This window comes from Nostoc sp. (assembly GCF_036916575.1).
GTDB lineage: Bacteria > Cyanobacteriota > Cyanobacteriia > Cyanobacteriales > Nostocaceae > Nostoc.
In genome coordinates this window covers 57,672-115,342 of record NZ_JBALGC010000107.1, presented here as the reverse complement: position 1 = coordinate 115,342, position 57,671 = coordinate 57,672, and the positions used below count along the sequence as shown (strand labels likewise).

Here is a 57,671-nt window from a genome sequence, read left to right as displayed (position 1 = left end):
GAGTGAAATCAACTCCTTGTTCTGCAACGCTTGTACCGCTGACGTAATAGTAAACATCAATTCCGTTTGAAAGTAGAGTACCACCAGTAACATTAAGTCTAAATGTAGCTTTTTTGTCTTTTTCAGAAGCACTTACAGCAGTGATTTTAATGGTAAGTAGATTATTTACTTTGCCAGTCGGATTGCTGCGATCGCTATCAATATAAGCAGCATTGAGTCCGTTTTGGTTGTTAGAAGAATCGAGCTTTGTGTTGAAGTATTGAGCGGCGATTGCCTGTCCTAAAGCTTGACCGTTATTTCCACCTACCTGTACTTACTGTAACGCTGTTATTTGTAAAGTTGCTATTTAACATAAGCAGTCCTAACCAACACGAGAGCTTCTCGATAGACGAGAATATTGTTCACACCAAGAGGTGGTGAAACAGCATTTATTTTCCATAAACAGTCGATAATGTAAATAAATGTAATAAAATCCTCAGGCAGGACAGAAGCATCTATGCGTGTAATTTTAATGACCGGTAAAGGCGGCGTGGGCAAAACTTCCGTTGCTGCTGCAACTGGGCTTCGTTGTGCGGAACTAGGCTATCAGACATTGGTTTTAAGTACAGATCCCGCTCACTCCCTGGCAGACAGTTTTGACATCGAAATGGGACATATACCCCGAAAAATTCGCCCAAATTTGTGGGGTGCAGAACTGGATGCGCTGCAAGAACTGGAGGGAAACTGGGGTGCCGTGAAACGTTACATTACCCAAGTTTTACAGGCAAGGGGTTTAGAGGGCATACAGGCGGAAGAATTGGCAATTTTACCAGGCATGGATGAGATTTTTGGCTTGGTAAGGATGAAACGCCATTACGATGAAGGTGAGTTTGATGTCTTAATTATCGACTCAGCCCCCACGGGCACAGCACTGCGCTTGCTGAGTTTACCTGAAGTCGGTGGCTGGTATATGCGCCGTTTTTACAAACCATTTCAAAACATTTCGGTGGCACTTCGACCTCTGGTTGAACCTTTTTTTAGACCGATTGCTGGTTTTTCGCTACCAGATAAAGAGGTGATGGATGCACCTTATGAGTTTTATGAACAAATTGAAGCTCTGGAAAAAGTATTAACAGACAATACTCAAACCTCAGTGCGTCTTGTTACTAATCCCGAAAAGATGGTGATTAAAGAATCTCTGCGTGCCCATGCTTATCTGAGTTTGTATAATGTCGCAACAGATTTAGTAGTGGCTAATCGGATTATTCCTAGCGTTGTCCAAGATCCATTTTTCCAACGTTGGAAGGAAAGTCAGGAGCAATATCGCCGGGAAATTCATGATAATTTTCACCCTCTACCTGTAAAAGAAATTCCCCTGTTTTCTGAGGAAATGTGTGGATTGGCTTCATTAGAACGCTTGAAGGAAACCCTTTATAAAGATGAAGATCCGACTCAGGTTTATTATAAAGAAACGACTCTTAGAGTCGTGCAAAAGGAAAATCAATACAGCTTAGAACTTTACTTACCTGGTATTCCTAAAGACCAAGTTCAACTGAGTAAAACTGGAGATGAATTAAACATTACTATTGGCAACCATCGTCGTAACTTAGTTTTGCCGCAAGCCTTAGCAGCACTACAACCAGCAGGGGCAAAGATGGAAGAGGACTATCTGAAAATCAGCTTTGCTGACAATATAAGTGTTTAAGTTTGTTGCTCCAGCAATGTTTGACAACAACTCAAAACTAAAAATCAAGAATCTTTTCTTGTAGCTAGTACAGACGCAATTATTTTAGCGTCTGTTTTTATAATGTTTGGGTGAATTTTGATAAAGGGTAAATAAATATTTTGATTAATGATTTGCCCGTAGTTGTACTGAAGACAAATTGATTAAATAAATCTCAAAATGGCTTTAGATTTAATTATGCCAGTTTGCGAATTATTAATTTATTTTGTTATAAGCAATGACCTCTACCCCTGAACAAGATTTGCCCTTATGTCACCATCAAGAAAGTTTACTACGCCGGATTACAAACCGTATTCGACGAAGCTTAGAGTTGGAAGAAATTATCACAGTCACAACGGCAGAGGTGCGATCGCTACTAAAAACTGACCGAGTGATGATTTACAAATTTCATGCCGATGGCAGTGGTCAGGTCATTGCTGAGTCAATTTACAAAAATCGGTTGCCGTCGCTAGTGGGATTGAATTTTCCTGCTGATGATATTCCACTTACTGCCCGTGAACTATTTATCAAATCACGGGTGCGTTCTGTTATTAATGTTGATACTCAAGAGATTGGTCAAAGTCACCTACGTGAGTTAGAAAATGGAGAAACCATCTCAGAGGAGATCCGTTACCGCCCTGTAGACTCCTGCCATATTGAATATTTGACGGCAATGGGGGTAAAGTCCTCTGTAGCAGCGCCTATTCTCTATCAAGATCAACTTTGGGGGCTACTGGTGTCTCATAATTCTCAAGCGCGTTTGATTTCAGAATATGAACTAGAAGCAGTACAGATGGTAGTCGATCAGCTATCTGTGGCGATCGCTCAAAGTACCCTCCTCACTCAAGCCCGTGAAAAAGCCGAACGTGAAGCTATCATTAATCGCATTTCTACACTACTGCATTCACTACCCACAATTGTATTACAGCCAGCCTTAGAAGCGGCCGTTGCTGCATTTGATGGTGTTGGTGGCAGGCTTTGCATTAGAAATGAAGCTTTTGATTTCCACAATGGCAACGTAACCAGCTTAACAGAATGCTTAGTACCAGGAAATAGTTGTATCAAGCTTTATATCTGTGGACAGCAACCTGTGATGCCAGAACAAACTATATATCCACTGATCGAGCAGTATAGTGTCTGGCAGGAACACTATAAGTCTAGTAAGTACGATGTTTGGGCGATTTTAGATATATATAACACTCCTAGCTTGCGAACTTTGCAAGTTGCTTTTCAACCAACTAAAATTCGCAGCATGTTGATGATCCCACTCCAGTATCGTCAGCAGTTGCTGGGCTATTTAAGTATTTTCCGCAACGAAATAGATACAGAAACCCTATGGGCGGGGCAGTATGACAGCGATCAAAGGCAATTATACCCCCGACAATCCTTTGAAGTTTGGCGCGAATCTAAAAAGGCACAAGCTCGCAAATGGACACTTGAAGAGATTGAATTGGCTAGAGACATTGGTAAACACTTTGCTTCAGCAATTCAGCAGTATGAACTTTACCAACAGGTTCAAACCTTCAATGAAAATTTAGAAAAACAAGTCAAAAGGCGTACACTTGAACTGCAACGGACAGCGGAACAACAACAGGCTGTATTTAAAGTTATTGCCGAAATTCGTGAGTCTCTTGACACCGATACTATTTTTCAAACAACCACTAAAGAGGTTTGTCAATTAATCAAAGCTGATCGTGTTTCTGTTTATCGTTTTGATTCTGATTGGGGTGGGAAATTTGTCGGCGATTTTGAGGCTGCTAGTCCATATTGGTCGAATCAATCGGTACTAGGAATTAATACTATTTGGAATGACACCTACTTACAAGACACACAAGGAGGGCGCTACCGCAACAATGAAACATTTGCGGTGGATGACATTTATAAGATGGGATTTGCTCAATGTCATATCGACAATCTAGAGCAGTTTCAAATTCACGCTTTTGTGCTTGCTCCGATTTTTGTTGGGCAGAAACTTTGGGGTTTGCTGGCAACTTATCAACACACTGGGCCTCGCCAATGGAAAAAATACGAAATTAACTTTTTCAGCCAGATTGCTGGCCAAATAGGTGTAGCACTCCAGCAAGCTGAATTACTTACGCAAACAAAACAGCAGACGTTAAGTTTGCGACAAGCAGCAGAACAACAACAGATATTGTTTGAAGTTGTTGCCAAAATTCGGGAATCTCTTGATCTAAAGACAGTTTTTGCTGCAACTGTCTATGAAGTCCGTCGCTCTTTGAATGCTGACAGAGTGATAGTATACCGCTTTGACCCGAATTCCGAACTCGATGAAGGTGAAATTGTTTCAGAGGGTGTTTTGCCAGAGTTTACTTCTGCTTTAACATTAAAAATTCAAGACAACTGCTTTAAGAAGAAGTATGATGCCCTCTATCGTCGGGGACGCATCCATGCGATCGCTGATATCCACAACTCTGGACTGAATGTTTGTTATGTCAAAATGCTGGAGCAACTCCAAGTTAAAGCCAATTTAGTTTTGCCACTGGCTAAAAGTAATCAACTGTGGGGTTTGTTGTGCATTCACCAGTGCAACCAACCGCGTGAATGGCAATCCTCAGAAATCCAGTTCGCTACCCAAGTTGCTGCACAGCTTTCTGTAGCACTGGAACAAACTGATTTACTTGAACAAACCAAGCATCAGGCTGTTGATTTGCGACAAGCGGCAGAACAACAACAGGTATTGTTTGAAGTTGTTGCGAAAATCCGAAAATCTCTTGACTTAAATATGATTTTTCAGACTACCACTCAAGAAATTTGCAAATCACTGCAAGCGGATCGTGTGGCTGTCTATCGCTTTCATCCAGATTGGAGTGGTGAATATATCGCCGAGTTTGTGGGTGATGGGTGGGTAAAACTTGTAGGTTCTGATTTTAAGACAGTTTGGGAAGATAGCTATTTACAGGAAACCGAAGGTGGACGATATCGCCATAATGAAAGTTATATAGTTGATGATATCTATCAGTCTGGTCACTCAGAGTGTCACATTGCAGTTTTGGAGCAATTACAAGTAAAGGCGTATGCGATCGCACCTATATTTATCGGGCAACAGCTATGGGGCTTACTAGCAGCTTATCAGAATTCTGCACCCCGCCATTGGGAAGCCTCGGAAATTAAGTTCATCACTCAAATTGCTAATCAGCTTGGGGTTGGACTTCAACAAGCCCAATTACATAATCAAACCAAAGAGCAGACCCAAAAGCTGGCTCAAGCTTTGCATGATTTAAAGCAAACTCAAACCCAACTGATCCAAACTGAGAAAATGTCCTCACTAGGTCAACTGGTAGCTGGTGTTGCTCACGAAATTAATAACCCCGTGAACTTCATTTATGGCAACATCAATCATGTTAACGAGTACGCCCAAGATTTACTCAGTATACTAGACCTCTATTTGCAAGATTGTCCTAATCCCAGCCCTGAGATTCGCGATCGCTCTGAAGAAATAGACTTAGAATTTATCATGGAGGATTTGCCTAAAACTTTATCTTCTATGAAAATTGGCGTTGATCGCATCCGTCAAATTGTTTTGGGTTTACGGAATTTCTCTCGCCTAGACCACGCGGAAATGAAGCCAGTTAATATTCACGAAGGCATTGATAGCACGCTGCTAATTTTACAGCATCGCTTGAAAGCAAAACCCGAAAGTCCAGCTATTAAATTAGTCAAAGAATACAGTGACCTTCCCTTGGTAGAGTGCTATGCCGGGCCTCTGAATCAGGTATTTATGAATGTTTTGACCAATGCGATCGATGCTTTAGAAGATTACAGGGAATCTCAATCAAAATCTCATAGCAATCAAATTACTATCCGTACTGCTCTTGGAGAGCTTGAAGGCAATGTCAAAAGTGTAGTAATTCGCATTGCAGATAATGGCTCAGGAATACCCGAAGCCCTAAAGGCAAGAATCTGCGACCCATTTTTCACTACTAAGCCAGTGGGAAAAGGCACTGGTTTGGGGTTGTCAATTAGTTATCAGATTGTCGTAGATAAACACGGTGGTATGTTTAAATGTGATTCTCAGCCGGGGTTAGGTACAGAATTTTGGATTGAAATTCCGGTGCTACAAATCACCAAATTCTAAAAACAAAAACATAAATTCGTGTAGTGATTGTTTTAAAAGTCGCTACAATTTTTTTAACTTCTAAGTTGCACAGGCATAGCTAAATAGGTCATTTTAAAAGCACCCAATGGTGTAAAAATCACTGGAGTTAGGCTTTGATTCAAATGCATTTGAATTTCAGAAGATGGTAACTCTTTCAAGCCTTCCATCAAATATTTAATGTTAAAAGCAATTTCTATGTTTTCCCCAGAAATCTGTGCTGGCATTGACTCTCTACCACTGCCCACATCTTGAGCTTCACAAGATAAGGTAATTTCTTGGGCTTCGCTGTCAATAGTGAGCTTGACAATATTATTTTTCTGATCGGCTAGCACAGCAATCCGCTCCAAAGTGCTGACGAATTGTCGCCGTTCAATTGTCACTTGTCGCTCAAATTGGCGCGGGATTAGTTGTCGATAGGCAGGATATTGCCCTTCTAATGTGCGACTAGTCAAGCGTTGATTTTGCCATGCAAATACAACTTGACCTTGATCAAAATATAAAGCTATAGGTTCATCTGATGAAGCACTATGAGCTAGCATTCGTTGTAGTTCACGTAATGCTCTAGCTGGTACTGTCACTTCTAGTTGATTAGTTCCGTCTAAAGGACGCTCGTTGCTAGTTTCTACAACTGCTAGGCGATGTCCGTCGGTAGCTGCAAATTCTAGGGTATCTTGTTTAACTGTTAAATGCACTCCAGTGAGTACTTGCTTGGTTTCATCAGCACTTGTAGCAAACAATGAACCGCGTAAGCCCTCAATTAATGCGACGGTAGTAAGATAGAGTACTTCTGTTTTTTCAATTACAGGTAGTTCAGGAAATTCTTCAGGCCCCATTGCTCGTACTTGGTAATGTCCACTCTTGGGTGTGAGTGTGACAATTAAACCTTCTCCACTAGATGTTGCACCTGTGAGGGCTGATTCATCGTCTAGAGTGATTTCTCCTTCTGCAAGACGAGAGGTGATGTCTACAAGTAATTTAGCAGGAAGTGCGATCGCACCTCCTTGCCATACTTCTGCGTTAAAGCTGGTGCGGATTCCCAAGCTGAGATCAAAGGCTGTTAAGCTTACCTGGTTAGTTTCAGCATCCGCTTGGAGCAGCACATTGGCAAGTACTGGATGAGTCGGTCGTGAAGGTACTGCACGACTGACGAGTGAGAGGTTTGTACTGAGATCGCTTTGGGAGCAAACTAATTTCATAAGTCAGATTCAGCTGGTGAAGGATATCCTAACATCCTTATTGTTCATAGGCGAGTAAGGGTGATTGGGCATTCCCCATTCTCAGACTAAATTTTTTCGAGATGATTTTTCACGACAAACTTCATAAGTAGTCGAACAAAATTAATTATACAATGTCATTGTGAATGGAGCGTACTCCTACGGAGAAGCAAGCTACGCGGTAGCGTCTCCAAGAGTTGCGTAATAAAGCAATTCATTTGCGGTTTGGGATTGCTTCTCTACCAGACACTTCGTACCCTTCTCCTGACAAAGACCTACGCGAACGGGTTTTCCAAAGGACTGACTATACAAGCTTACAATATAATAATTAACGATCTACGGTCTAAGCTTGCTGCCTACAACACTGCCTTATCTTCCATTGACAAACTCACAGATGATGTGAAGAACGCAGAACAGGCTGTAATCGCAATATCAGAAAAAATGTTACTAGGAGTTGCCAGTCGTTACGGTAAAACTAGCCAGGAATACGAGATGGCGGGTGGTGTGCGACGAAGTAATACCAAAAAGAAACGAGCCACACTAGGCAATTCCAAACTCATCAATCCTTTAGCAATTGATTCTGTTCAGCTTTCTTCTGTAAATGGATCTATGAATGGGTCATCGCCTGCGATCGTAAGTTAGCTAAGATCCAATAGCAAATGGCACTCAGTTAAGATACAGCCCTTGCCCTAAGTGCTTCCCAGCCTGGGAGGGCTGCCGCTTCCAGGGGCTTGACGTTCCATTCTTATTTGTACACCTTTACATATAAAAGCGATAATGAAACTCTAGTGGATCATTTTTACCCACATATTTCAGGATATGTCCCACTTGCCTCGCTGCTCGAATGGTAATGGGTTCTCCTCGGTCGAACTGTGTATTGTTCCAGTTCATCTTTGTCAATGCCAAAATTTCCTGTGCTAGCGCTTTGGGCGTTTCTTCTACACTTTCACACCGAAACTTTAAGGGGCGTGGCACATACATACCTGGATAAGTGGAAAAAAAATCTACACTACCCCGTGTGTATAAAACGTGAGTATAATTATCCAAACTTAACAGCGTTCCTCGTAAAGGAGGATACTTTCCATAACGGAATAGTCTAGTTCCACCTCTACTGTCAAAGCTGATAAACTCAGCTGTATCAATACCATGTTTATCCAACGCATCCTGAAATCCTTCAAACTCCTCTGGTATAAATCGAGAAGTTTTATGCAGTACAACTCTTGCGGGTAAGTTACGATGTTCTCGGCGGTACTTTGCTAAGGCATTAGAAAGCAATTCGGATGCATCTGATGCTGGAAGATAAGGTTGGCGATCATCTTTTGATAATTCAGCTTGCCCTCCACGCAAAATAACTCCTTCTCCTCGCTCGTTGAAAATTTGAGCAGTGCTGGTTAGTAATTTTGAGCGATCAAGTGTTTTATAGAAGCTAATACCTACGTAGCATGTAGTCAAATCTCGTGAATTTCTGATTAGTCGCCAGGGTGTTCCCAAAGCTTTGTAATATAAAGCAGTATAGAAATTCCAAGCACGGGTTGCCTCATCCTGGATTGTCTGATCTTTCTGTTTGTGCTTGTTCTTACTTATCTTTGACTTCCTTTTTGCAGCGTTATAGGTTGAGGGTAAAATAATTTGTGTTGGCTTTCTTAATGCCATTGCTTTTGCTTTAAATAAATCATGAAAATCTAACTCTATTTCTTTTTGATTATTTTCATTACTAGAAGTCGGTTGATTATTATCAGTATTTTCTTCATCTACAGACATTTTTTCTAATAAGGATTCTGGTAATGCACATACTAAAACATCTGGACTAGTTTTCTCATCGATATATCGTAACTCCTCTATAAAAAAATTGACTGTTTCACTAATAAGTGTATTTACATCTTGAATCTGAAGAAGTTTGTCAATATCTTTATTCGATATAACTGCATTCCGTCTAGAATCCACCTTGATAGCCGCAGATAAATTATTTTCTTCTCCAAAGCCTGGAAATTCTGGAAAAAGGTATGGCTGCTTACTGTTCTTTGCTTCAATTCCCTGGCTGCATTTTTCGAGCCATATTTCTAAACCCTCGACTGTTTCGGATGAACCAACAATCCCTAATTTGATTTCCTTTGGGGCAGATGTACTGTCATAGTCAAGTGGTTTATAGTGCATCATTCCAAAGCGAATATCAATGTGTCGTCCACCATTGCCAAACTCTAGTTCGGGTTCTTGTAAAAATTCAATCTTCATTATTCATTTGAAATAAAGGTAAATCATTTAAAGACTCTTCTAACAATGCACTAGTTTCATCATCTTCGTTACTTAACCAAATGTCATCATCAATACCAACTTCAATCTCAAATTCTTCTAGCGGCTCAAAAAAGTGTAGAAATGGGTAATTTTGAATAAATAAATCACCTTGAGCAGGTGTAATCAAATATTCAGCCCACATTATAAGTTGACCAAATACCGCAGGATTTTTTTCAAGACGTTTTATTCCTGAAAGATGCTCCTTCTCAAACTTCTCTCTTGTGTAACCATCCCTTGTAAAAAAATATGTTGGTGTGATTTCCAGAAACCAATCAGAATCTACACGTATAAATTGTCCTTCAAAAGCAGAATGTCTGTAGTATGCTACTTCTGTGGAATTTTTCTTTAAGTAAGGCTGAAAAACATCTCGATGGGTTTTTTTGGAGAGACTTCGATAATAGTATCGACGTGCTGATAAGTCGTTAGTAGGTTTAAAATAGTAGCACCTTTTCTTTTGGTCGAACGATAAGTCGTCCTTAACTTTTTCGCGCAGTACCTTATTGAGTAACCAAACAAATTCCTGTTGTCGTTCAAGCCGATTTGATAGCGACCATTCGTCTACGCTATGCTGCTCAACAGTTCCCAAATCGCAAATTTCCGTCCAAGGTGCTTGGCGCAAGTGTGGAAACTAAGTACGAAATTTTCTTTCAACAACTACTCTTGTCCCAAATTTTGACCAACTTTCTGAAGCGCTGAACAAGCTTTAGATTCATCCTCTGTAAAGGTGTAAGCAGTGTAGAGATGCTCTGCAAGTTGAGAAACTCGCAACAGATTTGAGTATAATTTCTCAATCTTTGGTCGTGGTGCAAGGTAAAGTCCTGAGTTTTGGGGAACAGCCAGCTTAATTAGCGCATCTCTAGCGTTGACATCAAAACGATTAAAACGCTTATCAAATGTAACTTTTTTAGATTGCCGTCGTTTGGCATCGCAGAAGTAATCCTTTACAGCAATCCAAAAAGCTTCTTTAGTCGAAGTTTTGATAACAATCAGAATAACTGGGGCGTTGCCTTGTAGCCAATAATCAATATCTCTTTCTTCAAATCGATACTCAAAACTGTTTTCATTTTCTGCCTGAAGAAGAGTTTTTTGAGTAGCTTTACTTTGAACTTGAAGGATACAGTTTGTGACTTCGCCTGTTTGGAAATCACGGATTTCAATTATGCCGTCAATACCTGCTTCCACACCTCCAGTTGGATACCAAAGGAATCCCATGCTCAGGACGACTTCTTCAATAATATTGATGCCTTGCTGTCCGATTATGTCAGATTGACCAATTTTCTTTCTAGACACTTGGCTACTTTGAAATAGACAAAATAATACATAAATACCATATTACAACCTAATAATTTCTGTAAACAAGGTATCCAACTTTTATTTTTACAGCAGTTTTCATGTATTTGAACCACATCTGTCGTAGGGGCACAGCATTGCTGTGCCCGTAGAGCGTGGTCTATTTACCTGAAAATAGCTGTAATTCCACATTCCGTACCCGAAGGTGTCACACAGTATAATCACTTATTTTTTTATTGTTTGTTAACTATAAATTATGCTAATAAAACTTTTGACCTCCGTCAAAACAAGGAAAGTAAGTATATAAACTAGCTCTACACTCTTTTAAAAATCAATAAAAACCGATTGTGATAGTAGAGGGTGCGGAATGTAGGGTAATATAGGAATCTGACTTGAATCTTGCTAAGTATACTGAGAATCACTATATAATTCATACTCCAGTCTGTTTTTTTGCGAGGCAGTAGCTGTGAAAATTGTGGAAAACCTGGCACAGGTCTGTTTAATAAATGGTTTAACAGATAACTATCTGTGGAAAACTTGTGGAAAAACTCAGGTACTTTTCCACAAAGTAATTATACTTAATTAAGTTTTATCAACAAAATATTAAGTTTTCCACAGTTTTTTCCCCAATCTAAGTTAAATTTAATCAATTTTTATACGTTACTTAATATTCTCGACTAATTATTTAGCCATAAATGTTAATAATCAGAGTGCTGCTTGTGGAAAACTTAAAATACATCTTCAGGATGGTTTTTGAGAACGGCTAGTACTGCTGCGCGGAAGTCAAAAGTCACTCATTCAAAAGTCAAAATAGTTGTATTCTGGGCTTTTGCGCCATTTTGTAGACGCAAAGCGGCTTCCCGGAGGGTATGGTAAGTTTATTTACGCCGTGCGGTACTAGTCATATTGATGCGATCGCTCAGTTGGCGTAGGGTTTGTGCTAAGGTGCGATCGCTCTGGTGAAGTTGAGTAATTTTGTCGCAACTGTAGATCACCGTTGTATGATCTTTACCACCAAACTCCTCTCCAATTCTCGGCAAACTCAAAACCGTGTGTTGGCGCATCAGATACATTCCTATTTGACGCGCCCAGCTAATTTCTCTTCGTCGTGAGTTACCTTTGAGGTCATCTATTGAAACATCAAAATTATCTGCCACAACCGTTAAAATTGCTTCTGGAGTAGCTACCATTTTTTCGTTAGGCGGTTCTAAAACTGGTGTGATATTTTCCACCGTCATCGGTAATCCCCAAATGGAAATATAAGCCAGTGCCCGAATTAAAGCTCCTTCTAATTCTCTAATATTAGAAGTATAGTTAGAAGCAATATACTCAATCACGTCGCGCGGAAGACGAATATTTTCATACTCGGCTTTTTTCTGCAAAATGGCCATTCTAGTTTCTAAATCCGGCTTTTGGATATCTGCGATTAACCCCATAGAAAACCGAGAACAAAGACGTTCTTGCAAGCTAGGAATCTGGTTAGGAGGACGGTCGGAAGCAATCACAACTTGTTTACCAGCTTCATGTAAAGTATTAAAAGTATAAAAAAATTCTTCTTGAGTGTATTCTTTCCCTTCAAGAAACTGAATATCATCAACCAATAAAACATCAACGGCTCGGTAATGTTCTCGAAAACTTTGCATACTATCCTTGCGGATTGCTGTAATTAGATCATTAGTAAATTGCTCAGTTGAAACATAAAATATTTTACAATCAGGAGAAATTTCCCAGCGATAATGACCAATAGCCTGCATTAGATGAGTTTTACCTAAACCTACGCCACCGCATAAAAATAAAGGATTAAACTCTTTACCTGGAGATTCTGCAACTGCCAAAGAAGCAGCGTGAGCCATCCGATTGTTGGCACCAACTACAAATCGGGAAAAGACATATTTAGAGTTGAATTTAGTAGTTTTTTGATTGCGATTAGGAACAGTTTCAGAAAGACTGCTGAGATTTGGTGATTCCCAAGAAACTTGTGGTTCACTAAAATGAGAAACTTCATCACCTTGAGCAACGGTAATGTAAATTCCCACGGGATGACCGAGAATATCTTGTACTACATGAGCAATGGTATTAATGTAATACTTTTGTAACCAATTACGAGCAAATGGGTTAGGAGTGCAGATGACTAAGCAATTATTTTCTAATCGCTCCGCACTAGCAGTTTTGATCCAAGTTTCAAAGGTAGGTCGGGATAGTTCAAGCTTTAGGCGCTCTAGTACCTGACTCCACAGACTTTCTATGGGAATTTCCATTATCCACCACCTTTGCTGCTAATCGTCACAATAGAAGAGAAAGCACTAATTTAGCATTGAGATACTCTAGACCTAGAATAAGCTTTTAAGTTGTAATCATTTTGGGACATACCCGGTAGGCAAGATCCTAACACCCAGCGACTGACACGGAGAAGCAACGACACATGAAGACAAAAAACCATCACTCAGCACCCAAAAATATTGATACCAGGGGTTTGCCCCACAGATGGAGAGCAAACAATATTCTGGGGATGCTCTCATATGGGGTAGCAGTGGTGTTCCTGGGGAGCTGCTCTTTTCTACCAGCCAAGACCTTTGAGACTCAGCCAAGCGATACTCAACCTCAAAAGACAATAGAACCCAATCCGGTATTTGTCGCCCCGCCAATTATTTCGTCGTCTGGAGATCCTAATTTTATCGTGAAAGTAGTGCAACAGGTGGGGACTGCGGTAGTTCGCATTGATTCTTCCCGAACAATCACTTCTCGCGTACCAGACGAATTTAAAGATCCATTTTTCCGGCGGTTTTTTGGAGACGCAGCGCCACAGCCTAGACAACGGGTAGAGCGGGGTAGTGGCTCTGGATTTATCATTAATTCCTCAGGTCAAATTGTAACGAATTCCCATGTGGTAGATGGTGCTGATAGAGTTACTGTCACACTCAAAGATGGCCGGACTTTTGACGGCAAAGTGTTGGGTGAAGACCCGGTTACGGATGTGGCTACGATCAAAATTGATGCTAATAATCTGCCAACTCTATCTGTGGGTAACTCCGATGCTTTGCAACCAGGAGAAGCAGTAATCGCTATTGGTAACCCGTTAGGCTTGAATAATACGGTTACTTCTGGGATTATTAGTGCTACAGGTCGTTCTAGTAGCGACATCGGTGCTAGTGACAAGCGGGTTGATTATATCCAAACCGATGCTGCGATTAACCCTGGTAATTCCGGTGGCCCATTGTTAAATACTCGTGGCCAGGTAATTGCAATGAACACAGCCATTATTCAAGGCGCTCAAGGCTTAGGATTTGCTATTCCCATCAACACTGTGCAAAAAATTGCCCAAGAATTAATTGCTAAAGGCAAAGTTGATCATCCTTATTTGGGTGTTCAGATGGTGACACTGACACCAGAAAATAAAGAAAGAATCAAAAATATCGCAGGCGATCGCTTAAATATTACAGCAGATGACGGCGTTTTGCTGGTTGATATTGTGCCGCAATCGCCTGCATCTGTGGCTGGACTACGAGTTGGTGATGTGATTAAAAGCATTAATAGCCAGCCTGTTACTAAAATTGAACAAGTACAAAAGCTAGTAGAAAAGAGCAAAATCGGTACCAAGTTACCAATGCAAGTGGAACGCAATGGGCAAATTGTCCAAATAGGAGTCCAACCTGCTCCTTTGCCTGCCAGACGTGAAGGATAAAGTTAGGAGTTATAAGTTAGGAGTTATAAGTTAGGAGTTAGGGATTATAAAAATTCCCCCACTCTCAATGCCCAATACTTCTCTACGAGAGGCTACGCCAACGGCTTACCTCGGCTTTGCTACTTCGACGCTAGCGAGCGTACAAGTGCCCAATGCCCCATTACCTAAAGGAATTTTATCATGACTGAATTAGCGCCAATCATTCAATTAGGCAATCCAACATTACGCCAAAAAGCTGCTTGGGTTGATAATGTTCAAGATGAGCATATCCAAAAATTAATTGAAGACTTAATCGCCACTGTTGCTAAGGCTAACGGCGTGGGAATTGCTGCGCCTCAAGTAGCACAATCCTATCGTTTATTTATTGTGGCTTCCCGTCCTAATGCCAGGTATCCCAACGCCCCGGAAATGGAACCTACTGCCATGATTAATCCCAAAATCATTGCTCATTCAACTGAAGTTATCAAAGATTGGGAAGGTTGTTTAAGTGTTCCAGGAATTAGGGGGTTAGTTCCTCGGTATAAAGCTATTGAAGTAGAATACACTGACTGTCAAGGCAACTTACAAAAGCAAGAATTAACCGATTTTATCGCTCGGATTTTTCAACATGAGTATGATCATCTTGACGGTATCGTATTTGTTGATCGTCTAGAGAACACTCTCGATATGATCACTGAGCAAGAATACCAACAACGAGTCGTTAACAATTAATAAATAGGAGTAGCGAGTAGGGAATGGTGTAGTTCAATTAATTGAAAAAGGCTGTAAATAATTAACTTATACCATTTTCAAAAATCTTTACAACAAATGAATCGGCTGTAGGGGCGTACACCTGTACGCCCCTATAAAACCTCGTTTACAGCCAGAGGCTGGAAATGCTCCTCATTGGGCTGCTGCCGCAAGTCTTGAGGCGGCAACCCCCCATTAGGCATTCCCAGTCTGAGACTCTTAACGAGACAATATCTAAAAGCTTGTTCTAGTCAGGCTTTTACCTGAAGTTGACACCCATGAGCTTTTTCTGTGCCCCTACTTTATGTTGCATCCATAGACGCGTAGCGGCTTCCCGCAGGGTACGAAAACTGCTATATTGCCTGCGATCGCTCCTACTCTGAAAGTGTATTGTAGAGAAGAAGTTGGCGCAGCGATCGCCTTAAGCGTGTGTTTCGCAAACTCGCTCGTTCCGCCACAATTGATATAGCCGCGTTGCTGGCATCGTCATATATAAAACATCACCAGCACTGAGATTAGTTTCTAATAAATCCCAACCGTGAAAGCTTTGGTGATTTACTTCTACGTACAAGGGTACACAATCAGTGGACATGGCTATATCTTTGACCCACTGACCGCAAAAGGCATGTGAAGCTGTAATCACAGTCGCAAAAGCCACCCAAAGACTATCCGCTGTGATCCCATTGCCCAGGATTCGTCCTCCTAGTGCAGCAGCAGCAAAAGCTGGGGCTGCTAGTTCAGCCGGACTCAGTACAGCCTCGAAGCCAAATAGCTGTTGCGCTATGCCAGCAAAATCGGGATCGGCATAATTAACAATCACCGGAATGCTGGGTGTCAAGCCTTTAGCTTTGAGGGCAATTTCCAGATTGGTCGCATCATTGTTAGTAACAGCAAGCACTGCGGCGGCAGACTCTATATTGCTGGCTTTGAGTATTGTGCGAAAGCTGGCATCGCCCTGAATGACAGGGATACCGAGTTCGCGGGCGGTGTTGATATATTTGTTGTTGGAGTCGGGTTCAACTACTACAACTTCATATCCGCTGGCGTGGAGTTGCTGGACAATTCTCACCCCAATACCACTTAAGCCACAGACAATGTAGTGATATCGCTGGGGAATTCGGGCTGCATCCCAAAATTGCTTAAAGCGGCTTCCCAAGACAAAATCGGTGAGCATTGCATACCAAATACCAATCACCACTGCTCCAACCAGCATCATCACAACGGTAAATAACTTAATACTGTTAGGAGCATTTTCTACTACTTTGTCATTACCACCCGCTCCTGTAATCATGCCTACAGAAAAATATAGAGCATCGACAGGAGACAAACTCAACTCAGCCGACATATAGGTGAATGTAGCAATCAGAATAACCGCCAATAGTGCAATAGCACCCACCAGTACCGATCGCCCGTGTTCCTGAAACAGCCTAATATTAGTCAAGACTTTCAGCAGTTTTTTAATCAATGATCTCCGAGGAGAACGGATACGAGGTTGGGTGCCAACAATTAAGCGATCGCCCACTTTTATTTCTTGTCCAGATATCACAGCTGAGACCAAATCCATCTCACCTTTTACTGGCAAGTAATAAATCAGCATCCGCGATCGGTCTTCCCACAATTCACTCAGCTTTCGACCCTTCCAGAAGTGGTTTTCATCAATGTATTCTTCGTGAATCGGCCAAGTTTGCTGAAATAATTTGATTTGTCCGATCGCTTGGTTTCCCAGAGCTGCAAAGGTAAATACGGGTGCTGCTAAACCCACAACACTCATACTCAAGTGATCTGGCAAACTTTGATCTAGGCGCTCTCCCAAATTTGTATTATAAAAACGGTTGATAATCCGAATCTGGGGATTCAGCACCCGCGCTTGCATCATGATAGACAAATTCAGAGCATCTTTAGATCCAGTGATTACTAAAGTGTGTGCCTGTTGAATTCCGGCTGCTGTTAGGGTAGAAGCTGCTTGTAAATCGCCAACAATTACGTCTCCTGTTGTTTCGCCAGGGATAAATTGGTGATGAATACCAACAACGAAGGCTCCCTGCTGTCTGAGCAACCGAAAAGTTTTATATCCGGTAAGTCCTAAGCCACAAACAATAATTCGAGGTTTCATGAAACGGCAGCATCTTTTACAGGTCGGGCTGCATTTCTAGTTATTCATCAATATTGTTGCTCACTTCCCTGGAATATAACTGTAGCTGACAACACGATTGTTTTAATTGGAGGCAAGAGGCAGAGACACGAAGTATAAAGAGGATTATAAATCAATACGCTTGGGTTAAGGCTAAAACTCTTTCTTCAAGTTAATTTTTTTAACGAACCGCCAAGGACGCAAAGGACGCAAAGAGAAGGAAGAAATTCTTAACCCAAGCGTATTGGATTATAAATTTGATGATTGAGGGTAAGAGCTAATTTGTAAACTCAAGTAAAGTACTTGTCTAATAAGGGTTTCAGGAATTTAAGTCAATACAGCACTTATTCGCTGAAACTCAGACATAGCAATGAGTTGAGTACCCTTAAGATTTTCTTTACGAATCAGCTCTAAAAGGTTTTATAGCACTTCTCGTGTTGAGTTTAATATAGACCTAATAAGAACAGCCCCTTCCCTGCAACGAAAGGGGAGTAAGATTTCATTCCTCTCTCCTTTTAAGCTAAGGTGTACACACAAGTATTTTGACCTGCAATGCGATTGTATCGACTGAGAATGCGATTGTATTGACTAACAATGCGATTGTATCGACTAGCAATGCGATTGTATCGGCTGACAATGCCAACGCACATCCTACGTTACCTAGCAACTTTAAAAGCTCACTATAATTTGATACCTCAAAATAGTAGAGTTTTTTCTAGCCAGGGTTTGAACAGGCAATAAAATAATATAGAAAAATATGGCAACTTTTGTAGGTTGTGATACGCTATCTGCTTGAGGAGTGTCGAGGAACCGAAAATGACTAAGCTGCGCGTGGGGTTACTGTTTGGCGGTCGTTCGGGAGAACATGAAGTTTCGATCAATTCAGCACGGGCGATCGCTAAAGCCTTGAGTGCAGAGCAAAATGCTAGTAAGTACGAAATATTGCCTTTTTACATTCAAAAAGATGGACGCTGGCTGGCGGGAGAAGCACCCCAAAAGGTTTTAGAAAGCGGCAGTTCGCCGCTGGAATCGGCAGAATTAACTTCTGAGGTAAATCTGATATCCAACCCTCAAGCCCAAACCTTGAGCAATTGGCAATCTCCCTCTCAAGTTGCCCAAGTGGATGTTTGGTTTCCCATTCTCCACGGCCCTAACGGTGAAGACGGGACAATTCAAGGTTTACTCACCTTGATGCAAGTCCCCTTTGTTGGTTCTGGGGTGTTAGGTTCGGCAATGGGGATGGATAAAATTGCCATGAAAATGGCTTTTGAGCAGGCGGGACTACCACAGGTAAAATACAAGGCGGTAACTAGAGCGCAGGTTTGGTCTAATCCTTGTGTATTTCCGAAATTGTGTGATGAAATTGAGGCAACATTAGGTTATCCTGCTTTTGTCAAGCCTGCTAATTTGGGTTCATCAGTGGGTATTGCCAAAGTGCGATCGCGCCCAGAATTGGAAGCCGCCTTAGATAATGCTGCCAGTTATGACCGCCGACTAGTTGTAGAAGCTGGTGTCGTCGCTAGAGAAGTCGAGTGTGCCGTTTTAGGTAATGATCAACCCCAAGCCTCTGTCATTGGAGAGATTACATATGACAGCGATTTTTATGATTATGAAACTAAATATACTGAGGGGCTAGCAGATTTACTGATACCTGCACAGCTTCCAGATGCGATCGCTCGTCAAATTCAGGACATGGCTTTGCAAGCTTTTGCAGCTGTTGACGCTGCGGGGTTGGCAAGGGTAGATTTTTTCTACGTGGAAGCGACAAAAGAAGTTTTGATTAACGAAATTAATACGTTGCCAGGCTTTACTGTGACGAGTATGTATCCCCGACTCTGGGCCCATAGTGGAGTCTCTTTTCCAGAATTAGTTGATCGGTTAATTCAACTTGCTCTTGAAAGGCATTCTCCTAGCTGACACAGAAAACAAGCGAACTGATTTCCAGATTATTACGGTAAAAAGTTACAATAAATACAGAATTTTGGCAAAATTTCGCCATATTTAGTAGCCTTTATTTTACAAAAAAGTTACTTAAATTTGGACTTTTGTTACGGATACCTGATGCTTGACTCCTCCAGTACAATTTATTGACTAGAGGGGTACAAATCTGAAAGTAATCATGGAAAAAAGTCAGAGTGTACAGCGCGAGCCAACCCAATTAAAAGGGGGTACTCCAGAGCTGACAAACAGGAGATCGAGACTAAGGAAAAACTCGAATGTTTTGATATATCTGGTTGCACGTCATCCTTGGCTATTGTTAACTGGGTTTTTAGCCATGTTTGTGGGAGGTGGAGCCTTTGCGTTGTATAGCTTAGGTAACGCTGGCCCGGTAGCACAAGAAGAACCAGAAAAAATCCCAGTTATAGTTGAAGAACCAATCAATGCGCCCTCTGAGAATAGTAATCCTACACCTTTATGGATGGTGGCTGCGATCGTCCTCAGCTGTAGTAGTGGTTGCTTGCTGATTTTCCGAATGCTCAACCGGACAACGCAACCGCAAAAAGTTCAAAAACAGATTAACCGTCATCAGGCACGCTTGCCACAGAACCATTACCAAAGATTGGAACCACGCCTTCCCAAGAACCAGCCAATTTTTGTACCACAGCGACAACTGATGCCGATTATGCAGATCAAAGCTAAAACAAAACATCTGGTGACGGTTCTACCAGCAGAACACAAGCATCACTTGGATACGCCCACAGAACCTTTGGCAGACTTGATGGATCTTCGTAAAGATAGTTCATTATCTGCAATTTTACGCCAGTATTAATAGTACTGTAAAGCAAAAGCCTGTCAAAATTAGGACTTACGCATAAGAGATCCCCCAACCCCCTTAAAAAGGGGACTTTTAAGATCCCCCTTAAAAAGGGGGGTGCGCTTCGCGCACGCTACGCAAACGAAGTTTCAGGTTTTGAGTGCGTAAGTCCTAAAAATAATACTTTTTGCGAATTAGGGCACGGTTCTACCGTGCCTTTACTAATATCTATATGTTTTTAACAGTGACCAGTGACCAGTTATCAGTTATCAATGATGTATTTCTAACGGGACTTAAACATTTTTTCGGGACAAACAAACCTCAAACCCATACAGGGTAAGGGGAATACACCAAATACTCAAAAATGACCCAAACCCAGATATATCAATCAACTAAGCCTAACGATGTCAAAGTCTTTCTGTATATAGATTTGAGGCTCTTTTTTGGGTGTTTTTTGTCTAAGTCCCACTAAGCTCTTTGAAGTCCCCGACTTCAACAGTGACCAGTGAACAGTCGGATTCTTTTTGGTAACTGGTAACTGATTTATCCCCAACTCAAACTGTGGTAACTGATAACTGGTTTAATGATATAGGTGAAAAGCTGAGAGAGTTACTCGATGCAGAAAAAGCAGCAGTCCGTCCGATTAAACTGATAAGGATGAAAATAGCAGATCGAATAAGCTAACAAAAGTCCATTGTCTAATAACTAATGACGAATGACTAGAGTGAATAACATAGTGCGGTTAATTTTGACAGCAATATTGCTAGTGCTAGTGACAGCTTGTGGCAGTATTGGACTGCTACCAACTAGTGAGTTAGTGCAAAAAGCGATCGCACTTGGGCTAGAGCAAACTCAACAAAAACTTAGCCAGCAGTTGGATCTAGATTTTCAAGGATTTGAAATCAAGCGGCTATCAATTACCCAAGAACAACCCCTAACGATTGAAAATTTACCAGCTTTCCACGTTCGGGGAACCTACGATTTAATTCTAAAGCTACCAAAACGGCGCTTGACGCAACCAAAAAAACCTTTTGACGTTTACCTGCAAATTCAGCAAGAAGGCAAAACCTGGCGATCGCTAATTCTAGAAAAAGGTAGTGAAAGTACTCAACCAACTTGGCGCAGTTATTTAATTGAGTAAACCTGGTACTTTTTTACGGTTGCGTAAGAATTGTAAACCAGTAGCACAAACACCAAATGCCAGTAAACCTGAAAGAAAACTGGGTTCGGGAACACTAGTAGTAGATACAGAATTTATACCTACAGCAAAGTCTTTATTCAAGTCTACATTATCAGCAAATGAGCTGTCGGCAGCACCAATAAATATAAATTTTGCATCAATGGGAACTTGTACAATAGCCCCATTAAAATCTACACGTGAGATATAAAAAATACTATTATCTAAACACTGCAATGGAAGACAACCGTTAGGATGAATTGCATTAATAGCACCAGGAACTCTATCAGTCGTTGCACCATTATACTCTCCACTGCTTGGTAGCAATCTACTGTCAGTGCTGAAAGTAGCCCACATTGCACCAAAGTATTCGTCAGTCGGATCACCAAAGGGTGAAAAACTGCCAAACCGTTCCAGTTTAATTGTGTCCCCGGAATTAATTCCCAAATCTATTAGAGAAAAAGGTACGCTATCAGGACTAAATGTATATGAGGAAATAAAACTTGCACTGGGGTCGATGTTGAATTTCGATGCAAAAGCTTGAGCAGAATCAATTTTGAATAATAGTACTAAGCTGAAGGCAGTTCTAGCAGTTGCAACTGATAATTTGGTGAATAATTTAGGAATTTTCTGATTTCTCAAAAAGGTTGACATAAGAGTTCTTACAAATTGTTAATTACTGAAGTCAAACAGAAAGTGAGGTATCAAGTAAAAAATCAGCTATTTTACTGTTTAATTTAAATTTGCAAGTATCTTTAAATACTTATTTGTAAAACTATCTTATAAAATTTAAAATTGTCAATCTACCAATAGCTAGTTGACAATTGATAAAAATACTAAATCACAGCTTTTTATCTACATTTTGCTTGATGAATTCAAATCTCCTTACGAGGGCGAAAGTTCTGCGCCGCCTCTCGCAAATTCTGATAAGTGATCGTATGAGGCTATTGTTCCAAAGTCAATGCCACAAACTCTTCGGATGGAAAAACTTTTTATCGGTAATTAACACTTAAAAAGTTCAAGAAATAAAGCTAAGGCATTTACGCTACTTTGTCGAAGTTGCAGAATAACTACATTAAAGATTTTTGAAGTTTGAATTCTCCACAGTAGGATATGTGCAACTAGAAAAACTATCACAAGCATTCTGAATACAAAAATTTGGAACTTTGAATTCCGCAAAGTGGGATATGTGCTACTATAAAAACCATCACAAGTATTTCCGTATAATTGCCAGGGCAAGTCAGGATCGAGGTGATAGTTTCACCAAAGACAGGGCAAGATGTATATTAACTTTTTCATCAGTTCTATTGCTGGAATTGTGGTTGTAGTGCTAACGGCTTTTGGCTTACTGCAATGGTTGCACATCCCTGCTGGTAACTTTCTTGATTGGGTGATTGGTGGTGCAAGTTTTTGGTGGCTGTTGGTAATTGTTACTGTACCGTGGAATGTACATTTTCAAGCCAAAGAAGTCTTAGCAGAAGCAGCACAATCCCAGGAGAAAGGAATTCCAGTCGATGAGAAACAAGTGAAATATGTCACAGTGTTGGCAAAGCGATCGCTCTGGGTTGCCATTGCTTTACACTTATTCTCAACCGTTGGTCTTTATACTCTTGCTGCCACTGGTATTAGTACGGTAGGGTATATAAGTTCTGGTGCAGCTTTGTTATTAACAATTCTGCGTCCAGCGATTCGCGCTTATGAGTATTTATATGCGCGGTTAACGATGATTCGCCAAGAATGGAAGTATCCGCGCGAAGATATTGTTGAACTGCGCGATCGCTTCTCTATATTGTCACAAAAAATCCAGTCATTGGAAGATCAACTCAACCCTGAACAACCTTATTCCTTACCGACAACTCAACAACGTTTTGCCGAAGAAACTCGCAGAGATTTAGCTCAAATTGCGGCTAATTTAGAAGAATTACGGGCGACAAATCAAACGGAACATGAGCGTTTGGCCAGAGAAGCCAGAAATGTGATCGCCCAACTTTCCACTGACGGGCAATTTCTCGATCACGTCCGCGAAATTATTCGATTTTTTAAGACTGCTTAATTATTGCTTTAATAGTTATAGCACTTATCGTTTGTATACAATACACTTTGACTTCTCTTGTAAAGGAGAGAGGCTTTGACTTTACTCCCCAACACTAGCAAGGAAGGGGCTGTTCTTGTTAGGTCGAGGGCAAACGCATGTAAATTACTCACAAACTGTAGCGGTTGATGACAACAGAGCGTTAATTTCGATTAACCAGCAACAACAACAAAATTGTTGTTGGTTAATGACAATCCACTCAAAAGTTGGGCAATTTTTACCTGACTAAACCCAGATTTACTACCATCTTGGTCAAAGTACAGTCCACCTGTAATGTTGTCATAGATAAATCGTTGATTGCTTGTCGTTGCTGATGTTCCCAGGGTAAACTGATTAGCTGAAAGTGAACCTATTGATAGCCCGCCACCAAAATAAAAAGCTGATATCTGAATCAAGTCATTAGTGGCGTTGAAGTCATAAAGATTGTCAACACCTTCATTGTAATTATCGAAAACAAAGGTATCAGTCCCATTCCCTCCAATTAGGCTGTCATTACCCTCTCCACCTGTCAGGGTATCATTGCCATTGCTCCCCACAATCAAGTCATTGTAGTTTGTACCTGAGATATTTAATCTTTCAATATTGTTGTAATTAACTAGATACTTATCTGCCGTAATCGATCCAGTGTTAGTGGTAGCATTATAAGTTGAAGTGATCCCTTTTGTACTAGAGTTGTCAGAGTCAAACATTGACAAGAAATCGTTACCATTACCTCCATTTACCGTTTGAGTCGCTAAATCAGAGGGGACATGATCTGAGTATGTGATGCCTAAATAGAAGAAATCATTGCCATCACCCCCAGAAAGGAGGTTATTACCTCTTGCACCGGTAGCCTCCAAGGTATCGTCACCAGCGCCACCGTTAAGGGTGTTATTAACTATGGAAAGAGTAGGGTTAATGTAAGGGATGTAAAGAAAATCATTGCCATCGCCCCCAGAGAGCAGATTATTGCCTGTTGAACCGTTACCATCCAAGGTATCGTTACCCGCACCTCCTTCTAGGGTGTTATTGCCTGTGTTAAAATCTATGGAATGAGGATCTTCGGAGATGTAAAGATAATCATTGCCATTGCCTCCAAAGAGCAGATTATTGCCTGATGAACCGTTATCAGACAAGGTATCGTTACCTGCACCTCCTTGTAGGGTGTTATTGCCTGTGGAGAGAGAGTTGAAGGAGTAGCCAGATATGTTAATGTAGCTGCTAGAGATGTCAAGAGAATCATTGCCATCACCCCCAGAGAGCAGATTATCGCCTTTTGAAGCGTCAGCACTCAAGCGATCGTCACCGGCACCTCCTTCTAGGGTGTTATTACCTTTTGAACCGCTAACATTTAATATATCGTCACCAGCATCTCCGTCAAGGATATTATTGCCTGCACCGCCAATCAGAGAATCATTGCCTGCACCGCCAATCAGAGTATCATTGCCTGCACCACCTCTGAGTATGTCATTACCACTCAATCCGTCGATAATGTCATTACCGCCTTGACCATTAATGACATCATTAGAGTTGGCAAAACCTGTAATATTGTTATCGAGGTCATTCAGGAAAGTAACAGTGTTCTTATTGAACAGGTTCGTTTGAGTGGAATTTGCATCAAACACATCAAAACTGTCAGTGACACTAGTTTGACCATAAAAGAGGATATTGTCAATAGCAGATCGTGAAGAAGTTGCTGGCAAATTATCGAGGTTTTCTAAGAGGAAGTTTTGCAGAATGACTTTGCCAGCAAAATTTTCAAAAGTGATTTCTAAGTTGTTGCCATTTTGAGTTAGTTGCAGATTTTGAGGAGTCAATTCATAACTTGTAAATTTCAAGGTGTCTAAGGAGGCAATCACCATTGCTGAAGGATTTGAGCCTTTACCCACACCACCAAAATCGGTAATAGTATCAGTATTTTTGCTGTAAAAAAAGTCAGCGTTGTAAACAAATTCATCATTACCAGCGCCACCAGTTAGAGTATTATTACCAAAACCCCCGGAGAGCGTATCGTTGCCACTGTTCCCCACAATGTTGTCATTGTAACCTGTACCTGAGATATTTAATCGTTCGATATTCTTGTAATTAACCTGATTCGTACCCGACCTAATTGAACCAGTGTTAGTAGTGGTATTGTAAGTTATTGCGATCGGCGCATTACTGTCGTTTTCACCGTTATAATTGACGGACAGTACATCGTCACCCTCACCCCCATCTATGGTATCATTGCCAGCATAGCCTGTGGAGAGGGTATCGTTGCCACTGTTCCCCACAATGTTATCATTGTAACCTGTACCTAAAATATTTAATTGTTCAATATTCTTGTAACTAACCTGATTCGTACCCGCTTTAATTGAGCCAATGCTAATAGTAGGATTAAATGTTGTTGTAATTCCCTCTGTAGCATTATTGTAATTGACGGACAGTAAATCGTCACCCTCACCTCCGTCTATGGTATCATTGCCACCATTGCCCGTGGAGAGGGTATCGTTGCCACTGTTCCCCACAATGTTGTCATTGTAGTCTGTACCTGAGATATTTAATTGTTCGATATTCTTATAATTAACCTGATTCGTACCCGACTTAATTGAGCCAGTGTTAGTAGTGGCATTGTAAGTTGTTGTAATCCCTTCTGTAGTAGCGTTGTAATAACTGTAATCAACGGACAACAAATCGTTACCCTTACCCCCATCTACCGTTTGATTCTCTAAATTTACATAGAAGGAATCATTGCCATCGTCCCCAAACAGGAAGTTATTTCCTGTTGAATTCTCAGCATTCAAGGTATCGTCACCAGCACCACCGTTAAGAGTATTATTGCCTGTAGACAACAATATATCATCATCGTTGTAAGTGGGAATACTAGAGATATCAAGATAATCATTGCCATCGCCACCTGATAGCAGGTTATTGCCTGATGAAATCCCAGCCATCAAGTAATCGTTACCAGCGCCACCGTTGAGGGTATTATTGCCTGATGAGATAAAATTAGGATCTGCTCTATAATTAAAAACACCAGAAGTGGAGAGAGTATCATTGCCATTGCCACCAGATAGCAGATTGTTGCCTTTTGGAGATTCAGCATCCAAGTAATCTTCACCAGCACCACCGTTGAGGGTGTTATTGCCTAATGAGGCTGTATAATTAGAAGGATAATTATAAAGTTTTTGAGAAATGGAAGAGGTGTAAAGAGTATCATTACCATCGCCACCAGATAGCAGGTTATTACCGGATGTTGCCCCAGCATTCAAGTAATCGTCATCAGTGCCACCGTTGAGGATGTTGTTGCCTGTTGAATATTTAACATCTAAAGTATCATTGCCCACACCACCAATCAGAGTATTGTTACCTGCGCCACCTCGCAGTAAATCATTGCCACTTTTGCCGTCAATAAGATCATCACCCCCCTGACCATTGATGACATCATCTGAGTTATCAAAGCCGTTAACATTATTGGAGAGGTCGTTAAGGAAGGTGATTGTATTCTTATTAAAGATAGTACTTTGAGTGGAGTTGGCATCGAACACATCAAAGCTGTCTGTAATGGTAGTTTGCCCAGAAAACAGGATATTGCCCGAGTTGACAGTTGCTCCTGTAGATAAGCTTAGGTTATCCAGGTTTTCTAAAGCAAAGTTTTGCAGGATGAGTTTGGGACTATCCTTTGCGTCAAAGGTGATTTCTAGATTGCTGCCATTCTGGGTCAGCACTAAATTTCGAGCAGTTAAGCCATAGTCACCCCCAGCGAAATTCAGGGTGTCTACTTCGGCAATGACTGCTGCTGATGGGTTTACACCTTTACCTACTCCACCAAAATCGGTGATAGTAACACTACTATTGTAGCTAGAGTCGTAAATATCGTTGCCGCCTCCACCAGTCAAGGTGTCGTCGATGTCGTCGTAGCCACCGCTTAGGGTATCGTTACCCTTCGTTCCAATGATACTTGCCATAACTTTTACCTACCTCAATCGATTTTTTCAGTAATTTCAGTTTGGAATGGAGCTGTTAATGGGACTTAAACAAAAAGTAGCTAGAAAAAAGCCTAAAATTTATATGCGGATATGTATTTTTCTTGCCTTGCATGGGTTTAAAGCTTGTTTCTGCCTCAAAATTGTTTAAGTCGCGTTAGTGCTGTTTTCAGGCACAAACGCCCCTAAAATTTGATGTTGTTGGCATACTTTAACCCAACACTGACCATATACTACCGTATTTACTTAGATGTGTTTGGTTGCAGACACATCTTTGCATATTCTTCACATTATTTACTGATAAATTTACGTAAAAATATTTTGATTTATCCACTATTTGCTAAAGGCTATTACCAATTGGTATAGCATTTGTAACCAAGAAATTTGCGATCGCAGACATTACTGCTTCTACCTCCAAAGCACAGATCAATCACATGACCTTTGTTCTCAAAAATTCTCCAATTAAATGGCACTATAATTAATCCCACCCACATTCCGCCCTTTAAGTGTCACACTCAAATAATTAAGCTCATCACTTAGGCAACACAAGTATTTCAAACTGATTTGGTAATCTTGAACTACTCAACTCTATTCTCAAATAACTTAAATTCTTGAGAAGATATTTAGTGGTGCTCGCTATGATTCCTGTTGCTTCGTGGTAATTACCTGATGTGCCAGTTGAAAGTGCGGAATGTAAGATTAATAATTCCTCCTCACAAATAGCATCGATATAAAGAGAAGCCGGAGGTTTGACTTATTACCCTCCGGCTTCTTTGTGTACAACTACCTTTACTTGTTAGGCAGTCTTTTATTAAACTTGAAATTTCTTAACGGCGTCTGCTGCCAAAACCAGTTGAGCGGCGTGGTGCTGTACTACGACCACTACCAAAACCACTACCAGAATTGCGTCTGATAGTGCTGGAGTTACCAGAGGGTCGCAAGGTACTACTACCAAAACCAGAACCAGAAGGACGGTTATTACCTGTAGTGCTACGCGGTGTATTGCGTATAGTTGAATTTCCAGGATATGACCTTCTAATTGTCCCTGTATTGCGGAACGCAGTGCGATTTGTCACGGCTGCGGGTGGCGCATTGTAGCGAGTTTGGTAGTGTTGAACTGCTTGGCCATAGCTTGTGCCATATCCACCGAAGCCACTTAATCCTTGTCCTGGGTAATAGGCAGGAGGTACATAATACTGGGGTCTAAACAACATACTACCAATTGCCTGACCCGCCAAGCTACCAGCCACAGACCCAGCAAATGGTGCCCAGAAGCTATTTTCTCGACGGACTACAACCGTCTCTTGTTGTCCTGTTTGAGGATTAGTTTTATTCTCGGTAACGTTGTGGACATACTCAATTTTAAAGTCTTCCGTCAGATATAAAATCGGTTGTCCTTTTTCTACCTTTAGATAGGTTTTCTTACCCTGCTTGATTTCATCATCAGTTAAGCGTGCCATTTGCAAATTTTCGGTTGCAAAGGTTGGGGGATTATTATTAAGTAAAAACAGGCTGTACTCACCAGTTGCATCGTCGTAAGTAGCTTGTTGTATTTGATACTCTCCGTTACTCAGTTTTGTGCTACTAGAGGTTTGGTTAACGTTCCTAGCTGGAGGAGTGGTTTGATTTTCCCCACCACAAGCGACAGTTGTCAGACACAAACTCAGAGCTAAAAAAACGGCTGTAAATCTACGTACTATGGTCATGATCATTGGATTATTGTCCTATCTCTGAGCTTAACAATTTCTTGATGTGAGTAGTAAGTACGGACTACCCAACAGATTACAAAGGAATCAATTCTGGGTAATATTGCAACAGTTGATCGCTAGTGAGTTCATCGCCTAACTGTGCTGGCGAGAAATGCACTTGGATTGCCTTCAATCTATGTTTATAATGCAAATTTATCAATGCTTTCAATCCTTCCTTAAGTGCCTGAGAGTTAGAAAGATCAGTTTCTAACTCTGGTACTTCTCCTTCATAAGCTACTGTAATCATCACAATGACGTTGCGGGTTACAGGTATAGATAAAGGTTGATTCAATCCATCAGAATTGTAATCTGGTTCACTGAGATATCTTTGGGCAGAGTCAGTAAATAATTCATTTACATAATCTCCTGCCTCGCCTTCATCCCAAAATACATCACCTTCGTTGGCAGCAGAAAGCCAATATTCATCGTATTGCAGCAGGGTTTGACTAATTTCTACCAATCCTTCTCCCAAAACTTCTAAGTCGCCATCAACATCGATCGCATCCCGTCCAGCACTATTTAATACTCCCAAAATTGGTGCTACCTCACCTCCCCCTAAATGCAGAAATAGGCGAAAGACTACATAGCGAGTTCGACCGATCATTTTATTAAAGGTATCGCGCATTTTTTCCTCCATAAATTTATTTTTTGTCATTTTTCATTTGTCCAATAAATAAGACTTAATGCCCATGACTAATGACTAATATAGTGAAATCCTTTGACAAAATCCGTAATCATATTTAACGAAGGCAATATATATTTTGTTGATTCATGTGATAGATAATCATCAGCTGAAGTATTGACAGAGCGATTAATAAATCTTTTACCAAAGTTAGGATTGTCATGGACAATCAAAGTGTAGGCGCTGGAATTCGTTAAAACTATTTGGGTTGGGGCTTTACAAAAATTTAACTTTGCGGCTACTTCGATATTTTTTTTCATCTGTTTAATTGTTGTAGCCTGACTCATGGCTTGCTCTACAAGAATATTTAATTGTTTTACCATATGGGACAATTTTAAATCTTGGTTCGCAACAACCTTATTGTTAATTATTTCTACAATACTGGAAATATTCTTTTGGGTAGATACCACATCTAGAAAGGGAAGAATCACAATGTAAGCAGTGGAAAATAATGCTTCGTCGCTATCTAGATGAAAGGTGAAAACAGTTCGACGACGCCCACTTTCGATGCTTGGGGGTTGTTTCAGCCCCCGGTATTCCTGAGCAATTTGGTAGTAAGCGCCAGCAAGAGCAAAATTGGCTTCGTGTTCTAGGGCTGCATCAACAATAATTCGGATTGTTGGCGGTGTTTCGTTAAAAAAATCTCGTGAGTCTTCGGAATGGAACTTTTGGATAATGGAGCGATCGCCTGTGGGGCTAAGATCAACCCATTCACAAGTCATGCCTTCAGTTTTTAAACCAAACCTGGAGGTGGCATAAAGTTTTGCCCCAGTTAAAGTTGCTCCTGTTAAGTCAGCACCAATCCATTCCGCCCTAATTAATTTTGCCTGAGTCAAATCGGCGTGGATTAAAATTGTATTCGTTAAATTCGCATTGCTTAAATCTGCGCCAATTAAATTAGCCCCGCTCAATTTTGCGCCGCTCAAATCTGCCCAGCGGAGGTTTGCGCTGCTCAAATCTGCCCACCGGAGGTTTGCTTTGCTCAAGTCTGCCCCGCTCAGGTTAGCATGGCTGAGATTGGCTTGTCTGAGTTCAGCATCTCGCAAATTTGCGCCGCTCAGGTCAGAACGACTCAAGTCACTGGCATTTAAGTTAGCCATCTCCAAGTTGGCTCCCGTCAAAAAAGCGCCTCTCAAGACGGTCTCACTCAAGTTAGCGTGACGGAGATTCGCTTGGCGGAGTGTCGCCTCTCGCAGATCAGCACTGGTGAGGTCAGCTTCCGACAGGTCAGCGCGACTGAGGTCAGCCCGAATTAACTCGGCGCGGATCAACGACGCTCCTCTTAGTTGAGCGCGACCCAAATCCGCTCGAATCAAATTAGCAACGTTGAGACTGGCGTTGTTCAAAATGGCGCTGCATAGATTCGCGCCACTCAATCTGGCTACATTTAGCTTGGCATTACTCAAGTTAGCTTCACTCAGATTCGCGCCACTCAGGTTGACTATACTCAAATTAGCACCGCTAAAATTTACACCACTGAGTTTGACCCCACTCAGGTTAGCTTCCGCCAGATCAATACCACTAAAGTCTAAGACTCCTGTCGCATATTGTTTTAGTAATTCCTCTATAGTCATTGATGCTACCCCTTGGATGCCAACTTTGATAGTTGGTAAACTCATAAAAAACGGAATGTCAAAATCAAATATGAATATTGGGATTTTAGGACTGGGACTGATAGGCGGATCTTTGGGTTTTGATTTGCGATCGCAAGGACATCATATCTTAGGAGTCAGTCGCCGTGAAGCCACCTGTCAAAAGGCTGTTGCGCTCGGCAGTGTTGATCAAGCATCAGTTGATCTGAGCCTATTGGCAGCCGCAGAAGTTGTATTTATTTGTACACCTCTCGCCCTTATTGTGCCCCAATTTGAGCAGTTGATCGCTCATTTGTCTGTCGCTACCGTCGTGACTGATGTGGGTTCGGCGAAAGCACAAATAGTCAAGGCGATTTCTCCCCTTTGGGATAATTTTATCGGCGGTCACCCAATGGCGGGAAAAACAGACAGTGGCATAGAAGTTGCACAACGGCATTTATTTGTCGATAAACCTTATGTATTGACACCGATAACTACAACACCAAACAGTGCAATTACGGTGATGGAAGAAATTGTGCGATCGCTAGGAGCGAATATCTACTATTGTCAACCTGAGCAACATGACCGCGCTGTTAGTTGGATTTCCCATTTACCTGTAATGGTTAGTTCCTCGTTGATTGCTGCTTGTTTGAGTGAAACTGACTCCGATGTTTTGCAATTAGCCCAAAGGTTAGCTAGTTCAGGTTTTCGGGATACGAGTCGTGTGGGTGGTGGGAATCCAGAGTTGGGTGTGATGATGGCGCGGTATAATCGTCAAGCATTGCTGCGATCGCTGCAACAATATCGTCACAATCTCGATGAGTTGACTAACTTAATTGAGCAAGAAAATTGGGCAGTTTTAGAGGAAAAGTTTAAATCAAGGCAACAAGCACGACCTAGTTTTGTTGAATAGTTGTCGGGTGTGTTCAGCTATCGATAACGCACTCATTTTCACATTTGGCGCTAATTTTTTTGCTTGTTTATCGTTCGTGCAGCGTCTTGATCCGTGCAGCGGCGACCATAGGACAAGGAGTAGATTTAGTTTAGTGTTTCATAATTTATTCAGACGCTCGCGGACTCGCTACCGCTGCGCTATCCGCCAGTCGGACTTCAATACAAGCAAGAGAATTCTGACAACTGACGCCTTTATTCTTTTGTGATAAAATCTTTGAAAAATGCTACTCAACAGTTTGATAGTAATCAAATCGATGTAGTATACAAATAAATTTACAAAAATCAACAATGGTAGAACGCCCAATCAAGAAATCGGAGCGTCAGTCCCAAGGAAGCACTGACAACAATTCCGAAAATTCGGATTCTATAGCTCCTATTGAATCCAACCACAAAAGCTCAAAACCGAGCCGTAATCGTTCGTCTGGCACAGGGAAAAAAGCATCCTATGGGGATGAAAACAGGCAGCCAGTGAATCCTGCCCTAGCGCGTGGCCCAAAACCTGTTAAACCTCCAGCCAAAGTCAAAACAGAAGAAGTTGAAATCGAATCGGAACCTATATCTGAGGAGTCTCAAGACTAACATTATAAGTGCTGCGTGTAACGTGAAAGTCTATAAGCAAAAAGCATAATTTGTCATTGCGAGCGGAACGTAGAGAAGCAAAGCAATCGTAAAGTCTAGATGTTGCGATTGCAACTCTTGGAAACCAAGGTGAACATTCCGCTCTGCTTCATACCCTATGGAAAGGCTGATGCCAACGCAATGACAACTAACGATCCTTGGTAAATTTGCTTGCATTGGGATGCTCCCCAGAACTAACTGTTAAAGCAGCACCTATGTTATTAATTGCTGTTGGTTTAGCTGTGTGTTTTCAAGCCCAGGTGTGTAATATTGGTGCAGAAGAATAGTTTACTATCGGAGCGATTTGTAGTAATGCGGTTGCTTGAGCATTTCCTAACATCAATAACTATGGTTTACTGCTACTTAGCCTGATAGCTTGTATGTTGGGCGGCGCTATTGGGGGAAGCATTTTCGCGGGCCTACGGGCACAGCAATGCTGTGCTCCTACGATAGATGTGGTTCAAATACATGAAAACTGCTGTAAGAAAAAGTGAATTGCGAATTAGAGTTGACTAATACTTCTCTACGAGAGGCTACGCCAACGGCTTACCTCGGCTCCGCTCGGCACAAGTCGCTCAGTACAAATGACTAATGACTAATGACTAAATATTTGAGGAGATTTAATGTGTCTAGTCGTAAATTATCTTTACTGAAACTAATAATTATTATATTGGTTACTGGTGCTGGTAGTTTAGGTATCAGTTTGCTTTTAGCTACAAGCGGATTTGAGCATTTGTTGGGAAATATAAAGCCAAAAAGCGAGAGTGGTAAAGCGAGTCAGGACAAGCTGACGAGTGCATCTGCACAGAATATCAGCCTAGTAACAAACCAGATCAATGAAATACCAAAGCCTTTTCAGGGAACAATCGTTTATCAAGCGAAACTGAAAGCAAACGATAAAGTCATCGCCTTGACCTTCGATGATGGTCCTGGCCCCAAAAATACGGCACAGATTTTAGAAATTTTGAAGACAAATCATATCAAGGCGACATTCTTCATGATTGGACAAATGGTGAAATATTTTCCCCAAGTCGCCAAGCAAGTGGCTGCTGATGGTCATGTAATTGGTAACCATACATGGCATCATTGGTATTTTCAAATGGATGGAGCGACTGCGGCTAGTGAAATTGATCGCACAGCAGACATCATCTACAAGACGACAGGAGAGAAAACGACTCTGTTTCGCCCCCCTGGCGGCTTTCTGAATAATGGACTAGCTGAATATGCCAAAAACCAGAAGTACGCTGTCATGATGTGGTCAGAAGAGTCGGGAGATGCTGAACGTCGTTCGCCTCAAGTGCCAATGCAGGTCGAAAATGTGCTGAAATATGTAAAACCAGGTGCAATTGTACTGATGCATGATGGGGGCGGCAACCGTTCTAAATCTGTCAAGGCTTTACCAAAAATTATCGCAGGTTTGAAAGCTCAAGGCTATCGATTTGTGACGATTCCCCAACTTTTGGAAATGCAAGCCCAAGAACAACATCTGGCGGAGGTAGCTTCACCTACGGTTACAAAGGATGAACATCCAAATAATCAGCTTAATCATCAGTGATACGCTACGGGCAACTACACCTCTAATTTTGGCAGTGCTAGGTGAATTAGTGACCGAGAAATCGGGGGTGTTAAACCTGGGTGTTGAGGAAATGATGCTGGTTGGGGCTGTGGCTGGTTTTATTGCTAGTTCAGTTACAGGTAATATTTACTTAGGATTATTCATAGCACTAATATCAGCAGGACTTACGCAAAAACCCTCTCAAACTCTCGTTTCTCCGTGTCGCGCCAGTTGCTAAAGAGCGGGAATGCTAAGAGCGAACAAGTCGGGGAACCCGCCCAACGCACTGGCTTCTCTGTGTTCTCTGTGGTTCGTTTTCCGTTAACTGTGCGTAAGTCCTATATTGTTAGGACTTACGCAACGCCTATATTGTCATTGCGACCGAAACGGAGTGTAGGGAAGCAATAAGAGCGTCAGGGGGGATTACTTCTCTACGAGACGCTCCGCGTAGCTTGGTTCGACCTAGGAGTACGCTATCGCTCGTAATGACGAAATTACGTTATTTTTGCGTAAGTCCTGATTGTATTGGCTGACAATGCTATTGTATCGGCTGACAATGCCAATGTATCGGCTGACAATGCCATTGTATCGACCTGCAATGCTAATGCACTAATCTAAAATTCAATACACTTGGGTTAAGGCTTAATATCATGTCCGCTTGAATACAAGTCAATTGCAAGCGTTCGCGGAGCGTCTCGTAGATAAGGAAGAAATGCTTAATTTAACTGTATTGATCTAAAATCGGCTTTCATACTCAACTTGGAATTGATTTTCATCCCCCAAATTAGTTGAGCCTCGCATCAAAATTTCGTCATTGAGTCGATAGAGCACATTGTAACGGAAAGACTCATCATTGTTAGAAAGAGCGTGTGATAAAGAAACAGATGCGTTTTTATTGATGTCAAACACACCTTCTGCTGATAAATTAAGAACTGAACCGTTCGCTGCTTTATTAGTATTAGTAGTAGGGGTAGGAAATACCCGAAACTCACTGAAACCAATAGCCTGTCCGATCGCAGTGATAGTTCCTTGTAAACCACCTAAAATGGTCGAACTAGCGAAACCAGTCAGCCCTTGTCCTGCATTTGCTTGACCGAAAGAACCCAGAATCGAGCCACCTAGCAGAGCAACTATTTCTCCCTTACTACGGCTAGGTTCACTCGTCAGTTCTAGATTCTCGCTCAATTCACTAGCTGGCCCGTTTACGCTGGCTTGAACGGTAACGGTATTTAAAGTCCCAAAATTGTTTACAGAAACATCGCTGACTTCAGAAGACAATGGTGATTCCAAAATTTGACTGTTCCTTGTCGATGCTTCCGGTACAATTGCGGTAAGTCGCACATCTAGGGTCGGGTCAAGTCCTTGACTAGGAGTAAAGCTCGCAGTTTGTTCATAGCCCCGCGCCAAGGTAAACTGAGTGGAAAATAAGCTCAGTCGTCCTCCTGTCAAACGAATGACTCCTTCAGGAAGCGGCTTGGCTAATGTACCATTAATGGTCAAGTCGCCTTTGGCGTCAAAGCTCAATAGAGGCTGACTCAATGCCGCTCCTCCTGGTACAAAGCTCAGTAAAGATTGAGTGGTAACACGAACACCTTTGTCTAAAGTCAACTTTAAATCTGCAAACTCTATAGGTAAATTGGGTGGAGTGACTGCGCTAGTGCTACTCTTTGCTGTAATCACTGGGTTAGTGCTATTCTCTGGTGTAGCTACTGGGTTAGTGCTATTCTCTGATGTAGGTGTGACGTTAGCATTAACCTCTTCTCTATTTATGACGTTAGCGTTAGCCTCTGCTGTCGCTGCTAATTTTTTCTTTGCAGCAGCCGAGTTTCCAATAATCACCTGACCATCACTCAGTTTAATCTCTCCACCAATTACAGGTTTTAGGGCTGTTCCGCGAATTACGACATCGCCGCCAACACCGCCTTCATACAGTCCTGCAAGCTTAAAATTGAGTTTGTCTGCTATTGATACTGTTAGAGGATTTGCTGCGGCTTGCTGCGGATCAAAAATTGGCAGGATGCCTGATGCACTCACTTGCCCTTTATTGTACGTGCCTTGGATACCTTGAACACTCACAGTATTGCCATTAAATTGCGCTGTCCCTGTGACATTTGTTAGGGGATCAGATAAGGCTTGAGCGCGAAAAGTTGCATTATTAAGTGTGGCGTTTCCATTGATAATTGGTTCCTTTAAAGTCCCTTGAACGTTTAAATCTACTTTTCCTTGACCGTCTACCCAAGCGAGTTGATTGTTGGTAAACACGTTTAACAGTGCCAATCCTTCATTTTGCAGATTGGCGTTGATGCTAATTTGATTGCTATCTGGCTGCACTGCGGCAGAAGGTAATGGAGCAGGTACACTACCTGTAATTGCAAGTGGCTGAGTTCCTGTGACTAGCAAGGTACTGTCAAAATTCAAGCGAGCTTTGTTGTAGTCAAAGTTCACCTTTCCTGTTTGCACAGGTTGCTTGTTGAGAGTTGCATTCGCCAGCGCCACTTGTCCTTGGACTCTGGGGTCTTTTAAACTACCTCCCAAGGTGGCATCAGCATTCACTTTCCCAGTGATATCTACGGGGTATTTTTGGATAAAAGGCTCTAAAAGTGATAGAGGTAGACTTGCTACATTCAACTTTCCAGATAGTTGCTCAGTTCCTAACTGTCCCGAAAAAGCTACCAGTCCTTGATTGATTCCAATACTCAACGGCGAAAGTGTGACGATCCCATCAGCAAAAGTACCTTGAGCAAGGACTTGATTAATCGAGTATTCACCCCATTGCCAATTAGCACCTTGAAAATTAAAGCCGACATTTAACCCAGATTTCAATGAGCCATTAGCTGTAATTCCTCCGCTCAAAGCACCCGTTAATTCTGCAAGGGTGGGCAAAGACGCGGCTTTTTTTCTTTCTGCCTGCTGTTGTTTTACTACTGATGTTGCAATATTCGAGAAATATGCTAACTGTGTTTTCAAATCTGCGTTGGGCAAACTGACAGGCTCAGTATTAAGTACTTCTGCTCCAGCTAATTTCGGAGGCTGCAACCCGGTACCAAAGTCTTTAAAGTCAAAGATATTAAACGCTTGTAAGAGTTTCTCAATTTTGATTTGGTTTAAATTAGCTTGAACTTGAAATTGCGGGTCATTCCCTGTTTGCACATTTCCACTCAGGGCGATATTGCTATCTGCAATCCGCAATTGACCATTAGCCAAGCTAGCAGTACCATCGGCATAATTGATGGTTCCGCGAAATTCATCTGCTGCAACTCTAGCAACACGAGGCCGAGCGATCGCCACGTCTCCCGCAACTGCATAATTATTCAGATTGACAACTAAATTTCCCGATAATTGCCCCGCCAGAGGTTTCAGTTGATTGTTAGGTAAAAAGCCCCCAATCAGAGCGATGGGAAACTGTTGGGCGTTGATGAGCAAGTTATCTCCTTCAGTTCTACCTGTGGTAACTGCTTCATCGCGCTGGACTAAAAATGAAGTTGGGCGATAATCTGCACCCAGGTTAAGCGCAATCCTGTCTTGCTTTCCAGCTAGTTGCAGACTTGCTCCCTGTCCCCCCTGAAAATTCACGTTTCCAGTTAAAACTGGGTCAAACGCTAAATTACTAACCTGAAAATTCCGCAGCCTGATATTGCCATTAGCTTGAGGTACATCTGGAGTGCCTGTAACTTTTCCCTTAAAATCAAGTAGCCCTGCTAGTGCTACGTCACCAGGAACTTTAAAGCCTGTATTTTTGAGGTTGAAATTCTGCGCCAATACATTCAGATTAAATCCCGTAATTTGGGGTGCGCCAGTTGGTGGAGTCTGAACAGCGATCGCACCATTAGCACTCAGTCCTGAGGTAGTTGCGTTTTCAACGATAATCTGCTGTCCATTCCACTGCACTTGCGCTGTCAGCGGTTGTGCTAGCAGCGCTAACCCTTGAGATAGGCGGATTTGTCCGGCGGCTCGAATATCTGCAAGCTGGAAAGATTTTGCTGTGCCTGCGAATTGGATATTACTATTGAGCCGTCCTCCCAATTGTGGTGAGAAACGGTTGAGTTGAATTTGGGAAGTGTTGGCAAGCACTTGCCAGCGACCACGATTAAAGCTAACATTCCTAAGATTAACCGTACCTCCTGCTACATTCAGCCTTGCTTGTCCTGTGGCTTGAATGGTTGAGGGTTGGAAAGAAGCAGTGCTTCCTGACAAATTCAAGGCGACATTGCTTAAAACTCCCTGAAACTGGGGTGGTATCTGTCCAAAACGACTCAATTGCAGTTTTTGGGTATTCACAAAAGCTTGCCAGCGTTGTTGTACAACTTGACCTCTAGCCCTGATTGTCCCGCCTGCCACATTCAAAACTGCATCCGGAAAAAGGATATTCTCCCCTTGTTTAGCAATAACAGCTTGACCCGTAATCGGATAGGTGGCTGTAGGCGCTTGCACCCGCGCTACTGTTTGCAGGTTGCTCAGAGTGCCAGAAATATTGGCATTTGCCGATACATTCCCAATGGTGATCGAGGGTGAGGAGTTGTATGCTTTAGCGATCGCATCCCCTGGTAAATTTTTTGCTTGCACATTAAATGATACCCTGCCTTTGGGTGCAAGCTGAAGTTGACCGTTGGCTGTGACTTGCCCTCCTACCTCTGGATTTGCCTGAACGCGAGAAACATTTACATTTAAGGGTGTACCTAGAGAGCCAGAAATTTTGGCGTTTGCAGATATACCACCAACATTAATCGGAGTTGAGATGCCGTAACCTTGAGCGATCGCATTTCCTGGTAAACCTTGAGCTTGAATATTTACGCCTACCTGACCTTGGGGAGCTAGTTGAATTTGACCATTGGCTGTGATTTGCCCCCCGGCTGGCGGCGTTACTTGAACACTAGTAATATCAAGTTTCAAGGGCTGTTTGCCAAGTGAACCAGAAACTTTTGCTTTTGCTGAAACATTCCCAACTGCGATCGGTAGAGTCACTCCATAGCTGCGTGCTAGTATATCCCCTGATACACCATCAACTTGAGCATTAAATATTGCCGAGCCTTTGGGGCCAAGTTTAGCTTGACCACCTCCAGTGATTTGACCACCTGCTGCGGGGACTATTTTCAGATTAGAGACGGCAATTTGAGATGCAGTTTTAGATACATTTAAGCGAAAGTCAGTGTTTACGGTTTGGAATTGAACACGATCAACTTGAATAGGTTTTGTGTTACTTACTGTACCGCTAAGGATTGGCTCCTGAAGTGCACCTAGTACCTGAATATTTGCTTGAACTTCGCCAGCAGATGGGACTGACGATTTTACTCTCAGGGTGTCTAAGATATTTTTCGCACTAACTGGTTTTATCTGAGCTGCGACATTAAAACCAGTTTGAGTATTAATTGTTCCATTTGCCAGAATCGGAACTTTGCCAAAGTTCGTATTCAGATTTTCTAAAGCAACTGTCTGACCCTGAAATATAAATCTCCCATTCAAATTAGAAACCTGCTGAGGAATATTTTGAATTTTAGCAGTGACTTGATTAGCTGTAGCTGTTCCGGTAATCGCTATTTCTGACAGTTTGGGTGGAATCTGAACCCCTAAGTCAGCATTTAAATACCCTGCTTGCAAGGCAATTGGCAACTGAATTAATCGACTAACCTCTGATACTTGTAAATTTTGTGCTTGCAGCTTGAGGTTAGTTTGTTGAGCTTTCAGTTGTGTTTCGCCAACGATTTTAACACCGCCTCCCCTAGTGAGTTGAGCATTGATGTCATAAGCGATTCTTTGATTTCGATCTGAAAATCGGGCAACACCACCAACTTGATCTAATATTACTGAGCCTTTCGGTTTAGTTGGTGCGGCGAATGGCATCAACTCTACATCACCATCTTGAATTTGAAGTGTCTGCAACTCAGTTTGGATGAAGCCTTGTCCCTCCCCAGCCTTAACTTGGGCTGTAACCCAACGACCATCCTGATCCTGTTGAATGTAGACATTGGGCTGAACTAATATAACATTTAATAGCAGTTTTCGGGTGAGGAGAAGTTGCAACGGCGAGAACTCTACCTCCAAAGCTTTTGCTACGACCTGATCTTGATCATTAAGAGTTCCTAGTATCGAAAGAGAGCTAAATCTTAGACTAGAAAGCGAAAAACGTTCAACATTCCCTACTTTTACTGGACGCCCAAGCAATTGCTGAAGATTTTGTTGCACTAATGGTGCTAAATCCTTATATACATAGCTTCTAGCCCACCAAGCACCGACTCCAATTCCAACCAGTAAAACTCCACCCACAGCCAAACTGGTACGTCCTAAGATGAAGAGCCATAAACGACGGTTAGATGGTTTCTGATTATTTTCTGAATTTGGAAAGTGCTTCATTATCGTTATCGTTACTAGTACTTTTTTCTGGAGTGAGTCTAGAGACAGACTAGTCGCAGCTGTATCAGCAAGTTACAAGCTATCGTTTCACAATATTAGCCCTTACGCAAGAACTTTCCGGCAAGGCACTTCTCAACTCTTGGAGAGCCTGCGTCAATGAGACGCTCCGTAAATGCGTCTATGTTATTTTGTAATTTTGCGTAATTCCTGAATTTATTTCGAGTCATAGTTTATCGCCAGACATGAATCTTCTGGGTATTAAACTTGAGAAATTTTGCTGGAATTAAGAGAATTATTTAGGATTTACTCAAGTTGAGCATTCATGGTATTTACTTATTTTTTATGTTAACTTTGGAAAATTTATACTTATTCAAATTTCTGTCTTTAGATAGATTCAGTATATTTAAGTATTAATTATGAGATAATCAGCAATAGGTAATAGTTTGAATCTTAAATCGCTTTGTGACAACTCCTGTATATACAACCCTATTTATAAAATTTAATTGTTGTAGAATCTAACCTACTATAGATGACGATAGTCAGTAATTTTAGATTTAAGATAGCATTATATGCGATCGCACTGACAAAATATTCGTGAACAAACTTTAGGTTTATGCCAAATTATCATTCGACTTTTCTGTTTGACTAGGAACTGTTTCCTTATTCATCACTATTTACCCAAACTTATATATCAAGCGTAGTTCTTCTGTGGTAAGGTACACACCAGTTGATTACTATAAATTCGCCTGACCAGCACAAATGATATTACTTTGCTTTTGAGTGGAATGACTCAAGCCTATTGGTAATGCATTCATCTATTACGATAGCAACAATAATAGATTGATTGAGAGTGGCGAACAACTGTACTTTACTTATGCTAGTAACAGTCAAATTACTGCAACCTTGAGAGCATCGGGAATTACTATGTTGGAACTTTAGCTTTTAGTCGTGAAATCAATAAAAAGGGTTTGCAAGCTGGTAAACTTGTGAGTGCGATGTCTACGACGGGCTGCGCCTACGCTAAAATTTGTGGTGGCGGTGGCGGTGGAAGACCGAACTTATAGAATTGTCGATTATGTTCGTCGAGAATCTGGAACTGCTGGCCAATTAGATGAATGCTATATTCGCTGGTCTGTGATTGCTGAGGTGGACAAAGATTACTTAGCTTTATCCTGGGATGGATTTACCTATAGTTTAACAGCCGATGAACACATAGAACAACGTACTCAATTTCCTTTCTGGAATCATATTCCTGGATTTTTGATAAATTAGCTAATCATTGCCAAGCTCAGTGGACACATCTTAATCTCGATCAGCTTGTTCTGCATGATATGTGGGATAAATATCTCAATAGATCAATAAATGGTATTAACTGTATAAATCGCTCTACTTAATGATTTATGAATAACAAGATTCCCGACTTTTTATAAAAGTCAGGAATCTGAGCCTTTCGATTACTCGTTTGTGAATCCACTCAATTCATCATCTGGTTCATCAATCATTTCTGGTACTAAAGCTGGGTTACTCCTACGTTCTTCTGGTGATTGCTCCCGAATAACATCGTCTATTCTCGCAGGGTGTTTGATTTTGTCCAGTACCTCTGGACTTAATTGCGATGGTTCGCCTTCTGGATTTGACTTTTCTGCTTGACTAGGAACTGTTTCCTTATTCATCACTATTTCCCCAAACTTATACACCAAGCTTAAGTTCTTCTGTGGTGAGATACACACTATCTTGAGACCTATTTCACACAGTGTAGGTAAAAAAGGCGACGCAGAATAGCCCGCCCTAGTTTGCGGTAAAACGGTAAATCGCACTCGGGGAAATTATTTGTTACATGACTAACTTCGCTAGCTGAGGCTACTTTAGGCAATGCAAGATCAGTTAGTTTCATTGGTCTAACGGTGTGTAGATGTCAATTCGGCTTTGACAGCGATTCATCCCAAAACTCTCTACAGCAGCAAATTTACAATCTGGTTCTTCTGCTAGAGCAAGTCCAGGCGCAAGTAACTTTGTAAATAGGGGTACTTCGGTGCGAAAATGCGTAGGCGTTCGCGTAGCGTCTCGTAGAGAAGCCCGCCGTAGGCATCGCTTTTCTGGATAAACACTTCTTAGCACTTGCCAGATTGCTTCATAGTTACTTTTCTCAAAGTAGAGAACTCCACTGTCATAGCGTCCGTAATCAGAAGGGTTGTATAGCACTTTAAAGGTGAAAGGAATTCTGATTTGATTCAGTTCCCGTGTCAGGCTTTCCATGAGTGCGATCGCACCATACGGTGTCAAGTTAAAGTAAACTCTGACTGTCTGAGGATAAGTGTCTGGGCCGGCATCGCTAACAGCCATGTAAAATCCGTTTTGAACTAAATTACAAGGCATACGGATAGCGACTAAGTTGCCTACAGATGCCAATTGCTCGGCAGGTTGTAAATGGCGATCGCTGTTGGAAAAATATTTTTCTTTGTCTAAAAATCAGCTAGATCACAATAGTTGTTGAGGTAGTTAAAAACGATAATTGAGTGATTTGCATCAAAATATAAAGCCTCTGAAAGCATTAGGTGGATGTGACTGAGTTCACGAGTTTGTTGAAGCAGCTGGTGAATTCGCCATTCACTCAAAAATTCACCCGCTGTTTTTCCTTCTTGATTGTGACGCTCCTGTTTGACGAGGAGTTGGCGACCATCTTGTAAACTCAGTAATAAGTTATTCAATGAGTTATGTTTTAATTATTCAAATATTTAATATTCAAAAATAAAAGTACTTTTCTCTGAAAAACTACAGTGCAGTAGTGCGTCACTACTCCAAATCATCTAATTTGAAACTGAGACTATGTTTTTGTTGTAGATAGTACTGTTTTTACCTTGTCACACTACCAAAGCCTGAAAAGCCACACTTATGACCGTTCACCCGATTTATGTGAAGTTTTGTAACGAGTTGTGGAATTCTCAGAGTTTTGATTCAGAGAAGTAACAAAGGTTCTCAAGGATGATCCAGATTAATTTCTATCTGGGCATTGCAAGTTATACCAGGAGGAATTGCTGTGGACAAGCAAGGTCTATACTTAACAGCGTTTCAGCGCAAGCTTCTATTGAAAAGTCTAGAAACAGATTTACGTCCAGAGTACCGCCGTCGCATTGAAATTATGTTGTTGGCAGATGTAGGCCAATCTCAGACTCAAATTTGTGAAGCTCTAGGATGCACTCAGGAGACGGCACGGCACTGGATTATGATCGCCCAAACAGGTCAAGCTCACCATTGGAGCGATCGCGCAATGGGTCGCCCCAAGGCTGTTAATGAGCAATATCTCGCTCGTTTGCAACAACTAGCAAGCCATAGTCCGCGTGAGTATGGCTATCCATTTGAACGCTGGACAGGGCAATGGTTAAGCAAGCATCTGGCAAAAGAGATGGGAATTAAAGTTAGTGCTTGCCACATTAACCGCTTGCTCAAAGAAATGGGACTTTCGACTCGACAGACACGCAAAACTGCCGAGAAAGAAACTAATAACACAAAGAATTCTCGGATTACTATTGGCAACCTGCTACCAAATCCAGAGCCTGATTTTCGTTGGTCATTGAATTTCGCTAAGACAAGTGTACATTCGCAAATTAAATGTCGCGATTCGCAGATAGTGTCGCAACCGCATCTAAATAAGTAACCATCTTTTGTTTAGCAATAGTTGGTGGAAAGCAAAGTGATATAATACCTAATTTTTTAGTGGGACTTAAACATTTTTGAAGCAGAAACAAGCCTCAAACCCTTATAGGACAAGGAAAATACACCAAAAGCTTAAAAATGCTTGAAACCCAGATATATCAATAAAATAGGCAAAATGATGTCAAAGTCTTTCTGTATATACATTTGAGTGTTTTTTCTGGCTATTTTTTGTCTAAGTCCCATTAGGAGATGTATGTCGGACTTTTACCCCAGAAGCACTACTTTGAACCGCCGATCTAAATATCCTAGTGTTGAACTGATGGAAGAAAAAATCATTGTGCCATTCAAAACCATTGGTAATTTGCACAAGACCAAGACGTTGATTATGTAAAAATTTATCTGACTCTGGAACAATTAGAGAACTACCAAGAAGTCCAACTGCTTGTTCTGTCATTGCAAAAAGAAAGTCGCTTTTTTTCAGAATAAATCCATTTGGAATTTCTCTAATATAATATTTTGTCTTATTGCCCTGATCGCGGTAGCCACCACTCTCATAAAAAGAGCCTAGTGTTAACAATATATAGTCTAGTCAGATTTATCAGTAGTAAAAAACTCACCTTTAAAAGCAAATCCATGTTTTATAGAGCAAATATCCTCTAACTTCTTCTCTACCCACCCATCGCCTTTTTGGGTAAATATGGCGTTTAGATAGCTTTCAAAGAGTTCGCGGGAGTTGGTGAGGTTCTTTTCGGTGTTGGCAATCGCTCTATCAATCCCCTCAAACACCTCATTCAAAATAGCTACAATCCGCTTTTGTTCATGAAGTGGTGGGACTGGAATTGTAAAATTTACGGTTCTTGCGTAACTTTTATGGTAGGAATGAAAATTGAGCCAATTTTCATAATTTTATGCGTTCGCTATGAAATTTCTCGTAGTTCAAATTCTTAATCTCCCAGAGATGAAAGTGTTAGACTGTCTTCGCGTAGCGTCTCGCAGAGAAGAAATTGAAGGCATGGGAATAGTTATAGCAATAAAGAAATCTGTGAATTATTTTACTTGTCCCTCGTGTAGAAAAATTACTCACAGTATATATCAAAATCATTGGCGGATGATTCATGATTTATGTTGGAGTGAGAGAACAGTTATATTAAAAATAAATCGTCGTCAATTCAAATGTAATAAATGTAAAAAAGTCTTTATTTAAAAGCTAAACATTGTAGAGCCAAGCAAAGGATATACTAAAAGATTAGCGGCTGACATAATTCAACAAGTATTAGATAGCAATATTCATCGTGTCGCCCAAAGAAATGACTTAAGCGATGAAGAAGTTGAATCAATGTTAAAAGGACAAGTATCACAAATATTAAACATAAATTTCATTCAATTAAAAAGGTTAGGCATAGATGAAATTGCCTTGGTTAAAGGTCAAGGAAATTATTTAGCAGTGTTAGGAGATTTGGATACTCATAAACCCATTGAAATAGTGAAGTCCAGAAGAATGGAAGAAATCCGGGAAGTTCTTGTAAGTTGGGGTGTTAAGGTGCTGGAACAAATCCAAGAAGTGAGTATTGATCTCTGGTCGCCTTATAAAAGTTTAGTAGAAGAATTAATGCCTAACGCCAATGTAACTGCTGATAGATTTCATGTAATGAAACAAGTAAATGATGAGTTAGATGCTATATCGCAGCCTCTTCCCGGAGAGCGATCGCTTTTGTTTTTGTTTACAATTTAATCTACGTGACACGTAGATTTGCGTTAAGTGTAGATTAATAAAACTTACAGTGTCATATATCTACTTGTTAAATAGAATACTGACGAGTAAATAAATCTACATCTAGCAGCGACTAAACTGGTGATGTAGTCTATATCTGAGAATCAAGTGATTCGCTGCAAATTAAATGAAGTGATGGCGCGAAAGCGGGTTAAAAATAAGGACTTGGCCAAGATATTTAGTATAAATTATAACTCAGTTTATAGATTACGTAAGGTTGATGAAATGCCAAGATTAGCGCCGGAACGATTGAATGGCATTTGTAAAGCTTTGAATTGTCAATCAGGGGAACTGTTGGAATATGTATCAGATGAAGGTGAAGAAAATGTTGTTTCTCAGGTTGATATAGTTTGAGAGTGATCGCTACAACAATAAAATCCCAGGAATAGGACGCAGGATTTTGTGAGACACCAAACTGTCAAACTGCAAGCGCAACGCTTGAGCTGTTGCTGAGTCAGTGAGCAACACACCTGCTTCAATATTGCGTTCGTGGGCGGCTTCTGTAAAATTAGCTGATGTAATTAACACAAATTCCTCATCTACAACAATGCACTTGGCGTGCAAAGATGACTTTTGCTTAACATCCACTGCTAGCGAGCGCGAATCATAAAAAACTTCTGGTAATCTGTTTCCTGTCCAGATATCGCGGCGAAAGGTGTGTGCAAATTCTCTCAATAAAACTGACTCTGCTACTTTACTGTGATGTGGACGTTGGATGTTAAGAAACATTTGTACATATAGTTCCGGGTTAGTATCCATACGTTCTGCAAGTACCTGGAATAATTTTCGCGCTTTCTCGCCTTTATCAATAGTAAAGCTGGAGATGAGAACACTTTTTGGTGTTGCATAATAAAGAGATGAATTGAGGTGTTCTACTGTGCAATGTCCATACTGTGGGTCTACTGAGATTAGAAAAAATGGTACCTGTTGGCAAGAACAATATTTGGGTAAAAAGAAGATGTACAAACCCATGTCTTCCCACTTTGACCATAACTGCTGTACTTCTTTACACCGATGTATTGGCCCGTTGTCCTGCACTATGACTCTGATGCGTCCACACTTTTGGGCAACAGAAGCCTCAACCTCGATCATCTGAATATAAGATTTGCGTCAAACGCCTCCAATTACCAGACCGTAAACGAAACTAATTAACGGTTGAAGAAAGCCAATAATAGTTAACCTTCGACCCCGACGCTTGCTTTGTTCTAAACGTTTTTGTTCGCCTCGGAAGTAATAGCTATAACTTGGTTCACTCCAAGCACAAAAGCCTGATTCATCCATATACTTTAAATTTATTTCTCCAACAGCAGTAGATAATTCCAGCATTTCTAAGTCTGCCTGTTTGATTTGCTGTATTACTGGGTCTTGCTTTCCTTTATGACTTTTTCTCGTTCGTTTCCAAATCATTTGCGCCCTGCTTTTTCCCAAAGTCCCTCTATTCCTAGCTCTCGCCATTTATGCAAAACTTCTCGTACTGTCTATGCAGTCCAATTAAAGTGAGTCGCTATTTTCTCTACATACCAACCATGTGCGCTCAATCTAATTACCTCTGCTCTGTCTTTTACCTTCTGCGGTACATCTGCTGTTCTCAGGTTAAAAAGAGTTCTATCTTGCTCTCTAGTCAGAAATACCCTTAAACGGCTGCCCATATCCCTGTTACCTTTATCGAAAATTCTACGTATTTACTTATCTTTACATAGTTTGGTTTTTCCACCTCGTTCTACTTAGGCGTAAAAAAGAAATAGAACTTGAACGCTTAAAAAATCAAATCAAAAGTCGGAAACCCAAAGGACGAGATTTAACAGGAGAAAAATGGCTAGAAACTTTGTCAGAGGTGGTTAATAAAATCCCTCAGAATGAAGATGAAGCTAAATCTTGGCAAGCTAGACTCCTGAGAGGAAATAGCTATATGCCATATCCTGTTGATTATGAAACCAATACAGACCTAACTTGGTTGACAAATGATAAAGGTCGTATCTTTGTCAAATTTAATGGAATAAATAAACGAATGAATGAACCATTATTTGAGGTTTATTGTGATTCTCGCCAGCTTCACTATTTTCAACGCTTCTGTCAAGACTGGCAAATTTGGCATGATGACGAAAAAATATATTCTTGGGACTAGATAAACCAGCAACCGTTGCTGTGATAGATGCTGCTAACAATAAAGTTCTAACTTATCGCAGTGTTAAACAACTACTGGGCAAACGTTACAATCTTCTCAACCACGAGCGACAACAACAGCAACGCCTATCTCATGAACGTCACAAAGCTCAGAAACAGAATGCACCCAACTCCTTTGGTGAATCAGAGTTAGGGCATCGGTGAGAGGTTAAGATAATATTATTTTTGTCAATTAGAAATTATGCTGAAAATTTGGAAAAGCAGAGCTCTTTTCTCTCCCTCTAACCCTCTAATTTTGGCGAAGGTATTGTAGGAATAGGAAGACTTAGGCTAGAGTGGTGTATTGCATCCACATGAAAACCACTATAGTGAGATGAATACGACTTTAAGTAAGAAAATCATCTCTGGAACGAGTATGACACATTATTTGTCGTTTTAGGGTTTTTGACAAACAATGTGTCGCCACGGACAAATAATTTGTCGCTCTACAGACAAATCGGGATGACTGGATTCGAACCAGCGGCCCCTTCGTCCCGAACGAAGTGCGCTACCAAGCTGCGCCACATCCCGCCATAAAAATGGCATTATGAATTAAGAATATCACAACCTGTGCCAAATCACAGAATTACATCTATATATGATCACTTTATCCAAGGCTTTGCTTGCTACGATTAAATTTGTATAACTCTAGTGGTAAAAGCGGATTGTGACTGTAAAACCAGACTGGTTGCGGGTGAAAGCACCTCAGCGTGAGCGCATCGGTAACGTTAAAGACGTTTTGCGGGATTTAGCCCTCAATACAGTTTGTGAGGAAGCGTCCTGTCCAAATATTGGTGAATGCTTCAACGCCGGGACTGCCACGTTTTTGATTATGGGCCCGGCTTGTACACGCGCTTGTCCCTACTGCGATATTGATTTTGAGAAAAAACCCAAACCACTAGACCCCACCGAACCTTCACGACTAGCAAAAGCTGTTCACCGCATGAAACTTAATCATGTGGTAATCACTTCTGTAAACCGAGATGACTTGCTTGATGGTGGTGCATCTCAGTTTATGGCGTGTATTCATGCGGTTCGCTCTGTTTCACCCAACACGACAATTGAGGTACTAATTCCTGACTTGTGCGGTAATTTGAATGCTCTAGAGTTGATTCTACAAGCTGCGCCAGAGGTATTAAACCACAATACGGAAACTGTTCCACGCCTATATCGCCGGGTGCGTCCCCAAGGAAACTATGATCGCACATTAGAATTATTGCAGCGCTCTCGCCAAGTTTCTCCTAGCACATACACTAAATCCGGGATCATGGTTGGACTCGGTGAAACTGATGCCGAAATCCGCCAAGTCATGCAAGACTTGCGAACTGTAGATTGCGACATTTTGACAATTGGGCAATACCTCCAACCGAGTCAAAAACACTTACAGGTAAATGAATTTATCCACCCAGAACAATTTGCTGCTTGGAAGGCATTCGGCGAAGAAATCGGATTTTTACAAGTTGTTTCTTCGCCATTGACAAGAAGCTCATATCATGCAGAACAAGTCAGGGAATTAATGGAACGTTACCCTCGTTCCAAAAGTGATGAGTTAGGAGTTATGAGTTATGAGTTATGAGTGAGCAGATGTACTCCAACTCAAAATTCTCCGTAGCAATTCTGGGTGCAGGTGCTTGGGGTGCATCTCTGGCAAATCTAGCCGCAGCGAATGGTCATAGGGTGCGCGTCTGGTCACGTCAAGGTTCCCAAACTCTCCAAGTAGTGCTACAAGATGTCCAAATAGTCCTGTCCGCTATCTCAATGATTGGTGTGAGGGATGTTGCTTCCCAAGTTCGCTCTTTCCCCCTTTCTCCAGAGACAATTTTTGTAACAGCGACGAAAGGCTTAGACCCTCAAACTACCTGCACGCCGTCGCAAATTTGGCAAACAGTATTCCCTAACCATGCAGTGGTTGTCCTGTCTGGACCTAATTTATCTAAAGAAATTCAACTAGAATTACCAGCAGCAACGGTAGTAGCCAGTAATATTCCCACGGCTGCTAAAGTAGTGCAGTTAGTATTTTCTTCTCAACGTTTTCGAGTATATACCAATCCCGATCCCTTGGGGGTGGAACTGGGGGGAACACTGAAAAATGTCATTGCGATCGCAGCTGGTGTGTGCGATGGTTTACAACTGGGAACCAATGCCAAAGCTGCTTTAGTCACCCGTGGACTTACAGAAATGGTTCGCATTGGCAATGACTGGGGTGCAAAGACGGAAACATTTTATGGTTTATCGGGTCTAGGAGATCTGTTAGCAACGTGCAATAGTCCTTTAAGTCGCAATTATCAAGTCGGCTACCAGCTAGCTGGTGGTAAGTCACTTACAGAAACTCTCACAAATTTACAAGGAACTGCTGAAGGAGTAAACACTTGTCGGGTTTTGATGCAACGAGCCAAGCAACAAAACATAGTTGTCCCGATTACCGAGCAAGTTTATCGGTTACTTCAAGGTGAAGTCACACCGCGACAAGCACTTGATGAACTGATGCTGCGAGATATCAAGCCAGAGTACAACTACTAGTACCGCAAGGCGGAATTCAAAATTTGTTTTGGAAAGTTGAGCCACTGCGTTGGTGTTAGCGCAGCGTAAAGTCTACGGCATAGCAATTCTTAGAGACGCTGCGCGTAGCTTGCTTAAGAGCAGGGGTACGCTTAGAGCGACGTAGCAGCGTCGGCAGTCCGGTCTTCTCCCAAAGGGAGACGCCAAAGGCGATGGGGGTTTCCTCCATGAGGAACTGCCGTTAGCGTAGCGGTAGCGAGTAATCGAGCGTCAAGGGTCTCCCGGCTTGTCCCTTGCGCGTCTCACGCCACTTGCTACAACTGGGGGAAAATACGCAACGCAGTGACTCCCCTTCTTACTATTGGGAGAGGCTAGCGCCTGCCGTAGGATGCCCAAAGGGCTGTAGGGAGAAGCAAGTGGCGTCTGTTCGCTGTCAGCCAACGCATCCTGCGGAATCTTGCTATAGACTTTCCGTAAAATTAAAAATTCAAACAGGTATACAGCGTAAGTGTTTCATTGACTTGGAATGGGTGGTTTATTTACGCCATGCTGTACTAGTTAATAGTCTGTGAAGTTGAAATTAACGGGTTAATACTGACACGGAAGAGGACGCGTCACTTACTCTTTGGGTCTTCTATATCCGTGTCGATAGAATTTTTGCCGTTAATACTAATCACTTACCCGATATTGATTAGTTCTACTTATACCTGAATAATCCTGAGAAAAAATTGGTAAATCGTCAGGATATTACTTTTATAGCCATGTAAATGTGACTATGCCAATTATAAAGATGACATTCACTGAAGGATGTTTATACTGGGTTACAAAAATGACTATCAGAAAGCATCAAGGTTGAAATGTTAACTAAGTAGTTTAAATATTGAAAACCTAGCTGTGGATTTGAATAGCTATTGGTTCAATTAAAAGTTTAGCAGCAGATTAAGTTCAGTAATACTGTATCCAATAAAACCTTTACAGTTCATTTCTAAAAAAATTGTAATGGAACCTTCAACCGTGTTAGTTCATCGTGAATCACGGGAACAATAGCAACAGTTGAATAGCTGACCGTAATCTAAGCTGACCGAAATCTATTGTTACCTGGAGCCATTGAGACGATCTTTATGCCAGCAACATCTTTTTATGCAGACGCCCCCTATAATACCAAAAAGTCCCGCCAGGCTTTGGACTCGGATCTCACGGTTGATGAAAGTGAGTTATCAGTAGATGACCTACAGGAGCTGGAGATGGCTTCTGTTGACCATGCTAACTTTGCTGCTAACACTAACCGTCGTAGTACAGACCTAGTACGTCTATATCTTCAAGAAATTGGTCGAGTTCGCTTGTTAGGGCGGGATGAAGAGGTTTCAGAAGCTCAAAAAGTCCAACGCTACTTGCGGATGCGGATAGTGCTTGCTAATGCCGCAAAGCAAGGGGATGAAGTGATTACGCCCTATCTGCGGTTAATTGAAGTTCAAGAACGTCTGACCTCCGAACTAGGACATCGCCCGTCTTTGGAAAGATGGGCTGCCACTGCTGGCATAATGGTACCGGATCTCAGACCGACTTTGGCAGATGGCAAACGTCGCTGGGCTGAAATTGCCAAGTTGACAGTAGAAGAGTTGGAGCAAATTCAGTCCCAAGGACTGCAAGCAAAAGAACACATGATCAAGGCTAATCTTCGCCTAGTTGTGTCTGTTGCTAAGAAGTATCAAAATCGCGGTTTAGAATTATTGGATTTAGTCCAAGAAGGCACACTGGGTTTGGAGCGGGCTGTAGAAAAATTTGACCCCACTAAGGGTTATCGCTTCAGTACCTATGCTTACTGGTGGATTCGTCAGGGAATTACACGGGCGATCGCTACTTCTAGTCGCACGATCCGTCTACCTGTTCATATTACCGAAAAGTTAAACAAAATCAAAAAGGCCCAACGCAAAATTGCTCAAGAAAAAGGTCGCACCCCAACTCTAGAAGACTTAGCTACTGAGTTAGAGATGACACCGACCCAAGTAAGAGAAGTTTTGTTGCGGGTTCCTCGCTCCGTTTCTTTAGAAACCAAGGTAGGCAAGGATAAAGACACTGAGTTAGGCGAATTACTTGAAACTGACAGTGTAACCCCAGAAGAGATGTTAATGCGAGAATCTTTACAAAGAGATTTGCATCATCTTCTGTCAGATTTGACTAGTCGGGAGCGCGATGTAATTTTGATGCGGTTTGGTTTGGCAGATGGTCATCCTTATTCTTTAGCAGAAATTGGACGCGCTCTTGACTTATCGCGGGAACGAGTCCGACAAATTGAATCCAAGGCTTTGCAAAAGCTACGTCAACCCAAGCGACGCAACCTCATCCGCGACTATTTGGAGTCTCTAAGTTAGTCATTTGTCATTAGTCATCTCTTACAAAGTTCTGATCGCCGGAAACCGACGCTCAGACTTTGCGCTTTGTCATTAGAAAACTGCGCTTGACAAATGACTAAGGACAAAGGACTGATTTGATCCCCAGGTCAAAAGCCTCTTAAAGACTTGTAGCAAATAATTTGCATTTAATTGTACAAGAGTTTCCCCAGACCTTTGCTCAGATATGTTGAAGGTGGGGATCAACTAAGCAATTCAAAATTCACTCATACAAAATTCCAAGTCAAGGGATGCAATTGTTACAAGTATCCTAACTATTAGTTGTATGCAAATTCAATGCACTACAGCTTATTACTTGAATTTTGAGCAAGATTTTATGAATTGTTCTTAAGTATTTAGTAAATATTATCAATAAGCAATGATTGTTGCAAATTGCTCTAAATATTTGTTATATTCTCAATTAACGATATTTGTTGAGAAATATTAGTATGACTGTCTACACAACTACTTCACTCAAAGCAGAACTGAACGACCGAGGCTGGCGTTTAACTCCCCAGCGCGAAACAATTTTACATATTTTTCAAGAACTTCCGCAAGGTGAACATCTAAGTGCGGAAGATCTTTATCATCGGCTAGAAACTGATGGTGAAGGGATCAGTCTGTCAACTATTTATCGGACTTTGAAGTTGATGGCAAGAATGGGAATTTTACGGGAACTAGAACTGGGTGAGGGACATAAGCATTATGAACTCAACCAGCCCTATCCCCATCATCACCATCACCTAATTTGTGTCAGATGCAACTCAACCATTGAGTTTAAAAACGACTCAATTTTAAAAATTGGGGCTAAAACGGCTCAAAAAGAAGGTTTTCACCTACTTGACTGTCAAATGACTATTCATGCAGTGTGTCCTAAGTGCCAACGGGCACTGATGCCGCTTTAGCACTTGGGTGGATAATAAGACGAAACTACTCAAATTAACCAAATAAGTGGAATTTTGAGCAGTTCGTAATTTGCTGTTACTGGAGGCAAGCAACCAGTTGAGGACTGATACTAACAACACCAAAGCGGATGCTAAAAGCGTCCGCTCTTAAGATCCTTGAGACTGATACCGTAGAATTCCTGGGCTTGTTTAATCGCTTTTTTGGTGTCAGCTGCCATCACACCGTTCAGCTTGCCTTTATAAAAACCCCGCTCCCGTAGTCGGGTTTGGATTTCTAGGGTATTAAATTCGCTTTTGCTAGTAGTATTAACTGAGCTATATAATTTAGCTCGGGTAGTTGGGCCAGCAACGCCACTTGCACTCAAGTAGTTCGCTGCCTGAAATCTTCGTACAGCATCGGCAGTATAGGGCCCATAGTAGCCATTTGGCTCTCCCTCTAAATATCCTGCCTGGATCAATTGTTCTTGAACAATTCTAACTGGCTCACCGCGATCGCCTACACGGAGTTTATCTCGATTGACTACCTTTTTGGGAGCCTCTTCTCCATCACCGATGCCAATTCCCGGCAATTTACGTAATGTTGCTGGACCAACAATTCCGTCAACGCTTAATTTGTAAGAATCTTGGAACTGCTTGACAGATTCTTCGGTAATCGGGCCAAATATTCCTGTGGCGTTCCCGTAATAAAAGCCTGCAATTCTTAAGCGTTCTTGCAAAACCCTGACATCTTCACCTTCATCTCCCTTAGCAAGGTAGTTGGGATTGTGGCGCTTACTAGTTGCTGAACTAGTTGAACTAGTAGTGCTGGGCTTTTTGGCTTGTGTACTTACAGCAGTGGGCTTTTTAGCTTGTGTAGTTGTAGTACTGGGCTTTTTAGCTTGCCAGCTTTCTAATTTTTGCAGGGTGCTTGTTCCAACAATGCCGTCCACTGGTAAACCAGCGGACTTTTGGAAGCGTCGCACAGCTTCTTGTGTGGATGCGTCATATACTTGGGTAACAGAAGCTTGGTAAAAACCTGCTGTTTTCAACTTTTGTTGTAGATTTCTGACAGAAGGGCCTTGATCGCCTTTTTCCAGTGCCATGACGCTGCTGAGGGCACCAAGAATGGATAAAGACAGAGCAAGGGGCAACATATACTTCCAAGCCCTACCTGAAAGCCGTTTCCAGTCTGGTGCAACTGCGTCCTTAAACAAAGAACTGAGGGAGACCAATTCACTGGGTGTGCTGTCTTCGTAGGCGGAAGCTAGGTGCAAATACGCAAGATTCTCCATATTTATTTCCTACACCATTGATTTTTCTTCGATAACTGCTTCAGCTTGATGTACTAGGTTCCTCAAAGCTTCTAATGTTCCTATATTTACATTCTCCCACAAATTGCGCTTGTGTGCTTCTAATAATTTTTCAGCAATATCACGCAGAGCGTAAGGGTTCTTTTGCTGAATAAATTCTGACACAACTGGATCGAGCAAGTAAGCCTCTGCTACGCCTTGATACATATAATCTTCGACACATTTAGCTGTAGCATCGTAGGCAAATAGATAATCCACCGTCGCTGCCATTTCAAACGCACCTTTGTAACCGTGGCGCATGACTCCCGCAATCCACTTAGGATTAATTACGCGAGAACGATACACGCGTGCAATTTCTTCTTTCAGTTGGCGGACTCGTGGTTGGGCGGGTATGGAATTATCACCAAAATAGGTTTGGGGATTTTTTCCCTGTAGAGAACGCACCGCCGCTGTTAAGCCACCCTGAAATTGGTAATAATCATCAGAATCAAGTAGGTCGTGTTCACGATTATCTTGATTGTGCAGCACAACTTGCATCTGCGTTAAGCGTTGCTTGAAGGCTTCGGGATTAGGTATGGGGGATTCGGGATTGGAGATTTTATCCTCCCCTGCTCCCCCTGCTCCCCCTGCTCCCTCTGCCCCACTTCCTGAGGAGTAGGCGTAAGAACTCCAGTTGATATAGGCGCGAGCTAAATCTTGGTCATCTGTCCAGTTTTGCGATTCGATTAAACCTTGAAGTCCAGCGCCGTAAGCACCTGGACGAGAACCAAAGATGCGATAGCGCGATCGCACCACTGCTGCTTCTAAAGTTAATTTTTGGCTTGTCCACAAATCAGTTTCTTGGCGAACTGCATCTGCGAGGGGATTTTGTTCTGGCGGTTCATCCAAATCTGCCACTGCTGACACTGCTTGATCGAATAAGTCAATTAAGTTGGGAAAAGCATCTCGGAAGAATCCAGAAATTCGCAAGGTAACATCTACACGGGGACGCCCCAAAATCGCCAAAGGCAAAATTTCAAAATCCACTACTCGCCGTGCGGCACCATCCCACACAGGTTGAACTCCAAGTAATGCCAAGGCTTCGGCAATATCATCACCGCCTGTCCTCATGGTGGCAGTTCCCCACATTGATAAGCCTAGTGTTTTGGGATATTCACCATGCTCTTGAGTGTAATATTCAACCAGGGTTTCAGCGGCTTTTCTACCGATATCCCAAGCTGTCTCTGTAGGAATGGCGCGAATATCGACAGAATAAAAATTTCTCCCAGTTGGTAGAACTTCCGGGCGGCCGCGCGTGGGTGCGCCTGCTGGGGCACTTGGGACGTAACCGCCATCGAGTCCGTGTAATAAATGGGTAATTTCTTCGGGGGTTTGTTGTAAAGCTGGAAATAGGCGATCGCGTATCCAGGTAGAGACGCGATTTATCGCGTCTGTGCTGGGGGGGGAGACGCGATGAATCGCGTCTGTACAAGAGTCCTGATTTATTAGTTTTTCTACTAGAAGGGCGGCGTGTTCTTCTAAGACTTCGACGAGATCACCGAGGGTACGGCATTCTGTGCCATTGACTATTGAGTATTCACCACTAGGCATTGATAAATCTGCTGTCAGGGGGTCGAAATCTAGTCCCCAATCTTGAGCTATGGCACGGGTAATACCTGAAGAGTAGCGATTGGGTATGCGAGCGATCGCTACTATTAAATCTCGCAGCTGGCGTCCTTCGGGACATTGCCCAAAAATGTGCAACCCATCGCGGATTTGAGCTTCTTTCAATTCACAAAGATAGCCACCTATGGAATTCAAAATTAAAAATTCAAAATTTAAAATTTCTTCGTTTTGAATCCCCAAATCCTGGTGTAAATTTTCTTTAATTACCAGTTCGCGGATGCGATCGCGAATCACTGGCAAACGCGAAGGATCTAAACTTTCCGCTTCATAATACTCATCAATTAAATTTTCCAACTGTTGCAAAGAACCGTAGAGTTCCGCACGAGTCATGGGCGGCGTTAGATGATCTATAATCACCGCTTGAGCGCGACGTTTGGCTTGGGAACCTTCACCAGGGTCATTCACAATAAACGGGTACAGGTGGGGAAGTGCGCCGAGAGCCACTTCTGGATAACAATTACTGGATAAAGCCACACTTTTACCGGGTAGCCATTCTAGATTTCCATGTTTGCCCACATGAACTAGAGCATCAGCACCAAAACATTCCCTGACCCAATAGTAGAAAGCTAAATAAGCATGGGTTGGTTCTAAATCCGGCGCATGATAATTCAAACTGGGGTCATTATCATAACCCCTTGGTGGCTGAATTCCCACGAAAATATTGCCCAGTTGAATTCCGGGAACGGGGAAAGAGGCAGAGGGGCAGGGGGGCAGAGGGGCAGAGGGGAAGAATT

Annotated in this window: 42 protein-coding genes, 1 tRNA gene and 3 pseudogenes (1 of these 46 only partly in view); 24 read left to right on the top strand and 22 right to left on the bottom strand. The window is 41.8% G+C overall.

Annotated features, from left to right (window positions below):
* The first annotated feature begins 496 nt into the window (after positions 1-496).
* Positions 497-1,684 carry a TRC40/GET3/ArsA family transport-energizing ATPase gene (locus tag V7L29_RS24250; RefSeq protein WP_334688033.1) on the top strand — a complete coding sequence of 396 codons (1,188 nt, stop codon included), beginning with the start codon at positions 497-499 and terminating at the stop codon, positions 1,682-1,684.
* Between the two features lie 256 nt (positions 1,685-1,940).
* Complete coding sequence (locus tag V7L29_RS24245; RefSeq protein ID WP_334737041.1) at positions 1,941-5,798, top strand: GAF domain-containing protein; 3,858 nt, start codon at positions 1,941-1,943, stop codon at positions 5,796-5,798.
* Between the two features lie 53 nt (positions 5,799-5,851).
* Here V7L29_RS24245 and dnaN read toward each other — a convergent pair whose 3' ends face one another.
* Positions 5,852-7,015 (bottom strand): DNA polymerase III subunit beta, encoded by a 1,164-nt coding sequence (gene dnaN, locus V7L29_RS24240; protein WP_334737040.1) that lies wholly within the window; start codon positions 7,013-7,015, stop codon positions 5,852-5,854.
* Between the two features lie 249 nt (positions 7,016-7,264).
* Between dnaN and V7L29_RS24235 the strand changes: the two genes are divergently transcribed.
* Complete coding sequence (locus V7L29_RS24235) at positions 7,265-7,675, top strand: hypothetical protein (RefSeq protein ID WP_334688030.1); 411 nt, start codon at positions 7,265-7,267, stop codon at positions 7,673-7,675.
* Positions 7,676-7,792: 117 nt separating this feature from the next.
* Here V7L29_RS24235 and V7L29_RS24230 read toward each other — a convergent pair whose 3' ends face one another.
* The 4 genes from V7L29_RS24230 to dnaA all read right to left on the bottom strand — a co-directional run bounded on the left by V7L29_RS24230 (position 7,793) and on the right by dnaA (position 12,873).
* Positions 7,793-9,265 carry an argonaute/piwi family protein gene (locus tag V7L29_RS24230; RefSeq protein ID WP_334688029.1) on the bottom strand — a complete coding sequence of 491 codons (1,473 nt, stop codon included), beginning with the start codon at positions 9,263-9,265 and terminating at the stop codon, positions 7,793-7,795.
* On the bottom strand, positions 9,255-9,911 hold the full coding sequence (locus V7L29_RS24225; protein ID WP_334737039.1) for a hypothetical protein: 657 nt from the start codon (positions 9,909-9,911) through the stop codon (positions 9,255-9,257). Before V7L29_RS24225 ends, V7L29_RS24230 begins: the two co-directional genes overlap by 11 nt.
* A gap of 68 nt (positions 9,912-9,979) precedes the next feature.
* A complete protein-coding gene (locus tag V7L29_RS24220) occupies positions 9,980-10,615 on the bottom strand; it encodes a DUF4365 domain-containing protein (protein ID WP_334737038.1) in 636 nt (211 codons plus the stop codon).
* A gap of 878 nt (positions 10,616-11,493) precedes the next feature.
* Positions 11,494-12,873: a chromosomal replication initiator protein DnaA gene (dnaA, locus tag V7L29_RS24215; RefSeq protein WP_334690837.1), complete on the bottom strand. Its 1,380-nt coding sequence runs from the start codon at positions 12,871-12,873 to the stop codon at positions 11,494-11,496.
* A gap of 164 nt (positions 12,874-13,037) precedes the next feature.
* Between dnaA and V7L29_RS24210 the strand changes: the two genes are divergently transcribed.
* Positions 13,038-14,297: an HhoA/HhoB/HtrA family serine endopeptidase gene (locus V7L29_RS24210; protein ID WP_334690836.1), complete on the top strand. Its 1,260-nt coding sequence runs from the start codon at positions 13,038-13,040 to the stop codon at positions 14,295-14,297.
* 180 nt (positions 14,298-14,477) lie between these two features.
* Complete coding sequence (def, locus tag V7L29_RS24205; RefSeq protein ID WP_334690835.1) at positions 14,478-15,008, top strand: peptide deformylase; 531 nt, start codon at positions 14,478-14,480, stop codon at positions 15,006-15,008.
* Between the two features lie 439 nt (positions 15,009-15,447).
* Here def and V7L29_RS24200 read toward each other — a convergent pair whose 3' ends face one another.
* Positions 15,448-17,139 (bottom strand): NAD-binding protein, encoded by a 1,692-nt coding sequence (locus V7L29_RS24200; RefSeq protein ID WP_334690834.1) that lies wholly within the window; start codon positions 17,137-17,139, stop codon positions 15,448-15,450.
* An 834-nt stretch (positions 17,140-17,973) separates the two neighbouring features.
* Between V7L29_RS24200 and V7L29_RS24195 the strand changes: the two genes are divergently transcribed.
* The 3 genes from V7L29_RS24195 (at position 17,974) to V7L29_RS24185 (ending at position 21,053) form a co-directional block, all read left to right on the top strand.
* Positions 17,974-19,074: a D-alanine--D-alanine ligase family protein gene (locus V7L29_RS24195; protein ID WP_334737037.1), complete on the top strand. Its 1,101-nt coding sequence runs from the start codon at positions 17,974-17,976 to the stop codon at positions 19,072-19,074.
* 304 nt (positions 19,075-19,378) lie between these two features.
* Positions 19,379-19,927, top strand: coding sequence for a hypothetical protein (locus V7L29_RS24190; protein ID WP_334690831.1), 549 nt, complete (start codon positions 19,379-19,381; stop codon positions 19,925-19,927).
* A 718-nt stretch (positions 19,928-20,645) separates the two neighbouring features.
* A complete protein-coding gene (locus V7L29_RS24185) occupies positions 20,646-21,053 on the top strand; it encodes a hypothetical protein (protein WP_334688694.1) in 408 nt (135 codons plus the stop codon).
* Here the strand turns inward: V7L29_RS24185 and V7L29_RS24180 are convergent.
* The gene (locus V7L29_RS24180) at positions 21,042-21,743 is read right to left on the bottom strand and encodes a hypothetical protein (protein ID WP_334737036.1); all 702 of its coding nucleotides are present in this window, start codon (positions 21,741-21,743) and stop codon (positions 21,042-21,044) included. The two genes, V7L29_RS24185 and V7L29_RS24180, sit on opposite strands and share 12 nt — an antisense overlap.
* Before the next feature lie 625 nt (positions 21,744-22,368).
* Between V7L29_RS24180 and V7L29_RS24175 the strand changes: the two genes are divergently transcribed.
* A complete protein-coding gene (locus V7L29_RS24175) occupies positions 22,369-23,142 on the top strand; it encodes a hypothetical protein (RefSeq protein ID WP_334737035.1) in 774 nt (257 codons plus the stop codon).
* 191 nt (positions 23,143-23,333) lie between these two features.
* Here the strand turns inward: V7L29_RS24175 and V7L29_RS24170 are convergent, their stop codons facing one another.
* The 4 genes from V7L29_RS24170 to V7L29_RS24155 all read right to left on the bottom strand — a co-directional run bounded on the left by V7L29_RS24170 (position 23,334) and on the right by V7L29_RS24155 (position 31,129).
* Positions 23,334-27,107, bottom strand: a complete 3,774-nt coding sequence (locus V7L29_RS24170; protein ID WP_334737034.1) for a beta strand repeat-containing protein — start codon at positions 27,105-27,107, stop codon at positions 23,334-23,336.
* 845 nt (positions 27,108-27,952) lie between these two features.
* On the bottom strand, positions 27,953-28,837 hold the full coding sequence (locus V7L29_RS24165) for a hypothetical protein (RefSeq protein WP_334688689.1): 885 nt from the start codon (positions 28,835-28,837) through the stop codon (positions 27,953-27,955).
* Positions 28,838-28,907: 70 nt separating this feature from the next.
* The gene (locus tag V7L29_RS24160; protein WP_334737057.1) at positions 28,908-29,498 is read right to left on the bottom strand and encodes a DUF1517 domain-containing protein; all 591 of its coding nucleotides are present in this window, start codon (positions 29,496-29,498) and stop codon (positions 28,908-28,910) included.
* Positions 29,499-29,566: 68 nt separating this feature from the next.
* Complete coding sequence (locus V7L29_RS24155) at positions 29,567-31,129, bottom strand: pentapeptide repeat-containing protein (RefSeq protein WP_334737056.1); 1,563 nt, start codon at positions 31,127-31,129, stop codon at positions 29,567-29,569.
* 70 nt (positions 31,130-31,199) lie between these two features.
* Between V7L29_RS24155 and V7L29_RS24150 the strand changes: the two genes are divergently transcribed.
* From V7L29_RS24150 to V7L29_RS24130, 5 genes are all read left to right on the top strand, one after another.
* Positions 31,200-32,039, top strand: coding sequence for a prephenate/arogenate dehydrogenase (locus tag V7L29_RS24150; protein ID WP_334688696.1), 840 nt, complete (start codon positions 31,200-31,202; stop codon positions 32,037-32,039).
* Between the two features lie 329 nt (positions 32,040-32,368).
* Positions 32,369-32,659 carry a hypothetical protein gene (locus tag V7L29_RS24145; protein ID WP_334737033.1) on the top strand — a complete coding sequence of 97 codons (291 nt, stop codon included), beginning with the start codon at positions 32,369-32,371 and terminating at the stop codon, positions 32,657-32,659.
* Between the two features lie 197 nt (positions 32,660-32,856).
* Entirely contained in the window at positions 32,857-32,985 is a 129-nt protein-coding gene (locus tag V7L29_RS24140) for a hypothetical protein (protein ID WP_334737032.1), read from the top strand.
* A 338-nt stretch (positions 32,986-33,323) separates the two neighbouring features.
* A complete protein-coding gene (locus V7L29_RS24135; RefSeq protein ID WP_334737031.1) occupies positions 33,324-34,253 on the top strand; it encodes a polysaccharide deacetylase family protein in 930 nt (309 codons plus the stop codon).
* Entirely contained in the window at positions 34,219-34,491 is a 273-nt protein-coding gene (locus V7L29_RS24130; RefSeq protein WP_334737030.1) for an ABC transporter permease subunit, read from the top strand. Before V7L29_RS24135 ends, V7L29_RS24130 begins: the two co-directional genes overlap by 35 nt.
* 497 nt (positions 34,492-34,988) lie before the next feature.
* On the opposite strand, the gene V7L29_RS24125 is transcribed toward V7L29_RS24130, so the two are convergent.
* Positions 34,989-40,601 (bottom strand): translocation/assembly module TamB domain-containing protein, encoded by a 5,613-nt coding sequence (locus tag V7L29_RS24125; protein ID WP_334737029.1) that lies wholly within the window; start codon positions 40,599-40,601, stop codon positions 34,989-34,991.
* Positions 40,602-41,591: 990 nt separating this feature from the next.
* On the opposite strand from V7L29_RS24125, the gene V7L29_RS24120 reads away from it, so the two are divergent.
* Complete coding sequence (locus V7L29_RS24120; RefSeq protein ID WP_334690160.1) at positions 41,592-41,873, top strand: hypothetical protein; 282 nt, start codon at positions 41,592-41,594, stop codon at positions 41,871-41,873.
* A gap of 182 nt (positions 41,874-42,055) precedes the next feature.
* Here the strand turns inward: V7L29_RS24120 and V7L29_RS24115 are convergent, their stop codons facing one another.
* The 3 genes and pseudogenes from V7L29_RS24115 to V7L29_RS24105 form a co-directional block, all read right to left on the bottom strand.
* On the bottom strand, positions 42,056-42,274 hold the full coding sequence (locus V7L29_RS24115; RefSeq protein WP_334690159.1) for a hypothetical protein: 219 nt from the start codon (positions 42,272-42,274) through the stop codon (positions 42,056-42,058).
* Positions 42,275-42,527: 253 nt separating this feature from the next.
* A pseudogene (locus V7L29_RS24110) lies at positions 42,528-43,037 on the bottom strand (T3SS effector HopA1 family protein); the annotation flags it as partial.
* Between the two features lie 29 nt (positions 43,038-43,066).
* Positions 43,067-43,303, bottom strand: a pseudogene (locus V7L29_RS24105) (aminoglycoside phosphotransferase family protein); the annotation flags it as partial.
* 335 nt (positions 43,304-43,638) lie between these two features.
* Between V7L29_RS24105 and V7L29_RS24100 the strand changes: the two are divergent.
* Positions 43,639-44,256: a helix-turn-helix domain-containing protein gene (locus V7L29_RS24100; RefSeq protein ID WP_334737028.1), complete on the top strand. Its 618-nt coding sequence runs from the start codon at positions 43,639-43,641 to the stop codon at positions 44,254-44,256.
* A 231-nt stretch (positions 44,257-44,487) separates the two neighbouring features.
* Here the strand turns inward: V7L29_RS24100 and V7L29_RS24095 are convergent, their stop codons facing one another.
* Together V7L29_RS24095 and V7L29_RS24090 are read right to left on the bottom strand one after the other, a co-directional pair.
* Positions 44,488-44,832 carry a hypothetical protein gene (locus tag V7L29_RS24095; protein WP_334737027.1) on the bottom strand — a complete coding sequence of 115 codons (345 nt, stop codon included), beginning with the start codon at positions 44,830-44,832 and terminating at the stop codon, positions 44,488-44,490.
* An 8-nt stretch (positions 44,833-44,840) separates the two neighbouring features.
* The gene (locus tag V7L29_RS24090) at positions 44,841-45,050 is read right to left on the bottom strand and encodes a hypothetical protein (RefSeq protein ID WP_334690156.1); all 210 of its coding nucleotides are present in this window, start codon (positions 45,048-45,050) and stop codon (positions 44,841-44,843) included.
* Between the two features lie 124 nt (positions 45,051-45,174).
* Between V7L29_RS24090 and V7L29_RS24085 the strand changes: the two are divergent.
* Together V7L29_RS24085 and V7L29_RS24080 are read left to right on the top strand one after the other, a co-directional pair.
* Positions 45,175-45,936, top strand: a pseudogene (locus V7L29_RS24085) (ISL3 family transposase); the annotation flags it as partial.
* 198 nt (positions 45,937-46,134) lie between these two features.
* Positions 46,135-46,380 carry a helix-turn-helix domain-containing protein gene (locus V7L29_RS24080; protein WP_334737026.1) on the top strand — a complete coding sequence of 82 codons (246 nt, stop codon included), beginning with the start codon at positions 46,135-46,137 and terminating at the stop codon, positions 46,378-46,380.
* A 9-nt stretch (positions 46,381-46,389) separates the two neighbouring features.
* On the opposite strand, the gene V7L29_RS24075 is transcribed toward V7L29_RS24080, so the two are convergent.
* Positions 46,390-47,118, bottom strand: a complete 729-nt coding sequence (locus V7L29_RS24075; RefSeq protein WP_334690154.1) for a phospholipase D-like domain-containing protein — start codon at positions 47,116-47,118, stop codon at positions 46,390-46,392.
* Positions 47,119-47,136: 18 nt separating this feature from the next.
* A complete protein-coding gene (locus V7L29_RS24070; RefSeq protein ID WP_334737025.1) occupies positions 47,137-47,433 on the bottom strand; it encodes a hypothetical protein in 297 nt (98 codons plus the stop codon).
* Between the two features lie 220 nt (positions 47,434-47,653).
* On the opposite strand from V7L29_RS24070, the gene cas12k reads away from it, so the two are divergent.
* Together cas12k and V7L29_RS24060 are read left to right on the top strand one after the other, a co-directional pair.
* Positions 47,654-48,151 carry a type V CRISPR-associated protein Cas12k gene (gene cas12k, locus V7L29_RS24065; RefSeq protein WP_334737055.1) on the top strand — a complete coding sequence of 166 codons (498 nt, stop codon included), beginning with the start codon at positions 47,654-47,656 and terminating at the stop codon, positions 48,149-48,151.
* Positions 48,142-48,354: a hypothetical protein gene (locus V7L29_RS24060; protein WP_334737024.1), complete on the top strand. Its 213-nt coding sequence runs from the start codon at positions 48,142-48,144 to the stop codon at positions 48,352-48,354. The genes cas12k and V7L29_RS24060 overlap by 10 nt, the downstream gene beginning before the upstream one ends.
* A 292-nt stretch (positions 48,355-48,646) precedes the next feature.
* On the opposite strand, the gene V7L29_RS24055 is transcribed toward V7L29_RS24060, so the two are convergent.
* Positions 48,647-48,720: transfer RNA gene (locus V7L29_RS24055), tRNA-Pro, on the bottom strand.
* A 136-nt stretch (positions 48,721-48,856) separates the two neighbouring features.
* On the opposite strand from V7L29_RS24055, the gene lipA reads away from it, so the two are divergent.
* The 4 genes from lipA (at position 48,857) to V7L29_RS24035 (ending at position 53,983) form a co-directional block, all read left to right on the top strand.
* Entirely contained in the window at positions 48,857-49,765 is a 909-nt protein-coding gene (lipA, locus tag V7L29_RS24050; protein WP_334737023.1) for a lipoyl synthase, read from the top strand.
* 8 nt (positions 49,766-49,773) lie between these two features.
* Positions 49,774-50,709: an NAD(P)H-dependent glycerol-3-phosphate dehydrogenase gene (locus V7L29_RS24045; RefSeq protein WP_334737054.1), complete on the top strand. Its 936-nt coding sequence runs from the start codon at positions 49,774-49,776 to the stop codon at positions 50,707-50,709.
* A gap of 1,100 nt (positions 50,710-51,809) precedes the next feature.
* The gene (gene sigC / locus V7L29_RS24040; protein WP_334690149.1) at positions 51,810-53,060 is read left to right on the top strand and encodes an RNA polymerase sigma factor SigC; all 1,251 of its coding nucleotides are present in this window, start codon (positions 51,810-51,812) and stop codon (positions 53,058-53,060) included.
* A 467-nt stretch (positions 53,061-53,527) separates the two neighbouring features.
* Complete coding sequence (locus tag V7L29_RS24035) at positions 53,528-53,983, top strand: Fur family transcriptional regulator (RefSeq protein WP_334690148.1); 456 nt, start codon at positions 53,528-53,530, stop codon at positions 53,981-53,983.
* 131 nt (positions 53,984-54,114) lie between these two features.
* Here the strand turns inward: V7L29_RS24035 and V7L29_RS24030 are convergent, their stop codons facing one another.
* Complete coding sequence (locus V7L29_RS24030) at positions 54,115-55,254, bottom strand: peptidoglycan-binding domain-containing protein (RefSeq protein WP_334690147.1); 1,140 nt, start codon at positions 55,252-55,254, stop codon at positions 54,115-54,117.
* A 9-nt stretch (positions 55,255-55,263) separates the two neighbouring features.
* A protein-coding gene (cobN, locus tag V7L29_RS24025) for a cobaltochelatase subunit CobN (RefSeq protein ID WP_334737022.1) crosses the window boundary here: on the bottom strand, positions 55,264-57,671 show its 3' portion. Its footprint extends 1,783 nt past the window's final position; only the last 2,408 of its 4,191 coding nucleotides appear in the window; the start codon falls outside the window, past its right edge; the stop codon is at positions 55,264-55,266.

Coding starts and splice junctions, on each gene's coding strand:
- V7L29_RS24250 (WP_334688033.1), top strand. CDS start 497: ATGCGTGTAATTTTAATGACCGGTAAAGGCGGCGTGGGCAAAACTTCC.
- V7L29_RS24245 (WP_334737041.1), top strand. CDS start 1,941: ATGACCTCTACCCCTGAACAAGATTTGCCCTTATGTCACCATCAAGAA.
- dnaN (WP_334737040.1), bottom strand. CDS start 7,015: ATGAAATTAGTTTGCTCCCAAAGCGATCTCAGTACAAACCTCTCACTC.
- V7L29_RS24230 (WP_334688029.1), bottom strand. CDS start 9,265: ATGAAGATTGAATTTTTACAAGAACCCGAACTAGAGTTTGGCAATGGT.
- dnaA (WP_334690837.1), bottom strand. CDS start 12,873: ATGGAAATTCCCATAGAAAGTCTGTGGAGTCAGGTACTAGAGCGCCTA.
- V7L29_RS24210 (WP_334690836.1), top strand. CDS start 13,038: ATGAAGACAAAAAACCATCACTCAGCACCCAAAAATATTGATACCAGG.
- def (WP_334690835.1), top strand. CDS start 14,478: ATGACTGAATTAGCGCCAATCATTCAATTAGGCAATCCAACATTACGC.
- V7L29_RS24200 (WP_334690834.1), bottom strand. CDS start 17,139: ATGAAACCTCGAATTATTGTTTGTGGCTTAGGACTTACCGGATATAAA.
- V7L29_RS24195 (WP_334737037.1), top strand. CDS start 17,974: ATGACTAAGCTGCGCGTGGGGTTACTGTTTGGCGGTCGTTCGGGAGAA.
- V7L29_RS24180 (WP_334737036.1), bottom strand. CDS start 21,743: ATGTCAACCTTTTTGAGAAATCAGAAAATTCCTAAATTATTCACCAAA.
- V7L29_RS24175 (WP_334737035.1), top strand. CDS start 22,369: ATGTATATTAACTTTTTCATCAGTTCTATTGCTGGAATTGTGGTTGTA.
- V7L29_RS24170 (WP_334737034.1), bottom strand. CDS start 27,107: ATGGCAAGTATCATTGGAACGAAGGGTAACGATACCCTAAGCGGTGGC.
- V7L29_RS24165 (WP_334688689.1), bottom strand. CDS start 28,837: ATGATCATGACCATAGTACGTAGATTTACAGCCGTTTTTTTAGCTCTG.
- V7L29_RS24160 (WP_334737057.1), bottom strand. CDS start 29,498: ATGCGCGATACCTTTAATAAAATGATCGGTCGAACTCGCTATGTAGTC.
- V7L29_RS24155 (WP_334737056.1), bottom strand. CDS start 31,129: ATGACTATAGAGGAATTACTAAAACAATATGCGACAGGAGTCTTAGAC.
- V7L29_RS24150 (WP_334688696.1), top strand. CDS start 31,200: ATGAATATTGGGATTTTAGGACTGGGACTGATAGGCGGATCTTTGGGT.
- V7L29_RS24145 (WP_334737033.1), top strand. CDS start 32,369: ATGGTAGAACGCCCAATCAAGAAATCGGAGCGTCAGTCCCAAGGAAGC.
- V7L29_RS24130 (WP_334737030.1), top strand. CDS start 34,219: ATGAACATCCAAATAATCAGCTTAATCATCAGTGATACGCTACGGGCA.
- V7L29_RS24125 (WP_334737029.1), bottom strand. CDS start 40,601: ATGAAGCACTTTCCAAATTCAGAAAATAATCAGAAACCATCTAACCGT.
- V7L29_RS24115 (WP_334690159.1), bottom strand. CDS start 42,274: ATGAATAAGGAAACAGTTCCTAGTCAAGCAGAAAAGTCAAATCCAGAA.
- V7L29_RS24075 (WP_334690154.1), bottom strand. CDS start 47,118: ATGATCGAGGTTGAGGCTTCTGTTGCCCAAAAGTGTGGACGCATCAGA.
- V7L29_RS24070 (WP_334737025.1), bottom strand. CDS start 47,433: ATGATTTGGAAACGAACGAGAAAAAGTCATAAAGGAAAGCAAGACCCA.
- V7L29_RS24045 (WP_334737054.1), top strand. CDS start 49,774: ATGTACTCCAACTCAAAATTCTCCGTAGCAATTCTGGGTGCAGGTGCT.
- sigC (WP_334690149.1), top strand. CDS start 51,810: ATGCCAGCAACATCTTTTTATGCAGACGCCCCCTATAATACCAAAAAG.
- V7L29_RS24035 (WP_334690148.1), top strand. CDS start 53,528: ATGACTGTCTACACAACTACTTCACTCAAAGCAGAACTGAACGACCGA.
- V7L29_RS24030 (WP_334690147.1), bottom strand. CDS start 55,254: ATGGAGAATCTTGCGTATTTGCACCTAGCTTCCGCCTACGAAGACAGC.